The sequence below is a fragment of the Pseudomonas migulae NBRC 103157 genome (assembly GCF_002091715.1).
Classification (GTDB): Bacteria; Pseudomonadota; Gammaproteobacteria; order Pseudomonadales; family Pseudomonadaceae; genus Aquipseudomonas; species Aquipseudomonas migulae_A.
Genome location: NZ_BDAG01000022.1, coordinates 1 through 57,671, shown reverse-complemented (window position 1 = coordinate 57,671; position 57,671 = coordinate 1). Strand labels below are relative to the sequence as shown.

At 58.1% G+C, this 57,671-nt stretch carries 43 protein-coding genes (1 of these 43 running past the window's edge); 21 read left to right on the top strand and 22 right to left on the bottom strand.

Features of this window, described 5'->3' with window-relative positions:
- Nucleotides 1-232, top strand: the 3' portion of a protein-coding gene (locus tag PMI01S_RS17335) for a putative quinol monooxygenase (protein ID WP_025569629.1). It extends 71 nt beyond the left edge of the window; 232 of the gene's 303 nt are visible here — the last part of the coding sequence; its start codon lies beyond the left edge, outside the window; the stop codon is at nt 230-232.
- Between the two features lie 212 nt (nt 233-444).
- Nucleotides 445-612 carry a hypothetical protein gene (locus PMI01S_RS17330; RefSeq protein WP_503826414.1) on the top strand — a complete coding sequence of 56 codons (168 nt, stop codon included), beginning with the start codon at nt 445-447 and terminating at the stop codon, nt 610-612.
- Here PMI01S_RS17330 and PMI01S_RS17325 read toward each other — a convergent pair.
- From PMI01S_RS17325 to xylA, 5 genes are all read right to left on the bottom strand, one after another.
- Nucleotides 594-1,625, bottom strand: coding sequence for an LLM class oxidoreductase (locus PMI01S_RS17325; RefSeq protein ID WP_084321199.1), 1,032 nt, complete (start codon nt 1,623-1,625; stop codon nt 594-596). The two genes, PMI01S_RS17330 and PMI01S_RS17325, sit on opposite strands and share 19 nt — an antisense overlap.
- 527 nt (nt 1,626-2,152) lie before the next feature.
- Nucleotides 2,153-3,289, bottom strand: a complete 1,137-nt coding sequence (locus PMI01S_RS17320) for a sugar ABC transporter permease (RefSeq protein ID WP_084321198.1) — start codon at nt 3,287-3,289, stop codon at nt 2,153-2,155.
- Nucleotides 3,290-4,846, bottom strand: coding sequence for a D-xylose ABC transporter ATP-binding protein (gene xylG / locus PMI01S_RS17315; protein WP_084321197.1), 1,557 nt, complete (start codon nt 4,844-4,846; stop codon nt 3,290-3,292).
- A gap of 85 nt (nt 4,847-4,931) precedes the next feature.
- Complete coding sequence (xylF, locus tag PMI01S_RS17310; protein ID WP_084321196.1) at nt 4,932-5,933, bottom strand: D-xylose ABC transporter substrate-binding protein; 1,002 nt, start codon at nt 5,931-5,933, stop codon at nt 4,932-4,934.
- 148 nt (nt 5,934-6,081) lie between these two features.
- Nucleotides 6,082-7,398: a xylose isomerase gene (gene xylA / locus PMI01S_RS17305; RefSeq protein WP_084321195.1), complete on the bottom strand. Its 1,317-nt coding sequence runs from the start codon at nt 7,396-7,398 to the stop codon at nt 6,082-6,084.
- 176 nt (nt 7,399-7,574) lie between these two features.
- Here xylA and PMI01S_RS17300 point away from each other — a divergent pair, with 176 nt between their 5' ends.
- A complete protein-coding gene (locus tag PMI01S_RS17300; RefSeq protein ID WP_084321194.1) occupies nt 7,575-8,771 on the top strand; it encodes a XylR family transcriptional regulator in 1,197 nt (398 codons plus the stop codon).
- 148 nt (nt 8,772-8,919) lie between these two features.
- Here the strand turns inward: PMI01S_RS17300 and PMI01S_RS17295 are convergent, their stop codons facing one another.
- From PMI01S_RS17295 to PMI01S_RS17285, 3 genes are read right to left on the bottom strand one after another with little or no spacing between them, the layout of a single operon-like run.
- Entirely contained in the window at nt 8,920-10,503 is a 1,584-nt protein-coding gene (locus PMI01S_RS17295; RefSeq protein ID WP_084321193.1) for an aldehyde dehydrogenase (NADP(+)), read from the bottom strand.
- Nucleotides 10,504-10,520: 17 nt separating this feature from the next.
- Nucleotides 10,521-11,738, bottom strand: coding sequence for a fumarylacetoacetate hydrolase family protein (locus PMI01S_RS17290; RefSeq protein WP_090473929.1), 1,218 nt, complete (start codon nt 11,736-11,738; stop codon nt 10,521-10,523).
- 27 nt (nt 11,739-11,765) lie between these two features.
- Nucleotides 11,766-13,550 carry an IlvD/Edd family dehydratase gene (locus tag PMI01S_RS17285; RefSeq protein ID WP_084321192.1) on the bottom strand — a complete coding sequence of 595 codons (1,785 nt, stop codon included), beginning with the start codon at nt 13,548-13,550 and terminating at the stop codon, nt 11,766-11,768.
- A gap of 278 nt (nt 13,551-13,828) precedes the next feature.
- Between PMI01S_RS17285 and PMI01S_RS17280 the strand changes: the two genes are divergently transcribed.
- Nucleotides 13,829-14,866: a LacI family DNA-binding transcriptional regulator gene (locus PMI01S_RS17280; protein WP_084321191.1), complete on the top strand. Its 1,038-nt coding sequence runs from the start codon at nt 13,829-13,831 to the stop codon at nt 14,864-14,866.
- 185 nt (nt 14,867-15,051) lie between these two features.
- On the top strand, nt 15,052-16,404 hold the full coding sequence (locus PMI01S_RS17275; protein WP_084321190.1) for an MFS transporter: 1,353 nt from the start codon (nt 15,052-15,054) through the stop codon (nt 16,402-16,404).
- Nucleotides 16,405-16,805: 401 nt separating this feature from the next.
- Here the strand turns inward: PMI01S_RS17275 and PMI01S_RS17270 are convergent, their stop codons facing one another.
- Nucleotides 16,806-17,189: a hypothetical protein gene (locus PMI01S_RS17270; protein ID WP_084321189.1), complete on the bottom strand. Its 384-nt coding sequence runs from the start codon at nt 17,187-17,189 to the stop codon at nt 16,806-16,808.
- Nucleotides 17,190-17,505: 316 nt separating this feature from the next.
- Here PMI01S_RS17270 and PMI01S_RS17265 point away from each other — a divergent pair, with 316 nt between their 5' ends.
- A complete protein-coding gene (locus PMI01S_RS17265; protein WP_084321188.1) occupies nt 17,506-20,133 on the top strand; it encodes an AAA family ATPase in 2,628 nt (875 codons plus the stop codon).
- Nucleotides 20,134-20,475: 342 nt separating this feature from the next.
- Entirely contained in the window at nt 20,476-21,312 is an 837-nt protein-coding gene (locus PMI01S_RS17260) for a hypothetical protein (RefSeq protein WP_084321187.1), read from the top strand.
- Between the two features lie 247 nt (nt 21,313-21,559).
- Here the strand turns inward: PMI01S_RS17260 and PMI01S_RS17255 are convergent, their stop codons facing one another.
- The 4 genes from PMI01S_RS17255 to PMI01S_RS17240 all read right to left on the bottom strand — a co-directional run bounded on the left by PMI01S_RS17255 (nt 21,560) and on the right by PMI01S_RS17240 (nt 24,247).
- Nucleotides 21,560-22,558, bottom strand: a complete 999-nt coding sequence (locus PMI01S_RS17255; protein WP_084321186.1) for a hypothetical protein — start codon at nt 22,556-22,558, stop codon at nt 21,560-21,562.
- 284 nt (nt 22,559-22,842) lie between these two features.
- A complete protein-coding gene (locus PMI01S_RS17250; RefSeq protein WP_084321185.1) occupies nt 22,843-23,178 on the bottom strand; it encodes a GrlR family regulatory protein in 336 nt (111 codons plus the stop codon).
- Nucleotides 23,179-23,499: 321 nt separating this feature from the next.
- Nucleotides 23,500-23,919, bottom strand: a complete 420-nt coding sequence (locus PMI01S_RS17245) for a hypothetical protein (protein ID WP_084321184.1) — start codon at nt 23,917-23,919, stop codon at nt 23,500-23,502.
- 166 nt (nt 23,920-24,085) lie between these two features.
- Nucleotides 24,086-24,247, bottom strand: a complete 162-nt coding sequence (locus tag PMI01S_RS17240) for a DUF2986 domain-containing protein (RefSeq protein ID WP_084321183.1) — start codon at nt 24,245-24,247, stop codon at nt 24,086-24,088.
- A 224-nt stretch (nt 24,248-24,471) separates the two neighbouring features.
- Here PMI01S_RS17240 and PMI01S_RS17235 point away from each other — a divergent pair, with 224 nt between their 5' ends.
- The 4 genes from PMI01S_RS17235 (at nt 24,472) to PMI01S_RS17220 (ending at nt 29,326) form a co-directional block, all read left to right on the top strand.
- A complete protein-coding gene (locus tag PMI01S_RS17235) occupies nt 24,472-26,163 on the top strand; it encodes an Hsp70 family protein (RefSeq protein ID WP_084321182.1) in 1,692 nt (563 codons plus the stop codon).
- Between the two features lie 6 nt (nt 26,164-26,169).
- Nucleotides 26,170-27,555: a J domain-containing protein gene (locus tag PMI01S_RS17230; protein WP_084321181.1), complete on the top strand. Its 1,386-nt coding sequence runs from the start codon at nt 26,170-26,172 to the stop codon at nt 27,553-27,555.
- 154 nt (nt 27,556-27,709) lie between these two features.
- Nucleotides 27,710-28,330: an eCIS core domain-containing protein gene (locus tag PMI01S_RS17225; protein ID WP_084321180.1), complete on the top strand. Its 621-nt coding sequence runs from the start codon at nt 27,710-27,712 to the stop codon at nt 28,328-28,330.
- A 69-nt stretch (nt 28,331-28,399) separates the two neighbouring features.
- Nucleotides 28,400-29,326, top strand: coding sequence for a Gfo/Idh/MocA family protein (locus PMI01S_RS17220; RefSeq protein ID WP_084321179.1), 927 nt, complete (start codon nt 28,400-28,402; stop codon nt 29,324-29,326).
- A 92-nt stretch (nt 29,327-29,418) separates the two neighbouring features.
- Here PMI01S_RS17220 and PMI01S_RS17215 read toward each other — a convergent pair whose 3' ends face one another.
- On the bottom strand, nt 29,419-30,795 hold the full coding sequence (locus PMI01S_RS17215; RefSeq protein ID WP_235864435.1) for a hypothetical protein: 1,377 nt from the start codon (nt 30,793-30,795) through the stop codon (nt 29,419-29,421).
- A gap of 159 nt (nt 30,796-30,954) precedes the next feature.
- Here PMI01S_RS17215 and PMI01S_RS17210 point away from each other — a divergent pair, with 159 nt between their 5' ends.
- Nucleotides 30,955-31,653 carry a hypothetical protein gene (locus PMI01S_RS17210; RefSeq protein ID WP_084321178.1) on the top strand — a complete coding sequence of 233 codons (699 nt, stop codon included), beginning with the start codon at nt 30,955-30,957 and terminating at the stop codon, nt 31,651-31,653.
- Between the two features lie 70 nt (nt 31,654-31,723).
- Here PMI01S_RS17210 and PMI01S_RS17205 read toward each other — a convergent pair whose 3' ends face one another.
- From PMI01S_RS17205 to PMI01S_RS17195, 3 genes are read right to left on the bottom strand one after another with little or no spacing between them, the layout of a single operon-like run.
- Nucleotides 31,724-33,052: a TolC family outer membrane protein gene (locus PMI01S_RS17205; RefSeq protein ID WP_084321177.1), complete on the bottom strand. Its 1,329-nt coding sequence runs from the start codon at nt 33,050-33,052 to the stop codon at nt 31,724-31,726.
- Between the two features lies 1 nt (nt 33,053).
- The gene (locus tag PMI01S_RS17200) at nt 33,054-34,394 is read right to left on the bottom strand and encodes an HlyD family type I secretion periplasmic adaptor subunit (RefSeq protein WP_084321176.1); all 1,341 of its coding nucleotides are present in this window, start codon (nt 34,392-34,394) and stop codon (nt 33,054-33,056) included.
- 6 nt (nt 34,395-34,400) lie between these two features.
- On the bottom strand, nt 34,401-36,137 hold the full coding sequence (locus tag PMI01S_RS17195) for a type I secretion system permease/ATPase (RefSeq protein WP_084321175.1): 1,737 nt from the start codon (nt 36,135-36,137) through the stop codon (nt 34,401-34,403).
- 669 nt (nt 36,138-36,806) lie between these two features.
- Between PMI01S_RS17195 and PMI01S_RS17185 the strand changes: the two genes are divergently transcribed.
- Both PMI01S_RS17185 and PMI01S_RS31705 read left to right on the top strand, forming a co-directional pair.
- A complete protein-coding gene (locus PMI01S_RS17185; RefSeq protein ID WP_084321173.1) occupies nt 36,807-47,630 on the top strand; it encodes a peroxidase family protein in 10,824 nt (3,607 codons plus the stop codon).
- Nucleotides 47,631-47,849: 219 nt separating this feature from the next.
- A complete protein-coding gene (locus PMI01S_RS31705; protein ID WP_159439537.1) occupies nt 47,850-48,149 on the top strand; it encodes a hypothetical protein in 300 nt (99 codons plus the stop codon).
- Between the two features lie 219 nt (nt 48,150-48,368).
- Here the strand turns inward: PMI01S_RS31705 and PMI01S_RS17180 are convergent, their stop codons facing one another.
- On the bottom strand, nt 48,369-48,824 hold the full coding sequence (locus tag PMI01S_RS17180; protein ID WP_084321172.1) for a VOC family protein: 456 nt from the start codon (nt 48,822-48,824) through the stop codon (nt 48,369-48,371).
- Between the two features lie 220 nt (nt 48,825-49,044).
- Between PMI01S_RS17180 and PMI01S_RS17175 the strand changes: the two genes are divergently transcribed.
- Both PMI01S_RS17175 and PMI01S_RS17170 read left to right on the top strand, forming a co-directional pair.
- A complete protein-coding gene (locus PMI01S_RS17175) occupies nt 49,045-49,410 on the top strand; it encodes an avidin-fold protein (protein WP_084321247.1) in 366 nt (121 codons plus the stop codon).
- 245 nt (nt 49,411-49,655) lie between these two features.
- Complete coding sequence (locus tag PMI01S_RS17170; protein WP_084321171.1) at nt 49,656-50,117, top strand: anti-virulence regulator CigR family protein; 462 nt, start codon at nt 49,656-49,658, stop codon at nt 50,115-50,117.
- A gap of 113 nt (nt 50,118-50,230) precedes the next feature.
- On the opposite strand, the gene PMI01S_RS17165 is transcribed toward PMI01S_RS17170, so the two are convergent.
- A complete protein-coding gene (locus PMI01S_RS17165) occupies nt 50,231-51,628 on the bottom strand; it encodes a hypothetical protein (RefSeq protein WP_084321170.1) in 1,398 nt (465 codons plus the stop codon).
- A 240-nt stretch (nt 51,629-51,868) separates the two neighbouring features.
- Between PMI01S_RS17165 and PMI01S_RS17160 the strand changes: the two genes are divergently transcribed.
- The gene (locus PMI01S_RS17160) at nt 51,869-52,357 is read left to right on the top strand and encodes a hypothetical protein (RefSeq protein ID WP_084321169.1); all 489 of its coding nucleotides are present in this window, start codon (nt 51,869-51,871) and stop codon (nt 52,355-52,357) included.
- Nucleotides 52,358-52,438: 81 nt separating this feature from the next.
- Here the strand turns inward: PMI01S_RS17160 and PMI01S_RS17155 are convergent, their stop codons facing one another.
- Complete coding sequence (locus PMI01S_RS17155; RefSeq protein ID WP_084321168.1) at nt 52,439-52,873, bottom strand: GFA family protein; 435 nt, start codon at nt 52,871-52,873, stop codon at nt 52,439-52,441.
- Between the two features lie 29 nt (nt 52,874-52,902).
- On the bottom strand, nt 52,903-53,844 hold the full coding sequence (locus PMI01S_RS17150) for a carbon-nitrogen hydrolase family protein (RefSeq protein WP_084321167.1): 942 nt from the start codon (nt 53,842-53,844) through the stop codon (nt 52,903-52,905).
- A 103-nt stretch (nt 53,845-53,947) separates the two neighbouring features.
- Here PMI01S_RS17150 and PMI01S_RS17145 point away from each other — a divergent pair, with 103 nt between their 5' ends.
- The 3 genes from PMI01S_RS17145 (at nt 53,948) to PMI01S_RS17135 (ending at nt 56,370) form a co-directional block, all read left to right on the top strand.
- Nucleotides 53,948-54,637 (top strand): winged helix-turn-helix transcriptional regulator, encoded by a 690-nt coding sequence (locus tag PMI01S_RS17145; protein WP_084321166.1) that lies wholly within the window; start codon nt 53,948-53,950, stop codon nt 54,635-54,637.
- Between the two features lie 44 nt (nt 54,638-54,681).
- Complete coding sequence (locus PMI01S_RS17140; RefSeq protein ID WP_084321165.1) at nt 54,682-55,008, top strand: low molecular weight protein tyrosine phosphatase family protein; 327 nt, start codon at nt 54,682-54,684, stop codon at nt 55,006-55,008.
- A gap of 297 nt (nt 55,009-55,305) precedes the next feature.
- On the top strand, nt 55,306-56,370 hold the full coding sequence (locus tag PMI01S_RS17135; RefSeq protein ID WP_084321164.1) for an alpha/beta hydrolase family protein: 1,065 nt from the start codon (nt 55,306-55,308) through the stop codon (nt 56,368-56,370).
- Nucleotides 56,371-56,426: 56 nt separating this feature from the next.
- Here the strand turns inward: PMI01S_RS17135 and PMI01S_RS17130 are convergent, their stop codons facing one another.
- The gene (locus tag PMI01S_RS17130) at nt 56,427-56,813 is read right to left on the bottom strand and encodes an isochorismate lyase (RefSeq protein WP_084321163.1); all 387 of its coding nucleotides are present in this window, start codon (nt 56,811-56,813) and stop codon (nt 56,427-56,429) included.
- Between the two features lie 363 nt (nt 56,814-57,176).
- Here PMI01S_RS17130 and PMI01S_RS17125 point away from each other — a divergent pair, with 363 nt between their 5' ends.
- Nucleotides 57,177-57,545, top strand: coding sequence for a cupin domain-containing protein (locus PMI01S_RS17125; protein WP_084321162.1), 369 nt, complete (start codon nt 57,177-57,179; stop codon nt 57,543-57,545).
- Nucleotides 57,546-57,671: the final 126 nt, after the last annotated feature.

The window sequence follows — 57,671 nt, the reverse complement described above, 5'->3', positions numbered from 1 at the left end:
CTTAAGCGGCCTTCCTTTAGTGGAGGAGGAGCCAGCCACTACAGCCTGGTTTGGAATCCGCTTGGGGCCGTCCACCTTTGGCATCTTTGACGCATTCCCGGATGAAGCGGGCCGGCAGGCTCATCTTTCGGGCAAGGTCGCGGCGGCGCTTATGGCAAACGCTGCCGAGCTGTTTGCTGAACCGCCATCAATCGAGAAGGTTGACGTCCTTGCGGCCAAGCTGCCCGGTTAAGCAAATCCAACAGGAAGTTCCATTCAGTTCGGGGAGGCTCACGATGTCTTGTATGAAAATCAGGATCACTTGGGCCTGCTGCTGTCCCGGGCGGTGATCAATTAAAACACTTTTATTTAAGATAAATGTCATGGCTAAAGTGCCGTGTCCAGGATTCATGCCATGCTTGCGCGCTCGGTATAAGTGAAAGGATACGCGCGCAAATCGTGTCCATGGACGGCGTGGAAGCCGCACAGAATCTGCAAGGCAATGTGCTCATCATTGGTTTAGGCTGGGTAGGGGTAGACCGGGCACCGGTCGCTCATGGCGCGAAGATCTCCATCATTGATATAGATCCGGAGGTCATCCGCGCCGTGACACCTTATGGTTTCGTCAAGTGAGCATTCGTCGGCGTAGCAGTGACCGATGTTCGATGCGCTGCCGGACGCGGCTGCACTCCGAACTGCGCAACGATGTGCGTACCCAATTCCTCAATAACCTCCGCCGCAGGGCGCTTGCCATATTTGAGATTGAGAATGACGTGGTCCACGCCGATTTCCTCAAGCGACTCCAGCAAAAACCGTAGATGGTAACGTCCAAGTCTGAACCCCAAATGGATACGTGTGGGTGGCGTGGACGGATTCTCATCGAGATCGATGTACAGCGACTGAGTAAAGGGCTTGTACACAGAGCCACATTGCCTGGTGACCTCCAGCCGCCAATCTTCCACGACCAGCCGCTGCATATTCGGTATGCGTGGATAGTTGATCCATCCGTTGCTCTCACGCGCGATCCAATCCAGTGACTGGCGACTATTCCCGGTCACGAACATTGGAATGAACTGGGTGGTGGGTTTCGGAATCAGGTCTGCGCCCCGCATTTCACCAGTGCTCCAGTGGATGGGCTCAAAACTGGTGCTGTGGGCGCAGCGAATCACCTCGTAGTGTTCTCGAAAGATCTCTCCACGCTTTTCGGGATCGACGCCAAACGCCGAAAACTCCACTGGCCGATCGCCCGAAGCAACCCCCAGAATCAAGCGACCAGTGCTCAACTGATCGACGCTGGCTGACGCCTTGGCCGTGTGCAGGGGATGGTGCAGCGGGATGGCGATGGAGGCGGTGCCAAGTGCAATCTCCGAGGTATGGGCGGCCATATAACCCAGGTAAACCCAGGGGTCGAAGACTTGGCCGACATCGCCGAAGCCAGGGTCGCGAAGCGGCACGTCGCGAAACCAGAGCGCGCAGAAGCCCAGCGCCTCGGCTTGTTTAGCCAGTGTGACCTGGTTGAGCATGCTCGGAGTGTCCCCGTCGAACGCCTCCATGGGAAAGAATAATCCAAGGCTCAAATGCCCCTGAGTAAAAGTTCGGCTGAACCCTCGATGCTGCTGGTAAGGAATCGTGCTCGGCCGATACATACGGATTGACCTCATGGCAGAACGTGAACAGCGCCCCCGTTTCCAGAGGTGCTGCGGCATCGGTCGCTTTTGAACGACAGGTGGGGGGACTGGGTCTGGCTTTTACCCGTTGCGCCGTACTGCTGGTCGTGTGGACCGGATTCAGGGGCCAGTTGCTGGCGATAGGCGCGGGTTGGTCCGGGTGGGTGTTAAGCGGACGGTCAAAGGAAGTCAGATCTCTCGGCTCTATACCACCAGATGGGCAAGGCGTTCGAGAAATCATTCTATAAGCGTAGGCGGTTTTGCAGCTCTCCGCCATATTCTTACAATCGAGCCGCTTCCGGGCGAAAGTTGCGTATCGAAGACAGTTATCGGTCGTTTCCTGCCATTCCAGAACGGCCGCTATTGGCCGATAGCCGCCTGTTGGAAGAGGTAACTTTCTACCCAAATCCAAGGGCGGCTGACCATCGGTGGCCGCATTACAACCGTCACGAAAAATCGCATCTCCCTAGAAGCAGACTGCTGCGGATCACTTCATACACAGCAGATCAACGTCGCCCAGTCCGAGTGCTCACATCCACCCACACGGCCAACACCAGAATGCTGCCCTTGACGATCATCTGCCAGTAACTGTCGACGTCGAGCATGGACATGCCGTTGTCCAGGCTGGTAATGACCAGTGCGCCGAGGAGGGCGCCGTAAACGGTGCCGGACCCCCCGCGCATGGAAGTGCCGCCGATGAAGCAGGCGGCGATGGCGTCGAGTTCACCCATGCTTCCGGCCGAGGGTGAACCGGCGGCCAGGCGTGCGGTGTTGACCACGCCGGCGAGGGCGCACATGACTCCCATGATTCCGAAAATCCACAGCTTCACGGCCTGCACATTGATACCGGACAGACGTGTCGCTTCCATGTTGCTGCCCACGGAATACACGCGCCGGCCGAACACGGTCTGGCTGGTCACGTAGCTGAAACCGCCCAGCAGAACCAGCAGAAGCAGGACCGGCACGGGAATGCCGTCATAGCTGTTGAGGGTCTGGACGAATCCGGCTAGCACCGCGCCGATCAACAGCACACGCACGACGTCACGCACCAGTGAATGTGCCGCAAGGCCATGAAGGGCGCGATTGCGTCGTTGTTTCCAAGTCAGGAACAACGTCAGTGCGAACAGCAGAACGCCCAGGCCCGTTCCGATTGTGTGGGGCAAATAACCCTGACCGATGTAGACGAGTTCCGGTGATACCGGGGCGATGGTCGTGCCGCCGGTAATCCCCAGCAAAATGCCGCGGAAAGCCAGCATGCCTCCCAGCCCGACGATGAATGACGGAATGCGCAGGTAGGCGGCCATGTAGCCGTTGGCGAGGCCGATCAGCAGCCCGCACACGGCCACAAGGCTCAGGTTCGCCAGCAACGGTACGTGGTAGACCACGTCGAGAATAGCCGCGACACCACCGAGCAGGCCCAGCAATGAGCCGACCGACAAATCGATCTCACCGCTGATGATGACCAGCACCATGCCGCAAGCGAGAATTCCGGTAATGGACATCTGGCGCAGCAGGTTGGAGAGGTTGCGCGGTGTCAGGAATCCACCCTCGGTCTGCCAACTGAAAAACAGCCAGATAAACGCCACGGCAAACACCAGCGCGAGCATTTTGTAGCGGGTGAAAAGTTGTTTGACCTGATTCATTTACGCGGATTTCCGATCATTGTTGTTATGGCCAGCAGGCTGGCTGAGTGCGGCGGCGAGCACCTGCTCCTGAGTGAGTTGCTGGTTGATGAAGTCGCCACGCAACTGGCCTTCGCCGATCACTAGCACGCGGTCGGAAACGCCGAGCACTTCGGCCAGCTCCGAAGACACCATGATGATCGACACGCCTTCGGCCGCCAGCGCCCCCATCAATTTGTAGATCTCGTACTTGGCGCCGACATCCACACCTCGGGTGGGCTCATCGAGAATTAACACCCGGGGTTTGGTCAGCAGCATCTTCGCCAATACGGCTTTTTGTTGATTGCCACCGGACAGACTGGTGATCGGCAGGAACGGGCTCGCGGTCTTGAGGTGCAGGCGCGAAATTTCTCGATCAATGCTGCCCAGTTCGGCTTCGGCATCGATGCGGGTCAGTTTCGAGTAACTGTCCAGCACGGCCAGGGTGATGTTCTGGCCGACGCCCAGGTCTGGAATGATCCCTTGACGCTTACGGTCCTCCGGCACCAGGCACACGCCGGCGCGGATTGACTTGAGCGGTGTGCGGGTATCGATGAGTTGGCCGTCCAGCCAGACTTCGCCTTCGTGGCGACCGGGATAGGCGCCGAACAGCGCGGTCACCAGTTCGGTGCGGCCTGCACCGACCAACCCGGCGATGCCGAGGATTTCCCCGCGTTTGAGACTGAACGAAATGTCGTCGACCCGTTTGCGCCCGGGGCTGTCGACGTCGTAGCAGGTGATGTGGCGAGCCTCGAAAATCACCTCGCCAATGTCGTGTGGCTCGGTGGGGTAGAGGTTGCTCATTTCCCGTCCGACCATCTGGGTGATGATCTGCGGAATATCCATGTCCGCCATGGCGGTCGTGGCGATGTGTTTGCCGTCCCGGATCACCGAAATCGTGTCGCACACCGCGGCCACTTCATCGAGCTTGTGGGAGATGTAGACACAGGCAACACCCTTGGTCTTGAGGTCGCGGATGATGTCCAGCAGCACCTCGATTTCCGAACGGGTCAGGGCCGATGAAGGCTCGTCGAGGATCAGCAGGCGTGCCTGCTTGTTCAGTGCCTTGGCGATTTCCACCAGTTGCTGATAGCCGCCGCCGTACTGCGAAACCGGCAACGATACGTTCATGTCCGGCACTTTCAGTTCACGCATCAGGGCTTCGGCGCGGTGGATCATCGCCGGGTAATTCATCCGCCCACCGGGCAGCGTCAGTTCATGGCCCATGAAAATGTTCTCGGCCACCGACAGGTCGGGAACCAGGGTCAGTTCCTGGTGAATGATGACGATACCGGCGGCTTCCGTTTCGCTGATCGATTGCGCCTTGAGCGGTTGACCGTCCCAGAGGATCTCACCGTCCCAGGTGCCATGGGGGTACACCGCGGAAAGGATCTTCATCAGCGTGGACTTGCCGGCGCCATTCTCGCCGCAAAGCCCTACGCATTCCCCTGGCTTGACCTTGATGTCGATGCCATTGAGCGCTGTGACACCGCCGAAGGTTTTGACGATACCGTTCATTTGCAGCAGATAGTCGGACATGGCAGAGACTCATAAGCGGCAGTGACGAGGCGGGTCCCCGCAGGAGCGGGCTGGCTCCTGCAGGGGGGGCATTACCGGGCGATGATCACTGCCCGGCAATCTGCGCCTTGGTGTAAAACCCGTCCTGTTCCAGCAAGTCGATGTTGTCCTTGGTCAACGGAGTCGGGGTGAGCAGGATGGTGTCGACTTTTTTGCTGCCGTTGTCGTATTGCGAGCTGTAGGCGGGTTTCTCGTTACGCGCCAGTTGCACCGAGAGCTTGGCAGCTTCGGAGGCGATGAGTTTGAGCGGTTTGTACACGGTCATGGTTTGCGTGCCGGCGATCACTCGCTTGACCGCTGCGAGGTCTGCGTCCTGCCCCGAAATCGGCACCTTGCCGGCCAGTTGCTGAGAGGCCAATGCCTGGATGGCGCCACCTGCCGTGGCGTCGTTGGAAGCGACGATGCCGTCGATTTTGTTGTTGTTGCGGGTCAAGGCGTTTTCAACAATGCTCAGCGCTTCGGTCGGGTTCCATTCCTTCACCCATTGTTGGCCTACGATCTTGATATCCCCCTTGTCGATGGCCGGTTGCAGCACTTTCATCTGACCTTCGCGCAGGACTTTTGCGTTGTTGTCGGTAGGCGCACCTCCGAGCAGGAAGTAATTGCCCTTGGGCGCTGCGTGCAGCACGCCGCTGGCCTGCATCTCGCCGACCTTTTCGTTATCGAAGGAAATGTAGGCGTCGATATCCGCGTTGAGTATCAGGCGGTCATAGGACACGACCTTGATCCCGGCTTTCTTCGCTTCGGCCACTACGTTGGTCAGGACCGTGGCGTTGAACGGCACGATGACGATCACATCGACGCCACGGGAAATGAGATTTTCGATTTGCGAAATCTGCTTTTGCTCGTTGGCATCGGCCGACTGTACAAAGACCTTGGCGTCCATTTTCTCCGCCGCCGCGACGAAGTAATCGCGGTCACGCGACCAACGTTCCAGCCGCAGATCATCAATGGAGAAACCGATTTTCGGGTGGGCAGCATCGGCCATCACCGGTAGCGACAGCAGCGCCAGGGCGCTGGCCAATAGCGCGCGTTTCACATTTTTCATGGTGGTGCGTCCTTTTGTTTTTGTTTGAAAGACACTGCCTGACGATGAGTCTCGGGCTGGTAGAACTGTAGAGAATTGGCAGACGCAGAAGACACAGATTTGTCGTGCGAATGTCACAGCGTTGTTGCGCCCGCAGACGCCGTGGCGATCAGCGATAGATGAACCGGTTGACGACGTTTTCGAGCATTTCCTGCCTGCCGCTGACGGCCTGCGGATTCAGTTCGTTGGCGAAGGCATGTTCGGCCAATGACTGGAGGTTGAACTCACCCGCCAGCACCGACTGCCCGAACGGCTGCTGCCAGCCGGCGTAGCGTTGATCCTTGAGCCGCTGAAGCTGGTCGTTCTGCACCATGGCGGCTGCCCGTTCCAGGGACAGGGCGAGGACGTCCATTGCGCCGACGTGACCATGGAATAGATCGATCTCACCAAGGCTCTGGCGGCGAACCTTGGAGTCGAAGTTGAACCCGCCATTCTTGAACCCGCCGGCCTTGAGGATTTCATAGGTGACCAGGGTCATTTCTTCGACGCTGTTGGGGAACTGATCGGTGTCCCAACCGTTCTGCGGGTCACCGCGGTTGGCGTCGATGCTGCCGAAAATCCCCAGCGAGATGGCTGTCGCAATCTCGTGATGAAAGCTATGACCGGCCAGGGTCGCGTGGTTGGCTTCGATGTTGACCTTGATTTCCTTTTCCAGGCCGAACTGCTGGAGAAAGCCAAACACGGTGGCGCTGTCGTAATCGTATTGGTGCTTTGTCGGCTCCTGCGGCTTGGGTTCGATCAGCAGGTCACCTTTGAAACCGATCTTGTACTTGTGCTCGACTACCATGCGCATGAAGCGGCCCAGTTGTTCGCGTTCACTTTTCAAGTCGGTATTGAGCAGGGTTTCGTAGCCTTCGCGACCGCCCCACAACACGTAGTTGGACCCTTTCAGGCGTTGGGTCGCGTTCATGGCGCTGAAGACTTGGGCAGCGGCGAAGGCAAACACTTCGGGATCCGGGTTGCTGGCGGCGCCGGCGGCAAAGCGCGGATTGCTGAAGCAGTTGGCGGTGCCCCACAACAGCTTGATCCCGCTTTCCTCCTGATGTCGCTCCAGATGATCAATCATTTGCGCGAAGTGGTTGCGGTAGTCCTTCAACGAATTGCCTTCCGGGGCGACATCCGTGTCGTGGAAGCAGTAATAGTCGATACCCAGTTTGGAGAAGAACTCGAACGCGGCTTCCGCCTTGCCAATCGCCAGCTCCATCGGGTCGCCGGGGTGTTGCCACGGGCGCTTGAAAGTACCTGCGCCGAACACATCGGAGCCCGGCCAGACGAAGGTGTGCCAATAACAGGCGGCCATGCGCAGGTGTTCGCGCATGGGTTTGCCGAGGATGATTTTGTCGGCGTCGTAGTGACGGAAGGCGAGCGCAGAATCGCTGGAAGGGCCTTCGTAGCGAATCTTGTCGACATCGGGGAAGTACGGCATTGGCAATGTCCTTGTTGTTCTTGGCGGTGTCTCGATACTAGCAACGGCCCCATGCCTGCTGATTATGAAAATCACCAACACTGGGTGCGATTTTGCGTATTGAGATTCGTGGTCTGCGCGCCTAGTCTGTGCAAACCGCCTCCGTGAGAAGGGGCCCCGGAACAAGCCTGAAAATAATGAAAACAGTACCGCCTGTTCACCGCATCGCACTGTTGTTCAACGGGAGCAAGATCTATGACCGGGGTATCATCAGCGGCATCGGCAACTACCTGAGCAGCACTCGCGCCTCCTGGGATCTGTTCCTGGAAGAGGATTTTCTCTGCCGGTTGAAAGGGATCGAGCGCTGGCAGGGTGACGGGATCATTGCCGACTTCGACGATCCGCTGATTGGCGAGGCGCTGGCCGACATCAAGTTGCCGGTGGTGGCGGTGGGTGGTTCTTATCAGGATGAGCGCGCCTACCCGAAAGGAATCCCTTATGTCGCCACCGACAATAACGCATTGATCACCCTGGCTTACGCGCACTTGATCGAGGCGGGGCTGCAGCGTTTTGCCTGCTTCAGCCTGCCTGAAGCGCAGGCCAATCGTTGGGCGCAGGAGCGGGAAAAAGCCTTTCGACGGCTGATGCAACGTGACGGCCTGCATGCCGAGGTCTACCGCGGCATGGGCACAAGCGCACCTCTCTGGGACAGCGCCGTCGAACAACTGATCGCCTGGCTGCAAAGCCTGCCTAAACCCATAGGTATCATCGCCGTCAGTGACGCCCGTGCAAGGCAGTTGCTGCAGGCCTGCCTGACCGCCGGAATCGCCGTACCGGAGCAGGTGGCGTTGATCGGCATCGACAACGATCCGCTGACACGCAGCCTGACCCGGGTCCCCCTGAGTTCAGTCATTCAGGGCACCGAAACGATGGGCCGCACCGCCGCGCAACTGCTCCACCAGATGCTGCACGGCATGCCGTCCACCGGCACCCACATCCTGATCCCGCCGGATGCGATCAACGTGCAGGTGTCGAGTTTGCACCAACCGTTGGGCAACCCCTACGTCATGCAAGCGCTGCTGTTTATCCGCCAATATGCCTGCCAGGGCATCAAGACCGCGCAAGTGGCGGCTTATGTCGGCGTCTCGCGCTCATCGCTGGAGTCGCACTTTCGCACTGTGAGGGGCTGCAGCGTGCATGATGAGATTCTGCATTTCAAACTGGCGGCGGCGACGAGCGGGTTGGAAAATACCGAGACAGCGATTGCGGAAGTTGCCCGCGCGTGCGGATTCAAATCCGCACAGTATCTGCACACGGTGTTTCGTCGCGAGTTTGGCTGTACGCCCCGTGAATACCAGCAGGGCGCTATAGTGATGCCGGGCGCAATTGGTTGATTGTTGTGGGGTGAGAAGGGTTGGTTTGGCCAGAAGTAGTCATTCGACACCTCCCTTTGCCAAGGGGCCGAAGCAGGGATGCGGCTTGTCCAAAAGCGCAAGAGACGGTCGATTTAACATCGCCGTAGTACGAGATCTAATTGGCGCATTAACGCAAACGCTCATTTGTGCTGGCGCCGTCTACCAGGCGTTGAATGCCGAGCGGATTGGCGTTTTTCAACGCGTCGGGAAGCAAACTGTCCGGGTAGTTCTGGAAGCAGATCGGCCGCAGGAAGCGGTTGATCGACAGCGTTCCCACGGACGAGCCTCGGGCATCCGAGGTGGCGGGGTAGGGGCCGCCATGAACCATCGCATCGCAGACTTCGACACCGGTCGGGTAACCATTGAGCAAAAGGCGACCCGCCTTCAGTTCCAATACTGGAATCAACTCGGCAAATATCTCCAGATCCGCGGGTTCGGCAATCAAGGTCGCGGTCAGTTGTCCCTGCAAACCGTGCAGCGCGTGCTGCAGCTGTTGCCGGTCATTGACCGCAACGACGACTACAACCGGGCCAAACACCTCGTGCTGCAGCAGTTCGTCATGGTTGATCAGCAGTTCTGCGTCCGCTTCGAACAGCTGTGGGTTAGCCTGGATACCTGCTTGAGGGTTCCCCGCTCGATGGTGGATCTGCGGATGATCATGCAGGCGGGTCAGGCCATCGGAGTAATTGCACAGCCCGCCGGCGTTGAGCAGGGTATGTGCAGGCTGAGCGTTGATCTGCCAGGTCAGCTCATCGAGAAACGCATCGAACTCGGGAGAGCGTATTCCGATCACCATTCCAGGTTTTGTGCAGAACTGTCCTGCCCCTTGAACCACAGAGGCGCAGACCTCGGCCGCAATGTTTGCACCACGGGTCTTGAGGGCCTCTGGCAGCACCAGTACCGGATTGACACTCGACATCTCGGCGAACACCGGGATGGGTTCTGGTCTTGCCGCTGCCATGTCACACAGCGCCCGGCCGCCCTTGAGCGAACCGGTGAAGCCAACAGCCTTGATTGCCGGGTGTTGCACCAGCCAGGCACCGACCATCCCGCCGTAAATCATGTTGAAGACACCGGGCGGCATTCCGGTCTGTTCGGCGGCGCGAATGATTGCCAGAGCGACCCATTCCGCCGTAGCCATGTGCCCGGGGTGTGCCTTGAATACCACCGGGCAACCGGCCGCGAGCGCAGCGGCGGTATCACCGCCCGCCGTAGAGAAGGCCAGGGGGAAATTGCTGGCGCCGAATACGGCGACCGGGCCGATACCGATGTGGTATTGGCGCAGATCGGGACGGGGCAGGGGTTGACGGTCAGGCAGGGCACGATCGATACGTGCCCCAAAGAAATCCCCACGTCGCAGCACCTTGGCAAACAGTCTCATCTGCCCACTGGTACGGGCACGTTCACCCTGAATACGTGCGGCCGGCAGCGCCGTTTCGCGGCAGACCGTCGCGACGAATTCGTCACCCAGGGCGTCGAGCTCATCCGCGATGGCGTCGAGAAACGCCGCGCGTCGAAGGGGCGGCAGGGTGCGGTACAGCGGGTAGGCCGCTGCCGCCGCATAGGCGGCAGCATCCACTTCCTCTCGCGTGGCTTCAGTAAAGTAGCCCGGAAGTTCCTGCCCAGTGGTGGCGTCGAAACTTTGCAGGCGCGAGTGACCTTCGGCGCTGCGTGCGCCATTGATAAAGTTGTGTCCGGTGCTGGCGTTCATAGGCATTCTCGTTTTGGCTAGCGTGGCTTGATCGCGGCAGAAACCAACCCGCGACCGTGCAAGTTATCGAGCAGGGCGCGATAACCCATCTGCCAGGCCGGCGCGCGATCGCTTGTCGTCACGCGGTTGACCAGCGTGCCGAACCTGGCGCTGCTGATGGCGACCAAATCACCCTCTTTATGGGTGAAGCCTCCGCCGGGTAGATCGCGGTCTTGCTTGGGGGCAAACAGCGTGCCGAGGAACAGTACAAAGCCGTCCGGGTACTGATGGTTCTCGTTGAGTGTCTGGGCGACCAGATCCAGTGGGTCACGACTGATCTGGTTCATGGAGCTGCTGCCATCCATGATGAAACCATCGTCGCCTACGACACGCAGTGCGACTTCTGCCGAGCGCACGTCCTCGATGCTGAAGGTTTCGTCGAACAGTCGGATAAATGGCCCAAGCGCGGTCGACGCATTGTTGTCTTTGGCTTTGGAAAGCAACAACGCACTGCGCCCTTCGAAGTCGCGCAGGTTGACGTCATTGCCCAGCGTAGCGCCCTGTACCTTGCCACGACTGGAAACGGCCAATACCACTTCGGGCTCTGGATTGTTCCAGCTGGACTTCGGATGGATTCCAATGTCCGATCCGTAACCCACCGCTGACAACGGCTGAGCTTTGGTGAATATCTCGGCGTCCGGGCCGATGCCTACTTCGAGGTACTGCGACCACATGCCCTGGCTGATCAGCACTTCCTTGAGCGCGGCGGCCTGGGAAGAGCCCGGCACGATGTCCCCGAGGTCAGTACCGATGCTCGCTACCAGCGTTGCGCGAATGCTATCGGCCTTGGCCGGGTCGCCCTTGGCCTGCTCTTCGACCACCCGCTCAAGCATGCTGGTTGTGAAGGTCACCCCGGCGGCTTTTACCGCTTGCAGGTCAATCGGCGCCAGCAGCCATGGCTGTGTTTCGTCGCGCATCGAGACATCGCTGTTGCACAGTAACGCGTCAACACTGATTAGCGCCTGCTCCAATGGCAGGCTGCGCAGGTAAGCAACGGGGTCATCGAGTTCAAGCAGGGCCGAAACGGTCGCCACCCGAACGCTGATGTCATAGACCTCGCGGTCTTTAAGCAGGACGATGGCAGGCCCTGCCGTGGCGCCAGGAATCCACACGCGACCGATCCAGGTGCCTTGCGAGAGGTCCTGGGCTGGAGTGTTCAACTCCGACAATGTGATGGTAATTTTTTTTGGGGGCATGAAAAAAACCTCGGCGAAAGTGGCGAATCAGTGGGAATGACGTGGGTCGCCGCTGCGTGCGATGACCCGCAGGTGCAAGGTCGCGGGCTCCAGGCAACCACCGGTCGAGAGTTGGCCAACCTGCTGTCGGTAGAGTTCCTGCCATGGCGTTTGCGAGGCTGGAAAGGACGGTTTGAACGCCGCCTGGCGGCGTGCCATTTCGCTCTCATCCACGAGGAGATCGACGCGGCGAGCGTTGAGGTCGACGCGAAGACGATCATTGGTTTCCAGCAAACCGATGCCGCCCCCCACCGCGGCTTCAGGGGACATGTTGAGTATCGACGGGCTGGCCGAGGTCCCGCTCTGGCGTCCATCACCCAGGCAGGGCAGGGAGTCAATGCCTCGTTTGATCAGTGCTGCGGGTGGGGCCATGTTGACCACTTCGGCGCTGCCCGGATAACCCACGGTGCCGCAGCCCCGAATCACCAGAATGCAACGCTCGTCGATGTCCAGAGCCGGGTCGTTGATGCGCGCCTGATAGTCCTCGGGGCCATCGAAAACAATGGCTCTGGCTTCGAAACTGTTTTCCGCGCCCGGCTCGGACAGGTAGGTTTTGCGGAATGCTTCGCCCACCACCGACATCTTCATGATGGCGCTGTCGAAGAAATTACCGCTCAGCACGATGAACCCGGCCCGTTGAATCAAGGGATTTTCGTACGCGTGGATCACATCGGTATCGCTGGCGGCCGTATGGCTGACGATCTCGCCAACGGTCTTGCCTGAGACCGTGTCGCAGCCTTCATGCAGTCGCCCGGCTTTCTGCAGTTCGTGCATGACTGCCGGGACGCCGCCCGCGCGGTGGAAACCCTCGCCAAGGTATTTCCCGGCGGGCATGCAATTGACCAGCAGGGGCACGTCTTCGCCAATCCGTTGCCAGTCTTCCAGGCTGAGATCGATGCCGGTGTGCCGCGCGATAGCGATGAGGTGCGGCGGGCAATTGGTCGACGCCCCCAAGGCCGACGCCACGGCAATGGCATTTTCAAAGGCTTCGCGGGTCATGATTTGGGTAGGACGAATATCCTGACGGACCATGTCGACGATGCGCTTGCCAGTCGCATACGCCATCTGGCCGCGTTCACGATAGGCGGCTGGAATGCTCGCACAGCCGGGCAGCGACATACCCAGCGCTTCGGCCAGCGCGTTCATCGACAACGCGGTGCCCATCGTGTTGCAGTGACCGATCGAAGGAGAGGCCGCCGTGGTCATCTCCATGAAGCCTTCATAATCGATCTCTCCACTGGAGAGCAGGTTGCGCGCATGCCAGAGCACCGTGCCGGAGCCGATCAATTTGCCTTTGTGGTGCCCATCAAGCATTGGACCGCCCGACAAGACGATCGCCGGAATATCAACCGTCGCGGCCGCCATGAGACAGGCAGGGGTGGTCTTGTCGCAGCCAGTGGTCAGCACCACGCCATCCAGCGGGTACCCATGAAGAATCTCGACCAGGCCCAGGTACGCCAGGTTGCGATCCAGTGCGGCAGTCGGACGCCGGGTTTGTTCGGCCATCGGGTGCACCGGGAACTCCATCGGAATGCCGCCGGCATCGCGAATACCTGCTTTGGTGCGTTGCGCGAGTTCGAGGTGATGACGGTTGCACGGCGCGAGATCGCTACCGGTTTGAGCGATGCCGATGATGGGACGGCCCGATTGCAACTCCTCGCGCGTCATACCGTAATTCATGAACCGTTCGACGTAGAGCGCGGTCATGTCAGCATGACTGGGATCGTCAAACCATTGTTGACTTCGCAGAGGCAGAGGAGTGTTTTCGGGCATGGTTTTTATCTCTTGTTAGAGGCATATCAGCGGAAAGTGAACCACCGCAGGAGGCGACAAACAGGCGAATCATCACCGCCGTCGGCGTTCGAATGGCTTTATGTTACCGGTAACATTTCATTTGTAAAGACCCAATCTCGACGTTCGAATGGGCGCTGGACACCTTTGCAAGGAGCAGAGGTCGGCCTGCCAACGGCCATGTATAATCAGCGACCATCTGTGTTGGCGGCATTGATTTCCAGGGTCCGCCCGGTCATTTTCAGGAAAACAGGACGTTCATGAGTTACGAGGATTCAGGCAAAACCACCACGCCGCCGCGAATGGCCGACGTCGCCAAACTGGCCGGTGTTTCGAAGATGACGGTTTCCCGGGTCCTGGCCGGTCGCGACGTCTCAGAGCGCACGCAGAAGCTAGTACACGAGGCGATTGAAACGCTCGGCTATCTGCCTGATGCCTCTGCAGGAACCCTGGCCACCGGACGTTCGGAGTTTATCGTTGCGCTGGTGCCGTCTTTGGCGAGTTCGAACTTTGCCGACACCGTCCGCGGCCTGAATGATGCCGTTAGCGAACATGGGCTCTGTCTGCTGTTGGGTGACACGGATTACCACTTGGAGCAGGAGGCATTGCTGGTACGTACATTGCTACGTCACCGGCCGGTAGGGGTGATGTTGACGGGCAGCGCGCATTTGGACGAAACCCGTAAACTTCTACGCCAAGCACAGGTTCCCGTTGTAGAGACTTGGGATATTCCAACCGATCCTATCGAGCAATCAGTTGGATTTTGTAACGCGTCCGCCGCCGCGGCGTTGTACGAATATCTGTATCAGCAAGGCTATCGGCGAATTGGTTACATCGGTGGCGCGTCGGTTCTCGACCATCGAGGGCAGCAACGTCAGCAAGGCTACCTTCAGGCTGTCGCGGCGTTGGGGGCAGGTGAGCCCCGGGTGATGGAGTATGGCGAGTCGCCTATCACCATGAGCCATGGCGGAGAGTCCGTGAAGCGACTGCTGGAGAAGTGGCCGGACACAGACGCGGTCATGTGCGTCAGTGATCTGTCAGCGTTCGGCGCAATCATGGAATGCCATCGGCAAGGTCGACGGGTGCCCGGGGACATTGCGATCGCCGGTTTTGGCGATTTCGAAGTCTCACGGTACTGCACGCCGACGATCACCACGGTTTCGGTCGACCCCTACGGAATTGGCCGCCGCGCAGGTGAGTTGCTGGTTGCCAGTGCCGCTGCCCAGCGTCTTGGACTGCCTCGTCCGAAGGCGTCCGATGTCGTCGAATTCAAAATCCTGGCGCGCGAAAGCACCTGATTTTTTTTAACCGGGCGCGCTTGCTTTGCGTCGAATTTAATTGCTAGATTAAAAATGTTACCGGTAACAGACTAACTTGCAGCGTCTTTTTTCCCTGTGGATTGGCCTAGGTCAGCCCAAGGAACTCAAGGTCGCAAGCCAAAAACAAAAACAATCGGCATGACGACATGCCTTGAGGTCAACACATGGAATCAGTATCTCAGCGTCCTCTCGAAGGAGAGGGCTCGGCGGAGCTTACCTCCGAGGATCGTACCTACCGCAAAGTCATCCTGCGCATCCTGCCGATCCTGCTGTTCTGCTACATGGCGGCGTACCTGGATCGGGTGAATATCGGTTTTGCCAAGCTGGACATGCTCAACGATCTGCAATTCAGCAACACGGTCTACGCCCTGGGTGCGAGCATTTTCTTCTGGGGCTATTTCCTCTTCGAAGTCCCTAGCAATCTGTTCCTCCATCGCTTCGGCGCACGCCTCTGGATCGCCCGCATCATGATCAGCTGGAGCATTGTCTCCATGGCGGTAGCCTTTACCGTGCCGCTGGCTAAGTTCTTTCACATTGAATCGGAAACCATGTTCTACGTGCTGCGCTTCCTGCTGGGAATCTGCGAAGCCGGTTTCTTCCCAGGGGTGATTCTTTACCTCAACTACTGGTTTCCGACGCATCGCCAAAGCCGTGTAATGGCGGGCTTTTTGATGGCCATGCCGATCAGCCTGACATTGGGCGGGATTCTTTCCGGGTGGTTGATGGGCGCGATGCAGGGTGTCCATGGTATGGCCGGCTGGCAGTGGATGCTGATCATCGAAGGCATCCCGTCGTTGATCATGGCCGTTGTCGTGGTGACGTTGCTGGTCGATAAAATCGACAATGCCAAGTGGCTGAGCACGGCAGAAAAGAACATGCTCAAAAACAACCTCGACCGAGACAACACGGCGAAGGCTTCCAGCCTTCGGGATGTGATCTTCAACGGTCGCGTGTGGTTACTGGTGTTGATTCTGCTGACGTTCAATACGGGTTTTTACGGACTGGCGTTCTGGATGCCGACGATCATCAAGTCCACCGGTATTTCCAACACCCTGCACATCGGTTTGCTGACCGCGATTCCCTACGCTACCGCCATCGTCGCCATGACCCTCAACGCCTGGCACTCCAATAAAACCGGTGAGCGCCGATTGCACGCGGCCATCCCGGCATTCATTGGCGGGATGGGCCTGATTGGCAGCGCCTTCTTCGCCCATAACCTGCCGGTGTCGATTTTCTTCCTCAGCATCTCCGCCTCAGGGTTGCTGAGCCTGATGCCAATTTTCTGGACATTGCCCGGCACGGTTTTATCGGGTGTGGCTGCAGCAGCGGGTATCGGCATGATCAACGCAATCGGCAACCTCTCCGGGTTCACCGGTTCCATGATTACAGCCATGGCCGAGACACTGACCGGCGACATGAACAACGGCACCTATGTCCTGGGTGCTTGCCTGCTCGTCAGCTGTGTGTTGATCCTGCTGATTCCAAAATCGATGCTATCCAGAGACATCAAGGCCTGATTGGCCGTCGATTCGCCCGACCCTGTTCCGTGAGCAGGGTCGACGGCGGAGCAGTGCAGAGAGAGGCGTTTTGATTCAGTCCGCTCGTGAGAAGTAGTTTTGGTTCTGAATCCGTTCGGGAATGTTGCCCGGTGAGGTTCAGGCGGAGAGTCTCATTTATCCCGAAAAAATATTTCAACGCGCAGACAATCGAGACGAGGTTGTGGGGTAATGCACCTGGGATTTTAGTCAAGCATATGTTGTCAGGGGGGCGAAGTGGAAGGTCCACGGAGACCTCCAAACCCGACAATCTCAGGGTAGAGCCGACCTCTTTTTCAAGCCGGAGGACAATGTCCACTTTTGGCCGATTGTTGCCTGTCGTGACCGACTGAAACCGACCCAAAGCGGCCCTATACTTACTCCTAACCGAAATGCGAATCCAAGCGTCCATGGCTGTGGTAGTTCATAAAATCCCGCATAGCCGCTGAAAGCTTTTCTTCAGATGCTATCTGCCAAAACCTCTTTTCCCCAAGAGTCGGCTCCATCCGCTGGATGAGATTCTCAGCTGCATTGTGTTGGCCTAAACGAAGCCAGTGTCTGAGTAGGTGTTCGTTTTCTTGCCAGGACAACTGCGCCGCTTGGACCAGTACAAGGGTGTACTTGTAGTTCATGGGCCATAAACGTTTTAAAAAATCGACCCTCTCAGCCCGTGGGAGGCTGACCAGCCAGTTTCTCACCTGCTTATCCATAGGATGGGTGCCGGTGCGCGATGCTAGCTGCTCGAGTGTGAATGGATAGTTGTCCATACGGCGCCGGGGTCCAGATTTAAGATAGACAGATTGTGTTCAAGCTTTACGAGTACGTACAGGTCTTTCATGTTCAGGCTGCTTCTGGCCGATTGCGGCCCTTCACGACAGGCTGCAATCGGCCAGAAGCAGTCATTCGAGCGTGTCTATAAAATGCGTGACGACTCAGTCTGAACTGATAAACCCTATTGGGAACTGGTGGAAGGCGAACGCGCTCGGCTAGCTATTTCTCTTCAAGGGCTGCATCCTCGGAACGGTTGGTAATGTCGATTGGCCAGCCGTTGGCCTAGTGCATCAAGCTGTTCATGGAGGAATCATGTCGATATTGAATGACGTACTGCTCTGGTCGGAAAAAGACCTATCTCTGTGGCTTCGAGATGCGGCCAGAAGGCTGCTGCTCAATGAGCAATTGGGTCCTCAGGATTTCCGTGATTTTTACGCGCTTCTGAAGCATGAAAACGACATTGAAGTCGTGGACGGCCTTCAGGCAAAACCACTCAGTGCCGATCACATACCCGCCGGTGGTGAGGCGGCATTAAGCGTCACGCTCAAGTCGATGAGTGATCTGGAAAACGTCAATAGAATTATGCCAGGCCAAGTCCTTTCCTTTGAGGAGAAGGGCGTGACCGTGATTTATGGCGGTAATGGCGCCGGGAAGTCTGGTTATGCGAGAGTATTGAAACATGCCTGCCGTGCTCGAGACAGGGGCAGTGAGATACTCGGTGATGTCACCAAAGCGGCGGTGGGCGCCGGTAAACCCAAGGCGACGTTCACCGCGTCGTTGAACGGGGTAGCTCAGACGTTTCATTGGACAAGTGGGTCGGTGCCCCCTCCACAGCTTTCTTATGTGAGTGTATTCGATACCTCTTGCGCGAGCGCCTACCTAATTGAGGGCGATGCAGCGTACCTTCCAAGGGGATTAGACGTGGTTGAGGCTCTGGCAAGTAAGGTTGTGCCAGAGGTCTTAGCCTTAATGAATGACGAGTTGAAGGGAATTGACGTCTCGCTCGACATTCTTGCCGGGTTTAATAAAGAAACTGCCGTCGGCAGGTTGCTCGAAAACTTTGGAGAAAAGACAAGTAGGGAGAATATTGTCCGTCTGGGCACGCTTTCGCAGGAAGAGCGAGACAGGCTCAGTAATCTGGAGTTAGCGATAGCAGAGCCCGATCCAATATTGAAATACCAAAGTTTGAAGACTTCTGCCGCTCACCTCAAAAATCTTGCAGAAACAATTCTGAAGAAAGAGAAGTACACGACGGAGAAGGCCTTAGATAAGCTTAAGCGTTTGGTTAAAGAATCGTGCGATGCTACAGAGGGCGTGGATGCTGCTGCACGAGCGCTTAGGGTCGAAGATGATCTTTTGCCAGGCTCTGGTGAAGCTATTTGGAAAGAATTGTTTCTTGCTGCGCAGAAGTACTCTACAAGTGTTGCGTATCCAGGCCATGACTTCCCTAATTGTGCGGAAGAGGCTGTCTGTGTGCTCTGTCAACAATCGGTAGAACCAGCCGCAGGTAGAATGCGACGGTTCAATGATTTTATAAAAGAAAATGCAACCAAGCTTGCTTCGGAGAAAAAAACAGCGCTTGATGATGTTCTGGATCAGATAGATCGCTCAAGTTTGGATTTCGGATTTAGCCAAGCCCTAGCAGTAGAGCTAGAGCTAGAGGGAGAGGGAGAGGGAGAGGGAGAAGGGTTGGGCGACCGACTTAAGAACTATCAAGATCAAATTAATTGCTACAAAGCATGGATGTTGAAAGCAGCCCGCTCTGTAAATTTGGACGACGTCCCAGACCTAGATGCTAGTCCTGTTAGTGAACTGCGTAAGGTTGCAGCCATTAAACTTTGGAAAGCCAGATTCTATAAAAAGGCGTCGAATCCCGAAAAGCTCAAAAAGCTATCAAATGAGCTAGCCGAGCTGAAGTCTCGTGCAGCTCTTGCTCTGATAGTTGAGGCTGTGCTGGCCCTTCATGGTCGTATTGTCTATCGTACCAAGCTTGATGGGTGTAAGGGGCAATTGAATCCTAGAGCTATTTCAGCGAAATCTAAAGATATAGCTGGGAAAATAATTACCGACTCCTTGAGGAAAGCTCTTGATGAGGAGTTTATCAAGCTGGGTATCGGGCATATAAAAACTAAGCTCAAGGAAAGAGTTGATCGCGGCACCGTAAAATTCACGTTGTTGCTCGATCTGCCTGCTGCAAAAAAAATAGAGCAAGTTCTGAGTGAAGGTGAGCAGCGAGCGGTTTCGCTTGGAGCATTTTTAGCGGAACTTAAACTTTCGGATCATCGAGGTGGGATTATATTTGATGATCCCGTATCGTCTCTTGATCATGTGAGGCGACGTCAAGTTGCTCGACGATTAGTTGAGGAAGCTGCTTTTAGGCAGGTGATTGTTTTGACGCATGATATATCCTTTCTGAGTGAATTAATCGACTCGTTAGGGGAAGCGAAAGAGATTCCTCACCTTGTTCACCATCTAGAATGGGTGGGAGATGCTGCTGGAGTAGTCAAGCAGGGGTTGCCGTGGGATAAAACTGGATATAAAGAACGGATTCGCCAGCTTGAAGCTCGAGTAAAAAAAATGGAGCCATGGCCCGTTTATCCAGGCGAAGAATTAGTGCGAGATGTGCGAATTCTTTATAGCGACATACGTGCAACGGTAGAGAAGGTCGTAGAGGATGTCGTATTAAATGGAGTTGTCACTAGGTTTAGTGACATGGTTGGTGTCGGGAATTTGCATAAGATTACGGGGCTTCGAAAGCAAGACGCTGATGATATTGTAATGTTGTGGAAAAAGGGCCATAGGATGACGGAGGCGCATCTTCAGGCTATGAATAAAGACATGCCAGTAGCGGGGTTGGAAGAAATCAAGACGGATGTTGCATCTATTCAACTACTAGTAGATAACGTCAATAAATATCGTGCTAAACCCGCCGAAGCGTGATTGCTTCATAAGCCCGGCGTAAGCCGGGCATCACCGAAATTCTTTGATTCAGAGCCCCGCATCTATGATCAGCAATCGGACGGATTGCACCCCGTGCCGCTGAAACAATCGGGGACAGACCAAGTATTGATGCTGCCGGCCGACCGCACCCTGCAGCTCTTTGCCGGTCACAGCGGGCAGGAGTCGGCCAAAAGCAGCCATTCGTAGAAGGCACGTAACGTAGTGTAGGCTTCGGCCTCTTGGCTGTACCGGTTGTATAGGGTTCTGGCGAGGTCATTGGATTCCAGTTACGATCCTATGGCACTAACGTAATTAGCTCAAAAATAACTCCGGGGATTACACATGGAAAAGGAAATCGTACAGAGGGCAGTCAGTCGACTTGCTAATACGATGCGTATCTACGGAGAGGAACATCTTCGTTACAAGGGATTGGTAGCAGTTGACAGAGAGGAAGCCATCGAAAATTTGGATAGAGCATGGGAAGCGACGTTAGAAGCTTTCCACACGTTATACGATGTCTCTAGTGATAAGTTCGATTACTTCGCACAACCGGATACATCTCTGCTTATTGCGTTGCGTAATGCCTTGCATCATCGAGATCACTCGTTGTTTTCCAGTTTACTTCCCGAATTGTGGCTCTGCGAAGCCCCTGAGCAGTTAGAAGGTGCGGCATTTTTGCTGGCGGGCCATAAATCTGCGGGAGGCGAAAGATCACGCATGCATCATTTCGTCAAACTGGAGGATATATATTCGCGCCTAGACCCCAGCAAGAATTCGCCAGAGCTTCTGCGACTCGGCAAAACTACTGACATCCAAAAACGGTTCAATCTAATAGCAGAAGGCCTTGGGTTTAAAAAGGTTTTGGCAGAGGCTCAGGCTGAGCGATATCCAGAAAAACAAGTTTATCTAGATATCATGCCTATTTTCATCTCTGGCGTAGTAAAAGTATTCAAGGCGCTCAAGTCCTTGGGAATAGAGTTTAAAGGGTACGACGCAAAAGCCTATGAAAAATGTTTTACGGAAGAGCTAGAAGTTGATCTCGCTTCCTTTGAGTTCAAAATGCTCAGAATGAACATGATCCAGCTTTATCTCGGGCCGGCTCTGACAATTAATGAGGCTGCAATTATATATGATCGCAAGAGAGAGCCTTGCGAAGAAGAGCCTGACCTTGTTTCTTGAATGGGAAACCTACATTGCATAGCATTTTATTTAATCCCGTCACAAGCTAATTGGGTAGCTTTAGGTCTTAAGCATATTTGAAGGAAAACTTCGGGTCAGGAGCAACTGTTCACAGTAGCCCCCTCCATCAAAGTGCGGTTGCTCCTCCTCTATGGGGCTACGAGAGGTTCATAATGCCCCATGCTTTAGCAATGTAATCTCTTGATATTCCTATAATGCGGATTTATAGAGCTCTCGCTTTAAATTTTTACCTAGCCAAAAAGGATATTATTTCGGGCTCGTATTTTGCGAGATCTGCCGCCTGCGTCGAAAGCTTCTCCATTTGCTGGGAAAGCTGGAGTATTGCCTCAAAGGGGTCTGGGGTAGCGTTAATACCTGACTCCTCAGACTGCTTAGGGGCCAATCTAATAGTTAATATTGGGCCAAAATCAGTTGCCGTTTCCTTAGTTTTAAGCATTGCTGATTCGGGGTTGGCAGACATCGGTTGCCGGTGGACCATTTTGTTTCGTAAGTCACCTAGTGTACGTAGAAAACCAGGTGATTCGTTAGAGCCCCAAGCGTTCATCATAAGCTGAGCCAACGGTTCTTTAATTTGGTCTTTGTGGGCTGCTTTTTTCAGCCAGTCCTCTAGACGAGGCATATTATCTACTGAATCTTTCGCCCGGATGTGCATCGCGGCCAACCTAGCAAGATAATCTCGGGCTGAACAGAGCTCAGTTGCAAGCGAGTGGAATGCTAAATAAAGATCTAGCATTTGTATATTTGAAAAACCCATGCCCACCCGAGAGGGCTGTTCAAGAGCCATTATCAGTTGGTCGTGATGAAGTAAAGCTATATCCCGCAGCCTGATTCCAGCTGCTTGCATAGAAACACTAATATAGCGTCCGATGATTTGGTAGCTTTCATCATTTTTGAGATGTGCGCTGTATGATATACCACTCCATCTATCCGCTGCGCTATTGAGGCCATTTTTTGGTGATGTATTATCGGGGCGCCAAAAGGCTATCTCCGTGGATTGCATCTGAATAGTTTCATTGGTGCCAACTCGAAGGGCTCCGGCTAGCTTCGCCACGTTTGTGAGCTCTTCAAGGGTTTTGAATTTATAGAAAGGTAAGGCATTGGCCGTAGGTACTGGTCCCAGTGCGTACTCTCCGTCAGGGAGTTGAAATACTGCTAACCCTCCAGTGAAATAAAGTATCTGTGAAGAACTGGCATTTCCATAAGATACATTTTTAACTTCTATCATTTTTTTGTGATCTTTTTATTTGTAATGCGTTAAGTCCATTCGGACTTTCATGGTGGTTGGTAGATTAGGCATAAAGTCTAACTATAATTCACCTTTGCAGAACAATGTAAAATCAAAGGCTAGCCTAAAGCCACTACTTCGTCTAGTTCTCGCTATAGAGTGAGGATGACAGACTGCTTTTGGCCGGCTTTTGTCGGTCGTCACAGCTCAGCCTCGGCCGATCAGATCGCTCAAGAAACTGCCGCTATAAGTAGCGACAGTCTCAACTGATCTACTCAACTGACTTAGACAGCGCTTTGAATTTTTTTCCCTTTCAGTTGGATGGTCAGGTGAGGGGCACCGGCCACGCTACCTTGCAATTCAAGGGTTCCATTTTCGTAGTTGACGTGTCCCTTTGCGTCAAGGGTGTAATTATCAACCCCAACCACATTTGTATTGCCATCGCGCCACTTTCTCACAATGAATTGAGATTCAAACGAGCCCGATTCGGTAGGTACTTTCCCTTGATATAAGTAGTGAGGATCACCTCCATTTACTGTGCCATCTTTTACAACCACCAACCCATCACCGTAGTCTCCAGTGCTTGCGCGAAAATCAACGTGAAAAATTCCATTTGTCATAACGAAACCTCAGCGGTCTAGGATCACTGAGCGTAGTCGTACCCTGAAAAATAGTGGGAAGGCATTTTGTAACAACGTGAATCGTACTTCATCTGCTCGGCGCATCCGACTGACTGCTATTGGCCGATTGCTGCCTGTCACGATCGGCCGTTTCTCACCGACCTATCCATACATGTCCGATGGGTAATCGCTAGGTTTGTTTCGCATGATTTAAATCAGGTGAGGCATTGGTTTCGGAGGGGCGAGCTGTGTGGCAAACACTTACGTGCAGTGCCAATTATGCATTCACAAGGTTACTCAACGGCCCCTCACACTGACGGCCTACACAGCTACATCAACACCCACACGCGTCAGTAGCCACTCCTGATAAACCGCAGTGCTGGTGATCGACAAGTCGCCATGGGTAGGGTTGATGGCCTGCTCTTCAAGGCGTCCGGTCTCGATCAGAGGCAGGAGGTCTTGCGGCACAGGCGAAGCGTCGCTTTTGCTGAGGGACTGCACATCGGGCCGTTCGACAGGGTTGCTTGTCGTGTCGAGCGTCGCCCGGCCCGGATCAGTTTTATAGCGGGCTATCAGCTGTTCCAGATCGCGTTGTGACTTGCGAAAACCAGCATCGAGCTTTGCCTGGAGCTCCGGTGTCGCATTGGCGACCTCGATCCTGCCGGCGGTCACCTTGCCACTCTCCAAAGACCTTCTGAGCCCCTCTACGTAAGGCAGCGGAGGTAAGTTGCTTCCGATCATTTTGACACTCCCTGGTTGGTCATTGAGTAGCAGAGCAAAAGCCGGGCCATTCGCTGAGTGCCTTGTCCTTCAGGGGCGTTGGCGGGTCGCTGAGGTGAGTCGGTGGCACACGCTAGCCGGGAGCGGCAAAGCATTGCCATAGCGTCGGCGGTTCAAGCTCTGCAGATCAGCTCTCAGGGGAGATCTCTGACTCTTGGCTGGATTCAGCAGCCAGTTTCAACCGGTCAGCCTTACTGATGTATTTAGACTTGTTTTGCGGTGCCAATTTGGCGCTGGCCTTTTTGGCGTGCGCCTTTAGTAACTGCTTTATTTTTTTTTGACGATTCATGTTTTTTACCCGGCTTGTCAGTTCTTCAATGATGACAGAGGTTTGCGCACGAAGCCCAGGGGCGTGAGGCAGGGCTTCACTGCGTCTTCGAGCCTGTTAAAGCTACCGCCAGTGCTGCCGATATCCCCAGCCATAGACTTGCGTACCGCCGGTACGACTGTAATGACTGACCTTGCGACCCATGCGCTCTGCTGCCCGGCCGCGTCATTTAAGGAAAAGTGACTGTGATCATTGGTATCGACCTGGGCACCACCAACAGCCTCGTGGCTGCCTGGGAGGGTGAACATGCCCGGATACTCCCCAATGCCTTGGGCAGCCTTCTCACGCCTAGCGTCGTTGGCCTCGACGACCAGGGTCAACTGGTCGTCGGGGATATCGCCCGCGAGCGGTTGCACACCCACCCGCATCTCACGACGTCGCTGTTCAAACGCTACATGGGCAGCGCCCGTGAAACGCTGCTCGGTGGGCGCGCCTACCGCGCGGAAGAACTCTCGGCGATGCTGCTGCGCAGTCTCAAGGCCGACGCCGAGCGTGCCTTGGGCGAGCCCGTTCACGAAGCGGTAATCAGCGTGCCGGCGTATTTCAGCGATGCCCAGCGCAAGGCTACGCGTATCGCTGGCGAACTGGCTGGGTTGAAGGTTGAAAAGCTGATCAACGAACCCACCGCCGCAGCCTTGGCCTATGGCCTTCAACAGCGAAACGAGGCGACCTTTCTGGTGTTCGACCTCGGCGGTGGCACCTTTGACGTGTCCGTAATGGAGCTGTTCGAAGGCGTCATGGAAGTTCGCGCCAGCGCGGGGGACAACTTCCTTGGCGGCGAAGATTTCGATGACCTGCTCGTGGAGCACTTCATCGCTAAAATTGGCGCCGCTGACCTGCCAGACACGACCCTCCCGGCCATCGCACAGCGGTTGCGGCGTGAAGCGCAGCGGGTTCGCCATGCCCTGGGACAGGCGCAAATCGCACGCTTTACCCTTCGCGAGCAAACGGGTGAGTGGAGCATTGAACTGACCCAGGCCGACCTTGCGGACATCTTCCGTCCCTTGCTGGACCGCTTGCGCGCTCCGATCGAACGCGCGCTCCGTGACGCCCGGATCAAGGTCGCGGACCTGAACGAAATATTGCTGGTGGGCGGCACAACGCGCATGCCGCTGGTGCGCAAGCTGGTCGCAGCCCTGTTCGGGCGAATCCCGGCGATGCAGCTCAACCCGGACGAAGTGGTCGCGCAGGGGGCAGCCATTCAGGCGGCGCTACTGGCGCGCCACGCCTCGCTTGAAGAAGTGGTGCTCACCGATGTGTGTCCTTACACCTTGGGAATCGAGACGTCGGTGCAGGTAGGTGCCGGTTTCCAAAGCGGCCACTACTTGCCGATCATCGAACGCAACACCGTGGTGCCGGTGAGCCGTTGCCGTACGGTGTCGACCCTCAGTGACAACCAGAAGGTGGTTCACCTGGGGATTTATCAGGGTGAAAACCGCTTGGTGAGTCACAATATTTTCCTGGGTGAACTGGAAATCTCCGTGCCGCCACGCAAGGCCGGCGAAGTCACCCTGGATGTGCGCTTTACCTACGACAACAACGGATTGCTCGAAGCCCAGGTGCACCTGCCGATCAATGGCGAAACCCGCCGGCTGGTCATCGAGAACAACCCGGGTGTACTGGCGCCAGAAGAAATCGCCCAGCGGCTGGCCGCCCTCGAAGCACTGAAAGTGCACCCCCGCGATCAGCAGATCAATACCCTGTTGCTGGCTCGACTGGACCGCTTGTATCAGGAAAGCCTCGGCGATGGCCGGCAGTATATTGCCGGGCTGGCGAACCACTTCCAGCAAATGCTCGACACTCAGGACGAACGCCAGATACGCGAAGCCCGCAGCGACATTACGCAGCGCCTTGCTCATTTCGAGCGCGAGGGTTAAGCCACCATGAACCACTGGCAATTGCTCAGCCTTACCCCGGACGCGGATGAACGCAGCATCAAGCGCGCTTATGCGCGGCTGCTCAAAACCCACCGCCCGGACGAAAACCCCGATGAGTTCCAGCGCCTGCGTGAAGCCTATGAAGCCTCGCTGGCCGAAGCTCGCTGGCGCGCGCAGGCGGATGAGGACACCGTTGATGCCCCGATAGCCGTCAGCGCGCCAACCCCGGAATATCCCCAGCCAGCGGAAGTCTCCTCGCTGGTCATGCCCCTGGAACACGTGGATATCCCGACCGCCATCAGCCCTCCGGAACCATCCCTGGAGCAGATGCAGCAGTGGTTGGCCGAGGGTAAGGATCGTCAGGTCGTGGACGCGCTGCGCGTCTGGATGGCCAGCGACTGGCTAATGCCCTTCGAGCGCCGCCAGCAGTTCGAGCAGCGCGTACTGGATTGGCTCGAATCCGCACCGCAATGGACGCCAGCCTTCTTCGAGGGCGTGTGCAAGGCCATGGGGTGGGACGAAACCCAGGACACTCTTCCTTGCGAGCATTGGCGTTGGGACAGGCTGATCCGGCGGTGCGAGGTGCAAGCCATGGAGGAGACCGTACGCGGCGATCTGGCCAGGTTCGACGCCGATAAAATCCATGGGCAGGCAACGGCCTTGCTGCTCAAACCAATGAGTGACCGCCGCCGTCGTGGCATGGCCGACTACTTTACCGGCCTCGACTGGCAACGCTTTACACAGCTCGCTCAATCCATCGAATACCAATACCCCGAGGTGCCCCAACGTCTTGGGCTGCAACCACTCGACAACTGGCGGGACTGGTTGCCGGCCGAAAGTTATCGAGGGGTCTACCTTTTCCTGTGGCTGACGCTGTCTACTTTGGTTGTTTCTTCGTTGCTGGCTGTGCCGATGAAAAGGAATGGGCTGGGCGCCGTGGTGGTATTGCCGCTGATGATGCCCGTATTGATGTGGTTCGGCGCGAAGGTCTACCAGGTTTGGGCCATGGTGGCGGTGGCGGCGGGGCATCTTGATGTGCTGCTTAGCCGATGGTTACTCCCGCGCCGTTGGTACCGGCAAGGCGCCGGGCTCTTGGTGCTGCGCCACATACTCCCCAGTGCAGTGCCCGCAGCCGTAGCGTGCGCATGCTCCGCTAATGTGCCGTGGCTGCGCTGGGTCAGCCCGGTGGTGGTGTTCCTCGGCACGATTTACTTCACGAATTCAGCGCTGAGTGGCGGTAAGGCCTCGATAGGCGCCCGGGCATTGCGAGCAATCAAGCTGAAGGTCGGGCGGTTGCCCTGGCACATGCTCAAGCGCGAAGGCATTCTGGTTTTGATGGCCGTGGCGGCGATGGCAGTGTGGATACATATGCATATCAAAACTGTTGTTTAGGGGCTCGCAAACGGTTTGGTTTTGCGGTTGCCTGCCATTCGTCCGAACCACAGCGGTCGTCGCGAAGCGGCCGACAGGGATACGCTAAAAGCGATGGGTGTCGTCGATCAATTGTGATCCACTGTTCGCGCCGCTTCCGTTCCTGGAGGTTCGAATGCCGCCCATCACCACGCGCCTGGTGGCGCTGTTGGTTCTTTGCCTGACGCTTGAAGTGCCGGCCCAGAACAGCGCCTGCCCGGCTGGCGAGAAACAAGTGTGCCTGGACAGCTGCATCTGCCTGCCAGACCTCGGACAGGTGCTCGGCCCCGTGCCCGATGGCATCTATCAGATCGCGGCACCTGCCCTGGCGCTGTGGCTGACTCAAGCCCGGGCCGAAGCAGCCAGCGCCGGCCTTCAACCCATTCCACCGCACATCCGCGAGCAACTGCTGCGCTGGTACGACCCCGGCGTCCTCGATGCCGCGCACTACAAAGTCAGCGACAACGGCCAGTTCAGCGCCGCCACTGCCATGCTGCAAAACCCCGATGTCGGCGCCGTGACGCTGATCGACATCATCCTTTTTCGGGATGCTCAAACCGCAGAACAGAACGTTGCGCTCTGGGCTCACGAACTCAAGCATGTGCAACAGTTTCAGGAATGGGGGGTAGAAGGATTTGCCCAGCGCTATACACAGGATTTCAATACCGTGGAGGCGCCGGCGTATGCCATACAGGCTGAGGTCAGACGGTTTGTGCGCGAAGGGACTGAACACGAATCCCCGGCACATCCTCAATGACTTCCCCGGCAGACAAACGTAGTCTTGTTGATTCGCTTCTCACGACAAGAACAAAACCAGGAGTCATTGATGCAACCGATCCGTCTCGGTCTGGTGGGCTACGGCAAGATTGCCCAGGATCAACACGTCCCCGCTATCTACGCCAACCCCGCCTTCCAGTTGGTCGCTGTCGCCACGCAAGGGCAGCCCTGTGCAGGGGTAGAGAACTTTCAGTCCCTGGGTGAACTGCTCGAAAACGGCCCGCCTGTGGATGCGATTGCGTTTTGCACGCCGCCGCAAGGACGATTCGCGCTGGTGCAACAAGCGCTGGCCGCAGGTAAACACGTGCTGGTCGAAAAGCCGCCGTGCGCCACGTTGGGCGAAGCGATGGCGTTAGTGAATCAGGTCGGCGAGCAAGGCGTCAGCGGCCTGTTCGCCTGGCATTCACGCTACGCGCCAGGTATCGAAGCCGCCCGTGACTGGCTGGCCTCCCGCACCCTGCAAAGCGTACAGATCGACTGGAAGGAGGACGTGCGCAAGTGGCACCCCGGCCAGGCATGGATCTGGCAACCCGGAGGCCTTGGCGTCTTCGATCCCGGCATCAATGCTTTGTCGATTGCAACTCATCTGCTGGCGCTGCCGCTGTTTGTCGAGTCTGCCGAACTGCGCGTCCCCGGCAACTGCCAGTCACCTATCGCCGCGTCCATCAAAATGTCTGACGCGCGCCACCTCGATGTCCGCGCAGAATTCGATTTCGACCACGGTCATGACGAACTCTGGAGCATCGAGGTTCGCTGCGCCGAAGGCATCCTGCGGCTGGACAACGGCGGCGCACTGCTGAGTATCGACGGCGTGCGCCAGGCCGTATCGGAGGAGGGCGAGTACGCGGCGGTGTATCGACATTTTCAGCAGCTGATCGGCGACAAGGCCAGTGACCTGGATCTCCAGCCGCTGCGATTGGTTGCAGATAGCTTTTTTGTCGGCAGTCGGACGCTGGTTGAGCCGTTCTACGATTAGCGACGGCTCGGGTAAAGGCAGAGACAAGCGTCACGAGCGACGGTGGAAAGTTGACACCGTCGGATCGCGAAAATAACGCGCGCGATTGCGCGTTATTCTGCCGCTGTAAGCGTATTGGACTGGATCAAGAGCGTGGACGTATCGGCGGTTTCCACAAACAGGTCATAGGCCTCCAGATACAAGTACGCATTGCTCATCTTCAGTGCGTTGTTGGTGGCGCAAGTCACAGCGCGTGCGTTCCCTTGCAGTGAAGCAACTGTCTGTGAAGCCGGAAAGGACTCACCTACCGAACACTCGATTTTTTGCACGAAAGGTTTGCCACTGCTTTCGATAAAGCTTTTGCTGTAGGCGATCGAGCTCCCGGGTTTGAGGTTTTGCCAATCGCCCACCAGGTCGATGTTCGTGAGGACGCTTCGCTGATCGTTTTTGCCGGCTGGTCCCGTGTGGCTCGTTGCGCCAAGTTCGATCAGCCCACGCCAGCGCAGGCTCACACGTTCGCTGCCCAAGGCGCCCGTCGCCTGCTCGCGCCACAGACCACGGGCCGGGCCCGGTTGCAGATACACGTCCATTGGGCGGTCGTTGACCACGGCGCGCGGCACCAGTGGGGAGGAGGCGCTGTAGCTGAATTGCAAATGACTGAGCGTGTGAGTCGGTTGTCCCTGAGGTAATGCACTGACGTGTGCCAGCAGTGTTGCCGGTAGTTCGGGTGTCAGCATGTTCGGCGGCAACTTTTTCCGGGTGACTGGCGTGGCGAGTTGCGCCAGGTTGGCGGGTTCGGCGCACGCGATGCCACTCAACCGGGCCCGTTGCTCAGTGTTCAATGCACTGTCGAGCGGCTGAGCGGGCGGCGGTAGCAAAGTCGCGTCGCCTAAACGATAAGCCAAGCGAGTGCTGGTCAGGCGCGTAGCACAGTCGATTTCAACGAGTTCGAACTGACGGCCGTACGGTTTCCCTTCGCTTTCATCCAGGCGGGTGCGGCCAAAGTCGATGCCTGCCCATATCGAGCGCCGGGACTTTTCTATGCGCAGTGTGCCCGGGTCCAGTAACAACAGGTCTTCGCTGTCGCCGGGAAGTTGCTTCCAGCTACTGTCCGGGACCGCCTGGCACATTTGCTCGGCGATCTTTCGCGCCGGGTCTGCTGGCAGGACGTAAGGACTGCTCCTGTCCTTTCCACTTCGATAATCCATGGCCACTGTCGACGCATCGCAGCCAGCGAAAAGTCGGACCTGGTTCGCTGGCTCGATCCCGGCAGCGGGCACGTCAACCATCACCACGGCGGTTCGGCCGAGTTTGAAAGTGCTATCAAGCGGCAGCGACTGTGTTTGTAACCGGGTCGCCATGGCTTGATTTTGTACCTGGCGCTCGGTAGCCAGGCGCTTATAGTAATCGGCCATCCCGTTGCCTTGCAGGGCACAGCCTGCCAGGGTCACAGTGAAAATAGCGCCCGTCAGTCGAAATACAATACTCACAGCAAACAGCTCCTTGGTGCGCCCGGTATCCAGGCCATCTGAATCGGCTCGACGGTCCAAACCTTTAGGGCTGCGAGTGGCCGCGTCTGTTTTCGCTCTTCAGATTCCCCCGGCAGGGACGACAACGTCTGTACATTCCCTTGGTGTCGTGAATCGTTCATGAAAAAGATTGCTGTCCTGTTGTTTGCCGTTCTTTTCCTAGCCGGATGTGCCAACCAGAAGTTCAAGCCCGAGTACCGTGCGCAGATACACACCGTGAAGGTTCTCCCGGTTTCGTGGAAACCCCGGGAAATGAGTTACATGGGCCGTGAACAAGCATGGGGCGCGGCATTGGGCGCCGGTGTTGGCGCCGGTGTCGGTATGGCGGCGGGCGCATCGAGCCTGGGCAAGGCCGCGCTGGGTGGGGCCGGATTTGCCGCAGGCCTGAAGGCCGGCGACCTGGCTTCAATGTCGACGGTCGATGCGATTCTCTACAACATGGAGACGGCTGATATCGATCTGGCCAGGTTGGTCAAAAAGAGCTTCGAGGAACAACTGGCCGCTACTGGCCGTTTCAAGATCGTGAGTGAAAACGAACAGGCCGATGCGGACATTCAGTTGACCGTCCTCAGTTGGGGTTTCGCCCTGACTCAAGGCTTCAGCAGCGTGGTGTACCCGACGATTGCAGTGAGCGGTGTCATGAAGCGCGGCGATGAACTGATCTGGCAACGCAACGAGCCCATCACCGCCTTCAACGGTGCCAACACCTATGGCTACGAGCCGTTGCGCTATCGCACCGAACCGGAGCTGCTACGGACTGCGTTGACGGGTATTGCGCAAATTGCCGACAGCTACCTGGTCAAGGATTTGAACGAGTGAGCATGGGATAAGCGTGCTCAAACACGCCGTAAAAACACCGCAAGCCCCTGCGGGGGCGTGTAGGTGAACCTCAGTTGGTGACCAACAGTTCCGGGCCGAGGTAGTTGTTGATGTGGTCGATGTCGTCATCGCCCAGACTGCCCACCGAAGAGGCGAGGCGCAGGCGAGACATCAAGTACCGCAGCTTCGCCTCGAACAGGTCGTGGCGCGCAACGAAGAGCAGCTCTTCGGCATTGAGCACGTCCGAGTTGGTGCTGGTGCCTCCTTCCTTGAAGCCCTTGCGTGTCGACATCAGTGAGCGTTCGTTGGACTCTACGGCTCGCTCCAGTGCGCGAATGCGTTTGGCGCCGCTCTGTACGCCGGCATACTCGCGGGTGGTTCCGGAGATGACTTCCTGTCGTGTGGCGTCGAGTTCGTCCAGGGCCTTGGAACTATTGGCACTGGCCTGGCGTGTCAGCGCGCTGGTGCCGCCACCGTTGTACAGCGGGAAATTGACCTCCAGCCCGATTGAGGCATAGCGGTTGCGTTGATTCAGCTCGGAGATTGATTGGCTATCGCCTGCGGTGTAGCCGGCAACGAAATCCAGAGTCGGCCAGTGACCCGCTTTGGCGCGCTTCACTTCTTCCTCAGCCAGGTCGCTGCTATGACGGCGCGCATGGATCAGCGGGCTATCGCTCTGAGCCTTGACCAACCAGTCCTGCAGGTTGCTCGGTAGCAGCGGTGGCATATCGAAGCTCGGACGCAAGGTGGTCAGCGATTCGGGGGTTTCTCCGATGTATTCCTCAAGCTTGCGCCGCGCATTGATCAGGTTGTCCTGCGCTTCGATCAGTTCAGCTTCGGCGAGGTCGCGGCGAGCGATTGACTCGTCGATGTCGGTGACGGTGCCGGCCCCCAGCTCCATGCGCCGTTTCGCCGAGGCGAGTTGCTCATCGAAAGCACTCAACTTGGCCTTGGCGAGGACGATGGTTTCACTGGCCAGCAGCACGTCGAAATAGCTTTCGGCGAGGCGCACCGCCGCGTCCTGACTCTTGGCATCGAACACCGCGACGCTGTAGTCGGCACGCTGTTTACCCTGGCGGTACTCGGCCATTTTCTGTTTGTTGAACAGTGGCTGGCGCAAGCGCACGTTGGCGCCCTTGGAGTCGTAGTCGAGATCCCTTTCGATGCCGCTCTGGCGCTGGGTGCCATTGACCTTGTTGTCGTAGGCCGAAGCACTGATCTGCGGTAGCAGACCGGCCTGGCCGATGGCGCGGTTTTCCAGGCCGGCCTCTTTTTCATGCACGGCGGCGCGGTAGACGGGGCCTTGGTATTGCAACAGATCCCACGCTTGTTTGAGGTCCATGGCGCTGGTCGGGAGGGATAACGCCAGCAGGCAGAAACACAGGCAATGACGGTCCATTTCATTGTTCCTTGAAGGAGCTGTCAACACGCTCGAGCATAGGTTTGAGCAGGTAACTCATCAAGTTGCGCTCGCCAGTCTTGATGGTGACGCTGGCGGGCATACCGGGGCGAATGTGATTGCTGCCAAGCAGGCTCATGCCATCGGGCGTGACTTCCACCTGGGCCAGATAGAACGGTTGCTTGCTTTCCTCGTCCATCAGGCGGTCGGCGGAGACGGTCTTCACGCGGCCGGGGATGTTGGGCGTCTGGGCATGGTTGAAGGCCGGGAAGGCAATGTCTACATCGAGTCCGGGGACCATCTTGTCGATGGCCTGCACGGGAATCATCGCGTCGACCTGCAGCGGCTCGTTGTCCGGAACGATTTCCATGATCTTGAAGCCGGGCTGGATGATCCCGCCGACAGTGGCAATGCTCAGGGACTGGACCATGCCATCGATCGGCGAGCGAATGACCGTGTGGGTCACTTCATAGTCCAGCGCACGCAAGCGGTCGGCCAGGGTGGTGTTTTCCTTGGCGGTGTCGGTGAGCTGCGATTCGACTTCCTTCAGGTAATCGTGCTGGCGCTGCAGGATGCGCAGCTTGATTTCGGTGGTCTGGCTACGCACGCGAGCGATGTTGTTGAGGTTCTCGGCCTGGCCGGCGGCGAGGTCGGCGTTGCTGCGTTCCAGCTCAAGCAGGCGGTTGCGCGGCACATAGCCTTCGGCCGCCAGCAAGCGGGTGCCTTTGAGTTCCTGGTTGAGGAAGTTGATCTGGGAGGCGCGGGCCCCATAGACCTGCTGCAGGCCCTTGAGCTGTACCGCCGACGCTGCGAGGTTTTCCTGCAGGATGCTGATCTCGCCAGCGAGGCCGGCGCGCCGAGTGTCCAGCAAGCGTTGTTGCAGATCCATGGCGGCCACCAGGCGCGGATCATTGCCGAAGCGCTTGAGCAATTCGGGGTCGAAGTTCACCACATCACGGTCGTCACGTTCCGCTTCCAGGCGGTTTTCCACTGTCTTGCTGACGATGTACTGGGCGCTGACCGCACCCTGTTCGGCAAGGGCGCGCAGCGAGTCGAGGCGGACCACCTCCTGACCTTTTTTCACTGAGTCGCCTTCGCGAACAAGAATGGCCTCCACGGTGCCGCCGCTCAGATGCTGCACGGCTTTGCGATTGCTGGTGACTTTTACCGTGCCTGTCGCCACCACGCCGGCATCCAGCGGCGCCAGCCATGACCACAGGAGGAAGCCGCCGAAGCCGGCGAGCACCAGCCACATGGCTTTGCGCACGGGTTTGGCGACGTCCAGATCTACCGTGTGCCTGGAGTCGGTGAGAATCATGTCGGTGTGTTGGCTCATTTGCATGATCGGTCACTCCCGTGCTTTGACGGAGGCCAGCGGGGTTGATGCGCCTGCAGGCATCACACTGGCCTTGCGCAGCGCTGCGAATACTTCGTCGCGACTGCCGAGCATCTGCACGCCGCCGTCTCGCAACATCAACACCTTGTCAACGGCGCAGAGCACATTGGGACGGTGGGAAATCAGGATGACCGTGGCGCCGCGGTTTTTGAGTTGGGCTAGCGCATCGACCAAGGCCTTCTCACCGACGTCGTCGAGGTTGGCATTCGGCTCATCCAGCACAATCAGATTGGGGTCTCCATACAATGCGCGGGCCAGGGCGATGCGTTGCTTCTGGCCACCGGAAAGCGGGCTGCCATCGGTGCCCAGACGGGTCTCATAACCCTGCGGGAAACGCAGGATCATCTCGTGCACGCCAGTCGTTCTGGCGGCGCGGATGACTGCGTCGCTGTCCACTTCACCAAAGCGTGCAATGTTGTCGGCGATGGTGCCCTCGAACAGTTCCACGTCCTGTGGCAGGTAACCGAGCCAGGGGCCAAGTTCGCCCTTGTTCCAGGTGAAGATGTCCGCACTGTCCAGGCGCACCTTGCCGGCCTGTGCCGGCCAGACACCGACCATCAGGCGGGCGAGGGTGGATTTGCCCGAGGCGGACGGGCCGATAATGCCAAGGCTTTCGCCGGGGGAAAGGTTGAAGCTCACCCCGCGCAGAATTGTGTTGTTGGTGCCGGGGGCGCCGGCATACACGTTCTCTACCGCCAGCATGCCCAGCGGCCGCTGCAGCGACATGCTCGGTGGCCGGCGCGGATAGTCGTTCAGCATTTCGTTCAGCCGGCCCCAGGCCGAACGGCAGCCAAGCAGTTGCTTCCACGACGCGATGACTTGCTCCACCGGAGCCAGTGCACGGCCGGTGAGGATCGAGCAAGCAATCATCATCCCGGGGGTGATCTTGCCTTCGATCGCCAGCAGCGCGCCGGCGCCCAGGATCAGCGACTGCAACGTGATACGCACGAAGCGCCCGGTGCTGCTGATCAGGGCGGCGCGGTCGGAGGCCAGGGTCTGCATTTCCAGAATGCGCAAATGGCTTTGGTACCAGCGCTTGCCGATTGACGGCAGCATGCCCATGGCCTCGATGACCTCGGCGTTGCGCAGGTTGTTGTTGGCGTAGCTGGCGGAGGAGAGGGCGGCCTGATTGGCTTCGGCCAGCGGCTTTTGCGTTGCCTTCTCGGTGAGATAAGCCAGGCCCACCAGAATCAGTGAGCCGATCAGCGTGACCAGTCCGAGCAGCGGGTGAATCAGATAGGCGACCAGCAGGTAGATCGGCGTCCATGGCGCATCAAAGAAAGCGAACAGGCCATTACCGGTAAGAAATTGACGCACCTGCGCGAGATCCTGCAGGGCCTGGGCCGGATTGCCACCGGCGCGGCTCAGGTTGCGCTCGAATGCCGCGGTGAAAATGCGTCGGTTGAGGTCCATGTCCAGGCAGTTGCCAACCCGGATCAGCACGCGGGTGCGGAACATTTCCAGCGTGGCCATCAGCAAGAACAGGCCTATCACCAGAAAGGTCAACATCGTCAACGTTGTGACGTTTCGGCTGACCAGGGCGCGATCATAAACCTGCAGCATATAAACGGCTGGCGTCAACATCATGACGTTGATGACACCACTGAAAGCTGCCAGTGAATAAAAACTGCGACGAAGGCGAAAGAGTGCGTCTGCCAATTCGGATCGAGTACTCGATTGTTTGTACATTTGGCTGACCCCTCTCGAAAAGCCGTTAGCCCTTGCGGCGCAACAGCTAACACGTGTGATTCGCAAGTAGCCGTCGATATGCAGGGGTTCGCTCTAGGGAGAATCTCCTGCCATTTCTGCGTTGCTCCCATAGCCAGCAGCGTAGGTGGCGATGTAACAACCTGAAATAACATTTCGCTCTAATGGTGCATCGAACTTTCTATAAGTCTATTAAAAACAGCTAGTTGTAAGGTCAAGTGCCGGTCGTCAGGTTTGAGCGTCGTAAAATTGACAATTATTTGCTGTGCGACTTTAGTCTTACTCATTGACGGCACCGTCCGCCTGAAGCCTGTCAACTCTTTGGCAACGCGAGGCGCAGAGTTCGAGGGAGCACACATGTCGATCGTTTCGTTCTTTTGCAGAGGGAAGGGGTTGTTCAGGAAGTTCGCCTTGACTGCATGTTTCCATGGCCCGCCCAGGTCTCTGGGTCGCTCTGCCTGATCGCACAGCGAGCCATTCTTTAGCGAATTCCAGGCGCGCATCCCGGGGGGCCGTTTAACGGCTTTGCCTTCCCGTGTCAGCGCTCGCCAAAAAAAAAGAACCAACACACTGCGCAAGCCAGCACCTGACTGGGCGTGGGCGGACTCCTATCGCCCGTGTCCTTCCCCAAAGAGATCGAGGGCAAGCAAAATGGCCAATTTCAACAAGTCCGACCTGGAGTTCATCCTCAAGCAAATTTTCATCGCAGAAGCACATGCCGACGGCGCCAGCCTCAGTGATTTGCTACCCAACAGTCAGGTGCCATTCGGCTTGCGTACCGTCGATGGCAGCTACAACAACCTGGTCGCCGGGCAAAGTGAATTTGGCGCTGCGGACAATGCGTTCCCGCGCCTGCTGGATACCTCGTTCCTGGCGTCATACACCGGGACAGGGACGGTGGTGGACCCGCAGCCGAGGATTATCAGTAACCTGATCGTTGATCAGACCGCCAACAACCCGGCCGCGGTTGCGGCGAACGGCGGTGCAGACCCGGTCATCAGCCCAGGCCCCGACGGTGTCTTCGGCACGGACGACGACACGCAAGTGTTCTTCATTCCCAACCAGTCGGCGGACGCCGGTCTGACCGCCGGCTTCAACTCGTGGATGACGTTCTTTGGCCAGTTCTTCGATCATGGCCTCGACCTGGTCAGCAAGAGCATTACCGACTTCGTGTTTATTCCGTTGCAGCCGGACGATCCGTTGTTCGTGCCGGGCAGCCCGACCAACTTCATGGTGCTGCCACGGGCAGTACGTACAGCCGGTGCGGACGGAATTCTCGGCACTACGGATGATGGTCAGCCCAACACCACCTCTCCGTTCGTGGACCAGAGCCAGACTTACAGCTCGCACCCCTCGCATCAGGTGTTCCTGCGCGAATACGTCATCAACGCAGCAGGTGACCCTGTTGCCACCGGGCGCTTGATTACCAACCGCGATCTGGGCGCCGACGGCAAGTTCGGCACTGCCGATGATGGTGGCGCGGAAAATGGCGGCATGGCGACCTGGGCAGTGGTCAAGGCCCAGGCCCGCGACATTCTCGGCATCGACCTGACCGACGCCGATGTGCACAACGTGCCGCTGCTGGCGACCGACGCGTATGGCAACTTCATCCGGGGCCCGAGCGGTATGCCGCAGGTGGTGATACGCATCAGTAACGGCGCTGACGGTATCGCCGGTACAGCTGATGACGTCACGCAACTGGTCGAAGGCAACCGGGATGCTCCGATCAGTCTGGCCAACGCTGTGAGCACCGGTCATGGCTTCCTCGACGACATCGCCCACAATGCCGCGCCGGTCGTCGTCGGCGGGGTTCTTCAAGCGGATGCTGACGCCGATATCGGCAATGCTCAGCCAGCGGGACCGGGCGGCAACAACCTGACCTACGACAACGAACTGCTCGACGCTCACTACATTGCCGGCGATGGCCGGGCGAACGAAAACATCGGCCTGACCGCTGTGCACCATGTGTTCCATTCCGAGCACAACCGCCTGGTCCAGCAATCCAAGGAAACCATCCTGGCCTCCGGCGATCTGGCGTTCCTCAATGAGTGGCTGGCCGACGATGTCGCGGCGATACCGACTACTCCCGCCGAAATCGCAGCATTGGTGTGGGACGGCGAACGGCTGTTCCAGGCCGCCAAGTTCGGCACCGAGATGCAGTACCAGCACCTGGTGTTCGAGGAGTTCGCGCGGACCGTTCAACCGCAGGTCGACGAGTTCCTTGCCCCCAACGGCTATGACACTTCGATCAACCCGGCCATCCTCGCCGAGTTCGCCCACGTGGTGTATCGCTTCGGTCACTCGATGTTGACCGAGACTGTCGATCGCTTCGACCCCGAGTTCAATCCGCTGCTCACTGACCCGAACAACCCTGACACGCAGCTCGGTCTGATCGCGGCCTTCCTCAATCCGCTGGCGTTCGCCGGCAGCGGGGCTACCGCGGACGAAGCGGCAGGGGCGATCATTCGCGGGGTGACCCGTCAGCTCGGCAACGAGATCGACGAGTTCGTCACCGAAGCGTTGCGCAACAACCTGCTCGGTCTGCCGCTCGATTTGCCGGCACTGAATCTGGCGCGTGGTCGCGACACAGGCATCCCCACGTTGAATGAGGCGCGGCGTGAGTTCTACCAGACAACCGGTGACAGCCAACTCAAGCCCTACATCAGTTGGGCAGACCTGGCGGACAGCCTCAAACACCCCGAGTCGTTGGTCAACTTCATCGCGGCTTATGGCACGCATGACACGATTACGTCGGCGACCACGCTGGCAGGCAAACGCGATGCTGCTCTTGCGCTGGTATTCGGTGGTGCCGATGCGCCGGCTGACCGCCTGGATTTCCTCAATAGCAGCGGTGACTGGGCCAACGTCACGACGGCCGGCAGGGATGGAGTGCTGGGCACCGCAGACGACCTGACGGGTGTAACCATCAGCGGCGTCGACGACATCGACTTCTGGGTCGGCGGCCTCGCCGAAGAGAAGATGCCGTTCGGCGGTATGCTCGGGTCGACGTTCAACTTCGTGTTTGAAACGCAGATGGAGGCGTTGCAGAACGGCGACCGGTTCTACTACCTGTCGCGTACGGCGGGCCTGAACTTCGGCACGGAGCTTGAGAACAACTCCTTTGCCAAGCTGATCATGCTCAACACCGACGTGACGCACCTGTCGAACACTGTGTTCCTGACGCCGGCGTTCACCCTCGAAGTGAATCAGGCCAATCAGTACACGGGCCTTGGCGTCGGCGGCCGCGCCGATCCGACGGGTGGGCTGATGATCAACGGCGTGGAAATCGTGCCGCTGGTGATTCGCGACAACCCCGACACCGTGGGTGCGGACAACAATTTTCTGCATTACACCGGTGAAGATCATGTCGTCCTCGGCGGCACGGCCGGCAATGACATCATTATCTCCAGTGAAGGCGATGACACCCTTTACGGCGACGGCGGCAACGATGTCCTCGAAGGCGGCTCCGGGAACGATGCGGTGCTGGGCGGCGCGGGCGATGACATCATCACCGACTCGTTCGGCGACAACCGCCTGGAAGGCAATGACGGTAACGATGTGATCGTGGCCGGCAGCATGCTGGTCGCAGGCAACCTGATCCTGGGGGGCGACGGCCAGGACTTCATTATCACCACTGAAGACATCAGCCTCACCTTCGGCGGTCAGGGTGACGACTTCATCCTCGGCGCCAAGACCAACCTGCCACCTACCGGCAACGAAGGTGATGACTGGATCGAGAAGGGTACGCAGGACGGTGCGCCTGGCGATAACTTCTCGCCGTTGCTCAACGACGATACGATCGGCAACGACATCTTTGTCGGTGGTGGTGGCTTCGACGAAATGCTTGGCGAGGGTGGCGATGACATCTTTGTCGGCAGCGATGCCCAGGACAAGATGGACGGCATGTCCGGGTTCGACTGGGTGACCTACAAAAATGACCAGGTCGGCGTGACCGTCGACCTGTCCCTCGCCGCGCTGGCGCAGCCACATGGCAACGCGCCGAACCAGAACACCGGGGTGTTCAACCCGGTCGGCGCTTCGCCGGCCTCGATCCTCGACCGTTTTGCCGAGGTCGAAGGCTTGTCCGGTTCCAAATTCGGCGATGTGCTCAAAGGCGATGATGTGGATGCGGTCACCATCCTCAACCATGGTGGTGCCACGGGCGGTGCGCTGACCAATGTGGCGTTGATCCGCGGACTGGAGCAGTTCCTGGCCGACGCCGGCTTGCCGACCACCGGTTTTGCCACAGGCAACATCATCCTTGGTGGCAATGGCAGTGACTTGATCGAGGGCCGCGGGGGCGATGACCTGATCGATGGCGACAAATGGATCAACGTCAGAATTGCCGTTTATGCCCCGGACGACGTCAATCATACCGGTCCCGAAATCGCCAGCTTCGACAGCATGGTCGACATGATTCCGTTCATGCTGGACCGCACCTATAACCCGGGTCAGCTCAAGGCGGTGCGGGAAATTCTGCCTGGCACCTCGACGGGCGGGGCGGCTTTCGACACCGCAATTTTCTCCGGGCTTCAGTCCGAGTACACGGTGACCCAGGACACCCGTGGCACGGCCAACCTGGCGGACGATGTCTGGACCGTGACCGACACCGTAGCGGGACGCGACGGCACCGATACCCTGTTGCATATCGAACGCCTGCAATTCGCCGACACTCAGCGGGTGCTGGTGCCGGGGCAGAATGCGCAACCAACGGGCAGGCCGACTGTCACGGATGGCAACGGCGGTGACATTACAGTGGGCGACACGCTGACCGTGAGCATGGCCGGTGTGCGCGATGCCGACAACGTCGCGGCGGGTAACCTGCAAGGGCTCGTCAACACCTCGGTGTCCTACTACTGGCAGTTCGAAGCGAACCCCGGCAGTGGCGTGTTCGAAGACATCATCCTGTTGCCTGCGGGGGATCTGGCGTTCCAGAGTGCCGACGGCACTTCGTTCAAAGTGTCCCCGGATCTTGCCGGCTTGTCGCTGCGGGTCAAGGCCATCTACCAGGATGGTCATGGCACGACGGAAGTGGTGTTCTCGCAACCGACCAGCGTGGTGGTTCCCGGCGAGCCGGTCGTGCCGACCGCGCAGGCACCGGTAGTCGATGCCACCGCGGGTGGCGCGGGCCTGCACATGGTTCGCTCCGACCTCAACTTCATTCTTGATCAGATCAAGATTGCCGAGGCTGACGCAGCCGGTCAGGACATTCTCTCGCTGATCCCGAATATCCGCGCGCCGTTGGGCCTGCGCGCGGTCGACGGCTCAAACAACAACCTGATGAACCTCAACGGCATCAATAACACCGAGTTTGGTGCCGCCGATAACGTCTTCCCGCGTGTGTCCGATCCGGTCTTCAACCCGGCGGAAGGTGCGCCTGCGGGGTTCTTTGGCCCCGGTTCGCCGGCCATTCCGGGTTCGTCGTATCAGCAGACCAGCGGCAATGTGTTTGACTCGCAGCCGCGCACCATCAGTAATCTGATTGTCGACCAGACGTCGAACAATCCGGCGGCTTATGCCACGGCTTACGACGTGGGCGCGGACGGCGTGCTCAACTTCGGCACGCCGGGTAACGACGACGTGCTCAAGGATGGCGTACGCATCGTCGCCAGCCCGGGCCTGGATGGTCAGTTCGGTACTGGCGACGATCACGACGTGTACATGTTCGAGAACACCGCGCCGGATGCCGGGTTGTCTGCGCCGTTCAACGCCTGGATGACCTTCTTCGGGCAGTTCTTCGATCACGGTCTGGACCTGGTGACCAAAGGCGGTTCGGGCACCATCTTCATCCCGCTGCAACCGGATGATCCGCTGTATGTGCCAGGCGGCAACACCAACTTCATGGTGCTCACCCGCGCCACCAACCTGCCAGGGGCGGATGGCGTTCTCGGCACGGCCGACGATATCCATGAACACACCAACACCACCTCGCCGTTCGTGGACCAGAACCAGACCTACAGCTCGCACCCATCGCATCAGGTGTTCCTGCGCAGTTATCTGCTGACCGACGACGGCCCCATCGCGACGGGCAGGCTGATCACCAACCGTGACCTGGGGGCGGACGGCAAGTTTGGTACCGCAGACGATAGCGAAATCGGCGGTATGGCGACCTGGAAAGTGGTCAAGGCGCAAGCCAACGACATTCTGGGTATCCACCTGACCGATGCCGACGTCGATAACGCGCCGCTGTTGGCGACTGACGCCTATGGCAATTTCATCAAGGGGCCAAACGGCTTCCCGATGGTTGTGATGAAGGGGGCTGACGGGCTTGGCGGCACGGCGGATGACGTTCTTGTCGAGGGCAATCCGCTTGCTCCCGTTGACCTCACCAATGCTGTGCGCACCGGTCACCAGTTCCTCGCCGACATTGCCCACAATGCAGCGCCGGTGTTCAGTGGTGGCGTGCTCGCGCCTGACGCGGATTCCGACATTGGCAACGACGTGCCGTTCAATCCGCAGACCGGGGCCAACCTGGCCTACGACAACGAGCTGCTGGATGCGCACTACATCGCTGGCGATGGCCGGGTCAACGAGAACATTGGCCTGACCGCGGTGCATGCGATCTTCCACTCCGAGCACAATCGGCTGGTCGCACAAACCAAGGACACCGTGCTCGATTCGGGTGACGTGGCGTTCCTCAACGAATGGCTGCTCAACCCAGTGAGCGCGTTGCCAGCCAACCAGGCGGAAATCGATGCCCTGGTGTGGAATGGTGAGCGCCTGTTCCAGGCGGCCAAGTTCGGCACCGAGATGCAGTATCAGCACTTGGTGTTCGAGGAGTTTGCCCGGACCATCCAGCCTAACATCGACCTGTTCTTCGCACCGACCCAGGTCTATGACGTGGACCTCGATGCCTCGATCGTCGCCGAGTTCGCCCACACCGTGTACCGGTTTGGCCACTCGATGCTGACCGAGACTGTCGATCGTTTCGACGTCGATTTCAACGTGGTCGGCGATCCGAACAGTGCTGATCCTGATCAGCAGCTCGGCCTGATCGCGGCGTTCCTCAACCCGCTGGCGTACGCCGCCAGTGGCGTGACGCCAGAAGACGCAACCAGTGCGATCGTGCGGGGGATCACTCGGCAAGCCGGTAACGAAATCGACGAGTTCGTCACCGAGGCGCTGCGCAACAACCTGCTCGGCCTGCCGCTCGACCTGCCGGCGATCAACATCGCCCGTGGCCGCGACGTGGGGATTCCCTCACTCAACGCGATCCGCCGCGACATCTACAGCCAAACCGGTGATACCCAACTCAAGCCATACACCAGCTGGGTCGACCTGGTGCAGCACCTCAAACATCCGGAGTCGTTGATCAACTTCATCGCGGCCTATGGCACCCATGAGTCGATCACGGCGGCGACCACGCTGGAAGACAAGCGCGCTGCGGCCATGGCGCTGGTCTTCGGTGGAACGGGTGCGCCGGCTGACCGCCTGGAGTTCCTCAACGGCACCGGTACCTGGGCCAACGTAACGCGGGCCGGCAAGGATGGCGTGCTGGGAACTGCCGACGACCTGAAGGGTGTGACGATCACGGGGGTCGATGCCATCGATCTCTGGATTGGTGGCCTGGCCGAAGCGAAAACGCCGTTCGGCGGCATGCTCGGCTCGACCTTCAACTTCGTGTTCGAGAACCAGCTGGAAAAACTGCAGGACGGCGACCGCTTCTACTACCTGGAACGTACCGCTGGCCTGTCGATGAATGCCGAGCTTGAAAGCAACTCGTTCGCCAAGCTGATCATGGCCAACACCTCGGCCACGCACTTGCCGGGCCTGGTGTTCTCGGACCCTGGGTTCTATCTGGAAAGGGACCAGAGCAAGCAGTACAACGATGGCCTGGGCAACGCCGATCCGCTTGGCGAGAACGGCGAGCAGGTGGTGTTCCGCGACAACCCGCTGACCGCAGGGCCGGACACGAACTACATCCGGTATTCGGGTGCAGAGCACATCGTGTTGGGCGGTACCAATGCCGCAGACATCCTCATTTCGAGTGAGGGTGATGACACGGTCTGGGGCGACGGAGGCAACGATCGCATCGAAGGCGGTGACGGCAACGACCAACTGCGCGGTGGCGCCGGCGATGACATCATCACCGACAAGGGCGGCGACGATAACATCCAGGGTGGCGACGGCAACGACGTGCTGCACGGTGGTAACGGCGTCAACCTGATCATCGGTGGGTTCGGCAGTGACTTCATCGTGACCGGTGAGGATGCGTCCGAAGCCATTGGCGGCCAGGGCAACGACTTTATCCTGGGCAGCAAAGCCAACGAACAGGACATGGGTAACGAAGGCGACGACTGGATCGAGAAGGGCACGTCGGACGGTGCACCTGGCGACAACTTCGACCCGGCGGGCAACGACCCAGTGATCGGCCACGATGTGTTCATCGGCGGTAACGAGAACGACAAGTTCAATGGCGAGGGCGGCGACGACATCATGGTCGGCAGTCTCGGTTTGGGTGACCGCTATATCGGTGGCTCAGGCTTTGACTGGGCAACGTTCAAGGGGCTTGCCCAGGGCGTGACCATCGATTACACGGACCGCTTTTTCGATGTTCCTACGATGCCGGGTTCGGGAGCTTCGGCGCTGGTGCGCTTCGACATCATGGAAGGTCTGTCGGGTTCGTCCCACGGTGACTTCCTGCGCGGTGATAACGAAGACGCCACGTCGCTGCCTACTGCGGGTGCAACCGGCAGTGTGCTGACCAACATCGATCTGATCAACGGCCTGGCGGATCTGCTGCCTGACGGTGCGACGTTCTTCGATGGCGGCAACATCATCCTCGGCGGTAGCGGCAGCGACCTGATCGAAGGTCGCGGCGGTGACGACATCATCGACGGCGACAAGTGGCTGAACGTACGCATCAGCGTACGGGCGAACGCTGATGGCACTGGCGCGGAAATCGCCACGTTCGACAGCATGGAGCCGCTGGTGCCGTTCATGTTGAACGGTACTTACAACCCGGGCCAGTTGGTCATTGTGCGGGAGATTCTGACCGGCAATGACAGCTTCGACACGGCGCTGTACTCCGGAAACCTTGGGGAATACGGCATCGAGATCGATGGTGACACGGTCATTGTGACCGACTCGGTGGCAGGGCGTGATGGCGTCGATCGCCTGACGGGCATCGAGCGTCTGCAGTTCGCTGACGTGGCGGTATCGTCCGGAGTGGGCACTGCGCAAAACAACGACCCATCGGGTCATCTGGCCATCCTCGATGCGGCTACCGGCGTGCGTGAAGATACGCCTGTCGCCGGCCAGTTGCTGCGCGTCAGCGGTTCGGCGGTACGCGACGTGGATAGCCAGAGCGCGACCAATCCGACCGGTGCAGTGACCGGTGGGGTGGCTTACTACTGGCAGGTCGAAACCATTCCTGGAACGGGGGTCTATGAAGACATCACCTTTATCGCCGCTGGCGAGGCAATGCGGGCGACTGGCAGCACCTTCCTGGTGGGGCCGGATGAGGCAGGTCTGAACATCCGTGTCCGTGCGGTGTACCAGGATGGCCAGGGCACGCTGGAGATCGTCGACTCGTCCGGCAACAGTGAACCGACCGAAGGGGCGACCGTTACCGGGCTTGCCGTGCAGAACCAGCTGTTGACCGCCGACACGTCGACCATCGTCGACGCCGATGGTCTGAGCAATCCGCAGTTCACCTACCAGTGGCAGGCGAACGACGGGCTTGGCTTCGTCAACATCGACGGCGCTACCGCAAGCACGTTCGCGCTTGGTCAGGCTCAGGTCGGCCAGGAAGTGCGCGTGATGATCGGTTACGTGGATAACTTCGGTGTGGCCGAAAGCGTCTCGTCCAACATCCTGGGGCCGGTGGACAACGTCAACGATGCACCGACAGGCGCGTTGCTGATCAGCGATACCACACCGGATCAAGGGCAGGTGCTGACGGCGCTGACGGCGGGGATTGCCGATGCGGACGGGCTGGGTACCTTCAGCTACCAATGGCAGCAAGGTGTTGGCACATCCTTTACCGACATCAATGGCGCGACGGCCTCGACCTTCACCCCGGGTGTGGCGCAGGGCAACCTGCAAATACGGGTGATCGTGCGCTACACCGACGGCTTCGGTGCGCTGGAGTCGTTGACTTCCGCAGCAACCGCGGCGGTTGCGGTACTGAGTGGCGTGGTGCTGCAGGGCAATGCACAGGCGAACACCCTCACCGGTGGCGCCGGTAACGATGTGCTGCTTGGCCTGGGCGGGAGCGATACGCTGAATGGCCTGGCCGGTGCCGACCAGTTGTTTGGCGGCACAGGCAACGACATCCTCAACGGCGGAGACGACGACGACGTCCTCAATGGCGAGGACGGCAACGACACCCTCAATGGTGGGCTCGGCGCCGATGTCATGAACGGCGGTGCCGGCAACGACACGTTCGTGGTCGACAACGTCGGCGACCTCGTCAACGAGGCGCTGGGGGGGGGTACCGATCTGGTGCAGACCGGCTTCACGAACTACCAGCTCGGTGCCAACGTCGAGAACCTGACCTATACCGGCGCCAGCAACTTCACCGGTACCGGCAACGCACTGGCCAACACCATCACCGGCGGGGTGGGTAACGACCTCCTCGATGGCGGTGCGGGTGCTGACCGGATGGTGGGGGGCGCGGGCAACGATACCTACATCGTCGATGCAGCCACAGACGTGGTGGTCGAGGTGGGGGGTGGCGGTACGGACACCGTGCAGACTTCGTTGGCCAGTTACACGCTGGGCGGTAATGTCGAGAACCTGACCTACACCGGCGTCGGCAACTTCGCTGGCAGCGGCAACGGGTTGAACAACGTCATCACCGCCGGGGTGGGGAATGACACCCTCAATGGTGGTGGCGGCAACGACACCCTCAACGGCAACAGCGGCAACGACACACTGAATGGCGACGCCGGCAACGACCAACTGTTCGGTGGCCTTGGTACAGATACCCTGAACGGCGGTAATGGCGATGACAGCCTCGACGGAGGTGACGGGGCGGATACATTGAATGGCGGGGCAGGCAACGACACGCTGCTCGGTGGGCTGGGTGACGACAGCCTGGATGGTGGTACCGGCAGCGATCTGCTCCAGGGCGGCGACGGCAACGATACGCTGCTCGGTGGTGACGCTAACGACACCCTGCTGGGTGGCATCGGCGATGACTTTATCGATGGCGGTAACGGCAACGATACGGTCACGGGCGGTGCCGGCAACGACATGATGGTTGCCAGCAATGGCAACGATATCTTCATGTTCTCAGCGGGCTTCGGGGTCGATCAGATCATCGGCTTCGATGCCATCGCGGGAGGAGGCCAGGACCGGCTCGATATCTCCGCGTTCAACATCACGGCTGCGACCTTTGCCGGCAACGTCACCATCGCCGATGTCGGTGCGGATACCCTGGTCAGCTTCGCTGGAGCCGACTCCATCCGCCTGGTCGGTGTGGCCGATGCAACAACCGTCACTGCTACAGACTTCATTCTCGCCACTTGAGGTCCTGATCAGTACTGTCGCAAAAAGCGTGGAAAACGCAGGGGAGGGCAGCAATGCCCTCCCTTTCTTTTTATTCAAAAAGAGGCTGTCAGTTCGGCTGACAATGCGTGAACCAACCGGGCACGCCAGTAGGTCGGAGCGTGGGAAACGCTCGATCAACATTTAACTTGGGAGGGGAAAGAGGGGAACTCAGCCTTGAACACGTCGGCTGCCTGAGTCATGAGCAGCCTTTTGGTTTCTCTCGCGCTTCTGTTACCTGAGATATTCCGGCCTTCGATCTGGACTTCATCTTGTCTGCAACAGAAACAACGCTTAACTGCTGAAAAAGATGAACAGACTCCAGGCTACCCCTATCCAGAAGATGAAAAGCATGAGTATCAACGTGAGGATCAGCGGCTGACTTCGCATGAGGGTAACTCCTCAAAAGGGCTGGCAATGCGCGGCGGATCTGCGGCTCAGATGTTTTTGCAGGCTGTTTTGCCCGTGCTGACAACTTCAAACGTTCAATTGATGCACTAGTGAACGCACAGCATTCTCTATGCCAGAAAATTAAACAGCGCATAACTCCCCGCTGGCGGCGCAATCTGCTTTCCTGGCCAATAAAAGTTGACACAGGATGCGGGTAATACAGCCCGTTTATGGGGGATTTCTCTGATCGTGGGGAATATCGCAGATAGCTTTAAGTAGCATCGCATGGTGAGTTGGCCGGCGTAGGCACAACAGTGAGTTTGAACGTGCTCAGGCAAATGCCGCTTCGACAAATGCCTCCAGCGCCTTGGTTTCCAGGATCTCGATAGAGAAGTGCCCGAAGCGCTTGGGCAACCAGATGATGCGTGTCCCGGACGGAGATTGCAGGTGCGCACGGGCCAAAGGCTTGCCGTTTTCGTCTTCCGGTTGAACACCGGCAGCCATCAATTCGTCATAGGCCTTCTCGATGTCCGGTGTCGAGTAGCAATGGCGATAAATCATTCCCTCGCCCGAGGCGTCCAACAGCTCCCTCAGATTCCCCGCCAACGGTTGTACCAACATGAAACGCTCCTGACCGATCAGCGCAATCGCATAGCGCACATGCAGGCCACCTCGTTCCCAGACGAGCGTCTTGGAGATCCTGGCTTTCAGTATCCGTGCGTAGTAATCACAGGCTTCTTCGAGATTCTCGACCAGTACATCGACGTGACTGAACTTCAGATCCATTGCATGCCTCCTTCCGAGTTGACGTCCATGGTAACGACCGCGCCTTCGGAATTCGATGGCGTCATGAAAAGTCATCCGAGTGATGCCTGTTCACCCATGGATGAGAAATGGGCGACCCGTGACGAAGAGTGTCTGCTTTTTTGCGGTTGTTGCCTGTCGAAATGGCTTAGGATCATCGAAGGCTGGAATGGAACATCTCGACTAAATGGACGCAATATTTATGGAAATCCCTTTTTCTCAAGTCAGCGAGCGTTTGAACAATCGCCGGTTTACGGTAGCGGACAACGCCCAAGGGCTATCCGGTGCGGGCACCGTATTTCATTACCATGTCGAGGAAGAGGCCATTTCAGGCACTTACCAAGGCGGCCGGATTCGCATGGGTCATCAAGTCGGACGCGTCACGGGCCCCGATACCATTGAGCTTCTTTTTCAGTGCCTGACTACGGAAGGGGAAATGCTTGCCGGCTGGTCGCGTGGCACGGTAGGCGTTGATCACGCGGGACGCACCACTCTGAGTTTCGTTTGGGGTTGGTTGTCGGGCGCGACGGGCGGTGGGGAGTCGAGTTATGTTGAGCTTGTCGCTTAGCAGTTAAGGATTTTCCCGGAGAGAAGGGACGGATTTATTGTGTCTATTCCTGAAATAGGTTTACACCTGTTTCACCTCAACGCTCGACGCATCGTATCGGGCGTTTTGTATTTCAAAGACAAGTGCGGCACCCCGCATCACCCTCCATACGCAGTCAATCGGCCATGGCTCGCAGGATCGGAACCCGCACCGTCAATAGCGTCTAAGATTCAGAGAGATGTCCCGCCACACTGAAGGAACGACTCATGCTCAAATCACGCTCATTGGTTGTCGCGATTACATGCCTTGCGCTGGTCGGCGGCTCAGCGACTGCACTGGCCGATCCCGGTAATGGAAAGGGCCAGGGAAACGGCAAGGGAAACCCGCAAAACAGCCAGGTCCATGGCAATCAGGGCAGCAAAGGCAAAAACGCCGGAGGCGGTGATTGGGGTCATGGCCCGAGCATCAATCGAGGCAGCATCCTTGGAATCATTGGCGGTTACAGGGATTACTGGAGTCCCGGCCCTGCTTTGCCACCCGGCATTCAAAAAAACCTCGCTCGGGGCAAGCCTCTTCCACCCGGCATTGCGAAAAAACTGGACGGTCGGTTGCTTGGCAGGCTGCCGCACTACGACGGATACGAATGGCAGCAAGCGGGCACCGATTTGATACTGGTCGCGCTGGCAACCGGGCTCATCTACGAAGTGCTCAACGGGGCGTTTGATTAACGCTGAATGGGGCGGGGGGCTCGATTCCATCCGTCATACCAACGCTCTGACGATAGATCGAGGCCCAAGGTTGGGCACTTGAAGCGCCCAACCTTGGCAATGACGACTACCTGTTACTCCACCCTGTCGATGCGATAGTCACTGTAGAAAAAGCTGTTTTTATCGGTGCTGGCCTGGAAGAAGTATCCGTAGTCAGCCAGGTAGTAGACGTGGTCCACCCGTTTGTACTCATCAGGCTCTTCGGTGCAGGCCAATGCCTTGGCGTTGCCCGACAGTGCGGGGTTGAGTTCGCTTGCCTTGAGCTCGCGCTCGACCTTGCAACGATTGGTTTTAGCGGCGCCACCGTACGCGCCGACAATGCTGTTGAGCGTTGCATTGTTGTAGGTGTAGCTGACCGTTTCGCCAATCGGCAGGGTGTTCCAGTCACCGCTGAAACTCAGCTGGCTGGTTACACTGCTTGTGGCCATGCCACCGCTTCCACCGTAGCTTGATTTGGACACCAGAGGAATCAAGCCGCGCCAGCTCACCACTTGGCTTTCATAACCATCCCCGCGGGCTGTAATGCTTAACTGGCCACTCGGAACATCGTTACTGATGAATCGCTCTTCGCCTGCCGGGCTGGTTTTGCCTTTGTACGTTGCGGTGCCCCCCGTGCGCACAAACTTCAAGAAATGGTCTGGCTTTCCAAGGTCGAGTTGCCCAATCACTGTCAGCACTTCGGGCGGTACCGATTGCAGTGCAATCTTCGCCGGGGCTTTCAGACGCGGCTTGAACGATTCCAACCGGGCAGTCTCTTGTCCGTTGCCGCACACCAGCGCGAACAGCGCCTGATAATCGGCATTACTGCCAGCGATGGGTTGGGGCGTCGGTGATACGTCGACTCGCCCGTCGCTGACCCGATTGCGCGCATCCAGGTCATAACCTGCCCACTGCTTGAAGGTGCCGGTGTTGCAGGACACCGCGAAGCGCTCGCGTTTCTGCGCATACGGTGCGTTGTAGGGTGGGTCGTTGAGCACTACCGGATTATCGAAGGCTGCCCAGAAGCGGGTTTCGCCATTGTCGGTATTCACGCTGTTGCGATCGAGCAACACCCAATTGTCTCTGTCATCGGTTTTCACCAGGCGCCAATCGGCTTTTGGCGTCTGCGCACATGCCTGGACAAACGAGGGGTTGGCAGCCAGCGTGGCCCACAATTCTGCGGACAATGGGCGAGCCGAACTGTACTGGCTGGAGCCCATCGAATACACGCGTTTCGCACCTTCCAGGTACAGCAGGTGCAATTGCGGCGATGAACATCCCGCTTCAATCTGCACACTGGTGCGCATGCTGGTGCCAGACTGTGGCAGCAGCAACTGGAAGCTCAGAACGTCACCTTCGCGCAGGATGCTTTCCTGCACGAGGGGCTGGGCCAGGGTCGCCTTTAAATCATTATCGGGCTTGCGTCCGTTGGTGGCGCAACCTGCCAGGCTGACGACGCCACAGACGAACATAACTGATGTAAAAAAGCGCACGGTTGCCTCTCTGAATCCATTCCTGATGTCGGATTGTCGGCTGGTAGCGCTCAGTCTTTAGGCTGATCTACAAAGTGCCCAACGGTGCTTTTGATCAACGGATGAGGGAAGACTTCGGTGTTTGTTCTGGCGGCATGCTGGTTGGGTCAGTGCGCACGGTATCCCGTCTGTCGCATGACTTGAACTGCGGAGGGGAAAACGCGTCTCAAGGTACGCGATATCAACCCTATGGAAGCAATCATGCTTTTAAAAAACAAGAGTTTCGTTGCTGTCATGTCATGCGCCATGATGCTTGCAGCCGCACCATTACTCCCTGCTCACCTTTCCACCATGAGCGCCGCCTACGCGAAGGACGGTGGTAATGGAGGCGGCAATGGCGGCGGTAATGGCGGTGGTAACGGTGGCGGCAATGGCGGCGGCCACGGCGGCGGTACCGGTGGTGGTCACAGCGGTTCAGATCACGGCAACGCTAACAGCAACGGCCGCGGCAATGGATTGAGCAGCGATCATGCCGGCAAGTCTGTTCGTGACCACGGCGAAAGTGGCAACCACTACGGCAATGATCGCAATGGCGAGCGCGGTCATGGCACAACGACTTCAGGCATCGCCCATTCCAAAGATACGCGTGGCGTGACCAAAGCCACGGCAATCTCAGCCTCGACACCAGGTGACCACAACGCGAAAGGGTTGAGTAAAGCCGGGACGTCGGTATCAAAGAAATCGCACTGATCAGCGTTACCCGCAGCACGCAACCCTGAACAAAACGGGCGCCCGACAAGGCGCCCGTTTTCATTGGCTCCGGTTTAAGTGCTATTCGTCGACGCTGATGCCTGATCCTCCCAGTTCCTTGGGGACGTCTTTCAGCTTCGGCAATCCATCCTTGATACGCAACACGGTCTCCTGATAGTGCACGTGAATGCCTGGCGAGTACGCGAGATCCGGGATGACTGCGGCATACACATCGATCAGCCCCATCTCCGGGTGTTCAGTGAACAGATGCCCGCCGCACGTCTTGCACCACTTGCGGTAACTGCGCGATGTCTTGTTGTAGGTGCCGATGTTGTCAGCCCCTCGAGTTACTTGCACCGCGTCGGGTTTCCACAGCGTGAAGGCATTGACCGGCCCTGCTGACCAATGCCGACACGACTCGCAATGGCAATAGCCCATCCCGACCGGCTCGCCACTGACGGTGAGCTCGACTGCGCCGCAAAAACAACTGCCCTTGTAAGACCGTTCAGTGTTCATGGCATGACTCCTCGATCAATGGTTTGCCTTCACTCGTCAATGTAGCGCACCGCTGTCGCCGGCGTGCGCCGCACCTGCAACTCGAAAATGTCAGGGCGCGCGTAATGCCCGGTAACGTCGAGCGCTCGCCGCGCTGGCGCCACGAGTGCGACGTCGATGTCCGCATACAAAATGCCGGCCTCGCGGTGCAATGGACCGGCGACGATCCGGCCCTGCGGATTGACCACCACCGAGTCGCCGTCGTTGATCCATTCATCCGGATCGGCAAACAGTTGCGCGCGCGCCGGGAAGTCGTCGGGGATATCGCTGCCGCGCAGTGCGGTGCCACTGCCGAGCACCCAACAGCGGCCTTCGAGCGCAATGTGACGCATCGTGCTGATCCAGCCATCGCCCGTGTCGTACGTGGGCGCGACGTAAATTTCCACGCCTTGGGCATACAGTGAATAGCGCGCCAGCGGCATGTAGTTTTCCCAACAGATCAGCGCACCCACGCGGCCGACCGGTGTATCGACCGTGCGCAACCCGGAGGCATCACCGAAGCCATGCACCATGCGCTCGGGATTCGTTGGCATCAGCTTGCGGTGGCGGTTGAGCACTGCGCCGTCCGTGCCGATAACGACTACGCTGTTATAGAGCGTGCCGCCACCCGTTTGCCGTTCGCATTCATTGATGCCGCACACGATCGTCACGGTGTGAACCCTGGCGGCCTCGCACAATTCGTTCAGGTCACCTTTCGCGATATCGACGGCGTTGGCCAGCAGTCGCGTGTGCAACTGACCCACTACGGCCCCGTCCTTTCCCGCCGCCAGCCGCCAGATCCATGATGGGTAACCGGGAATGAACGATTCGGGCAAAACGATCAGCGAGGCTCCAGCCGCTGCTGCCTCGGCGACCGATTGCACGGCCCGGGCGATCGTCGCGCCGCGGTCGAGCAACACGGGCGGGCGCTGAATAATGGCTACCTTGGTCATGGCGTTCTCCGTTTGCACTTGGCTTCGAAGGCTTGAGCGTGCGCGTGGCGGAGTGGCGGGGCTAGTTCACAATCTGAAGCGTTTCAGTCGCGGAGGCCAGGCAATGGACGAAAGCTACGGTCAGTTCTGCACGGTCGCACGCGGTGCCGAAGCACTGTGCGAGCGCTGGACACCTTTGGTCGTGCGCGAACTGTTGTGCGGCAGCAAGCGTTTCAACGAACTGCACCGCGGCGTCCCCCGAATGTCCACCAGCCTGCTGGCGCAGCGGCTGCGCCACCTGGAAGAAATCGGCGTCGTACACCGCTCGGCCACCGGCAAAGTCTGGGAGTACAGCCTGACCGAAGCGGGCGAGGAACTGCGCCCCATCATCATGGCGCTGGGTCATTGGGGCGCACGCTGGATCGGCAGTCGCCTGCGCGATGACCAACTCGACGCGGGCCTGCTGATGTGGGACGTGCGCCGGTTCGTGCGAATCGAAACATTCCCGCCCCGACCGGTGGTCATCCACTTCAAATTCCGCGACGCCCGGCCCGGCGAGCAAGCGTGGTGGCTGGTGGTCGAGGAGGGCGTGGCCGACCTGTGCCGCGACGACCCCGGCCGCGAACTGACGCTGGTCGTGGATTCCAGCGTGCGCGCATTGACCGAAGTGTGGTCGGGCGACCGCACACCGCGGGAAGTGCTTCAGTCGCGAGAGTTGCGAGTGGATGGCGCGGTGAAGGATGCCGAATGTCTGTGGCGTTGGCTGGGCACGAGTGCGTTTGCGGGGACGCGAAGCGCGGCAGTCAATCGGTGATCTTGGCTGAGCCCGGGTCACGTTAACTGTTTGGAGTTAATCCGATGTTGAACGTGCTTTTCATCTGCAGCCAAAACCGCCTGCGAAGCCCCACGGCCGAACGACATTTTGCTGACTGGCCGGGCGTGAAAACTGCGTCGGCGGGTATCAGCAACGATGCGTATGTTTCCGTCAGCCTGGAGCTGCTGCAGTGGGCTGATCTGGTATTTGTCATGGAACCGATTCATCGCAACAAACTGGTGGCTCGATTTGGTGCGGAGCTGGCGGACAAGCGTGTCGTTTGTTTGGACATACCGGATGTTTATCAGTACATGCAGCCTGAGCTGGTCAAGGTGTTGGAGGCGAGAGTCAGGCGGTATTTGCCTTCCTGAGGTGATGCCTCCTGCTGGGCCTGTTCACGTTTGAATAGACTCTTCTTTTGCGTCTCGCGAGAAGCACCACCCGTGGTCCCAAGACCGTTATGTCCCTTCTGCAGAAGACGGCAATCGGCTGTGGATTCAACCGGTCGATGCAACAGATGGGTTAAATCGTTCAGCGAGCGGTTCGAATGTGGGCTTTAATGTCGTGCCCAAAGGCAGCCACGTCAGCTTCGACTCCGTACGAAGATGGATACGTCGACCGGCGGGTTCAGGTTGCCATGCACTTGTCTAATCAAGGAAGAATCGACATTGAAAATACCTTTCTGCGCCCTGTTTTTGGCCTGCTTGACGACTATCGCACTCGCTGACGAGAACCCTGTCGGCTTCCAGTCTTCAACACTGTCGGACCCGCAAAATAACCGCTCGCTGGAGATGGTCGTCTGGTACCCCAGTGCAACGACCGGCGTCACGCAATTGATCGGCGATGATGTGGTGTTCGTCGGGGCTGCTGCCGTTCGTGACGCGCCGCCCGCTGCGGGCAAGCATCCATTGCTGGTGCTCTCCCACGGGTACCGAGGTAACTGGAGCAACCAGATCTGGCTGGCCAGTGCCCTGGCTCATAAAGGGTACATCGTCGCCGCAATCAATCACCCTGGCACCACCACTCACGACCGTAGCCCTCAAGCAGCGGCGCAGTTATGGCAGCGGCCCATTGATGTGAGCCGAGCCATTGATAGCGTCACGGCTCAACCTGAAAAATTCGGCCTGGTCGCCAATGACCGAATTGCGGTAGTGGGCCATTCACTCGGCGGCTGGACCGCCCTGGAGATCGCCGGTGCTCGTTCCGATGCAGACCGCTTCGCCCAGGAATGCAAAGCCCACCCGCAGTTAGCCAGTTGCACCGTCTATGGAAAAATAAACCCTGCAAGCACCGCAGAATCACAGGCTGCGTTGGCCGCCGATTTGCGCGATAAACGCGTCACGGCCGTGGTGACATTGGACCTTGGCCTTTCACGAGGCCTGACCGATGAAAGCCTGGCTGCGCTGGCGGTACCCACGCTGGTGATCGCGGCCGGCGTACCGTCGCACGATCTTCCCGCCGAGCTGGAGTCTGCCAACCTGGCCAAACGCCTGCCTGCTGCGTCAAGCCGTTACGTCGAAATCAGCGACGCCAGCCATTTCAGCTTCTTGTCGATGTGCAAACCTGGCGCAGAGGGATTGCTCGAAGAAGACGTACCAGGCGATGGCATCATTTGCCGGGATGGCGACAACGGTCGGCCGCGTGAGGTGATTCAGCAGCAGGTTACATCGCTGATTGCGGAGTTTCTTCAGTCGTCTATCCACAAAGAAGACGGTTATTCCGTCCTGAAATAGGTTTACACCTATCCCCACACCCGATGAATTCATCGGGTGTTTTGTACTTCTTTTCATTAATCATCAAATACTGAACCGCTTCCCTTAGCGTCAGCTCCTCCGTCACCGGCGTGGACCCATGAGGTTCGCTCAGACTGTTGAGCTGTCCAGTGCCTCATTTCTTCGGCGATGAAGTGGGTTACCAGGTCACGGAACATCTTTTCGATTGCATCCGGGCTCAGGCCTGCTTCCGTGGCCCAATCACGACGTGTCACCAGCATGCTGGCGAATCGCTCCGAAGCATGTACCGAGGCCGCGGAGGTCTTGAACTTCGAAGCAGCCAGTACGTATTGGAAACGCCTTCCTAACAACGTGATAACTGCCTGGTCCAGAGCATCAATCTCGCGTCGGATGTCCTCCATACCTGAGCACTTTGCGGGCTGTAGCTGATTTAAACCGTCCATGTAGATAGCTCCTTTTGTTAAGCGCGATGATCCATTCCAGCGATTATCGTATGCCATTTTGTCGCGACTGATGAAGGCCGTGCTTTGGCGATCGCTGGAACTCCCCAAATAAGAAGCCAGATGAGTAATGGCGATCAGTTAAGGAAATTCGTAGGCGCGGGCTTGCTCGCGATGGACCTCGGGATGACGCGTTTATCCAGCCAACACGCGTTATCGTTAACGTCCATCGCGAGCAAGCTTGCTCCTACAAGGGGTTGCGGTCACTTCATGAGTCCGGGGTTGACCCTTTGTCGCCTCCCGACTGATCACACCTTCAAGGGTGTTTACTTCTAGTCAGACCCTGTCTGTACAGAGATGAGCGCGATGAACATTGAGCAGGTGGCCCCCGAAACGAAAGGGGTGACGGTGAAGTTACTGGCAACGGTCGACCTGGGCCCCGAGATCGAGGGCATGGCAGGGCGCCAACTTAGAATGCGTCTGGTGACCATCGATCCTGGCGGCGTCTTCGGGCCGGTTCACAACCATAAAGACAGACCAGGCACCGTCTACATACTGCAAGGAACGATCACTGATCACCGAGACGGAATCGCCACGGACTATGGGCCGGGAGTGGGTTGGCCCGAGGACAGGAACACCACGCACTGGCTTGAGAACAGGGGTACGGTTGCGGCGGTGGAGATCTCGGTTGATATCGTCAGGCACGAGACAATGAACACGAAAAAGCCCGGCTGATCAGGCCGGGCTTTTTGGGTGTTGCGGTGACGCGATTTGTTTATGCGACGCGGTTTTCGATCAAGCGGTCGGAGCCACCTTCAGCGACGCGGTTTTCGATCAGGCGGTCGGAACCACCTTCAGCAA

Coding starts and splice junctions, on each gene's coding strand:
- PMI01S_RS17295 (WP_084321193.1), bottom strand. CDS start 10,503: ATGAACGCCAGCACCGGACACAACTTTATCAATGGCGCACGCAGCGCC.
- PMI01S_RS17170 (WP_084321171.1), top strand. CDS start 49,656: ATGCTCAAATCACGCTCATTGGTTGTCGCGATTACATGCCTTGCGCTG.
- PMI01S_RS17330 (WP_503826414.1), top strand. CDS start 445: ATGGACGGCGTGGAAGCCGCACAGAATCTGCAAGGCAATGTGCTCATC.
- PMI01S_RS17240 (WP_084321183.1), bottom strand. CDS start 24,247: ATGAATCGTCAAAAAAAAATAAAGCAGTTACTAAAGGCGCACGCCAAA.
- PMI01S_RS17185 (WP_084321173.1), top strand. CDS start 36,807: ATGGCCAATTTCAACAAGTCCGACCTGGAGTTCATCCTCAAGCAAATT.
- PMI01S_RS17150 (WP_084321167.1), bottom strand. CDS start 53,844: ATGACCAAGGTAGCCATTATTCAGCGCCCGCCCGTGTTGCTCGACCGC.
- PMI01S_RS17230 (WP_084321181.1), top strand. CDS start 26,170: ATGAACCACTGGCAATTGCTCAGCCTTACCCCGGACGCGGATGAACGC.
- xylG (WP_084321197.1), bottom strand. CDS start 4,846: ATGTCCGACTATCTGCTGCAAATGAACGGTATCGTCAAAACCTTCGGC.
- PMI01S_RS17285 (WP_084321192.1), bottom strand. CDS start 13,550: ATGCCCGAAAACACTCCTCTGCCTCTGCGAAGTCAACAATGGTTTGAC.
- PMI01S_RS17200 (WP_084321176.1), bottom strand. CDS start 34,394: ATGCAAATGAGCCAACACACCGACATGATTCTCACCGACTCCAGGCAC.
- PMI01S_RS17155 (WP_084321168.1), bottom strand. CDS start 52,873: ATGAACACTGAACGGTCTTACAAGGGCAGTTGTTTTTGCGGCGCAGTC.
- PMI01S_RS17320 (WP_084321198.1), bottom strand. CDS start 3,289: ATGAATCAGGTCAAACAACTTTTCACCCGCTACAAAATGCTCGCGCTG.
- PMI01S_RS17205 (WP_084321177.1), bottom strand. CDS start 33,052: ATGGACCGTCATTGCCTGTGTTTCTGCCTGCTGGCGTTATCCCTCCCG.
- PMI01S_RS17265 (WP_084321188.1), top strand. CDS start 17,506: ATGTCGATATTGAATGACGTACTGCTCTGGTCGGAAAAAGACCTATCT.
- PMI01S_RS17255 (WP_084321186.1), bottom strand. CDS start 22,558: ATGATAGAAGTTAAAAATGTATCTTATGGAAATGCCAGTTCTTCACAG.
- PMI01S_RS17250 (WP_084321185.1), bottom strand. CDS start 23,178: ATGACAAATGGAATTTTTCACGTTGATTTTCGCGCAAGCACTGGAGAC.
- PMI01S_RS17175 (WP_084321247.1), top strand. CDS start 49,045: ATGGAAATCCCTTTTTCTCAAGTCAGCGAGCGTTTGAACAATCGCCGG.
- PMI01S_RS17160 (WP_084321169.1), top strand. CDS start 51,869: ATGCTTTTAAAAAACAAGAGTTTCGTTGCTGTCATGTCATGCGCCATG.
- PMI01S_RS17180 (WP_084321172.1), bottom strand. CDS start 48,824: ATGGATCTGAAGTTCAGTCACGTCGATGTACTGGTCGAGAATCTCGAA.
- PMI01S_RS17275 (WP_084321190.1), top strand. CDS start 15,052: ATGGAATCAGTATCTCAGCGTCCTCTCGAAGGAGAGGGCTCGGCGGAG.
- PMI01S_RS17270 (WP_084321189.1), bottom strand. CDS start 17,189: ATGGACAACTATCCATTCACACTCGAGCAGCTAGCATCGCGCACCGGC.
- PMI01S_RS17245 (WP_084321184.1), bottom strand. CDS start 23,919: ATGATCGGAAGCAACTTACCTCCGCTGCCTTACGTAGAGGGGCTCAGA.
- PMI01S_RS17260 (WP_084321187.1), top strand. CDS start 20,476: ATGGAAAAGGAAATCGTACAGAGGGCAGTCAGTCGACTTGCTAATACG.
- PMI01S_RS17290 (WP_090473929.1), bottom strand. CDS start 11,738: ATGCCCCCAAAAAAAATTACCATCACATTGTCGGAGTTGAACACTCCA.
- PMI01S_RS17220 (WP_084321179.1), top strand. CDS start 28,400: ATGCAACCGATCCGTCTCGGTCTGGTGGGCTACGGCAAGATTGCCCAG.
- PMI01S_RS17195 (WP_084321175.1), bottom strand. CDS start 36,137: ATGTACAAACAATCGAGTACTCGATCCGAATTGGCAGACGCACTCTTT.
- xylA (WP_084321195.1), bottom strand. CDS start 7,398: ATGCCGTACTTCCCCGATGTCGACAAGATTCGCTACGAAGGCCCTTCC.
- PMI01S_RS17325 (WP_084321199.1), bottom strand. CDS start 1,625: ATGTATCGGCCGAGCACGATTCCTTACCAGCAGCATCGAGGGTTCAGC.
- PMI01S_RS17140 (WP_084321165.1), top strand. CDS start 54,682: ATGTTGAACGTGCTTTTCATCTGCAGCCAAAACCGCCTGCGAAGCCCC.
- PMI01S_RS17130 (WP_084321163.1), bottom strand. CDS start 56,813: ATGGACGGTTTAAATCAGCTACAGCCCGCAAAGTGCTCAGGTATGGAG.
- PMI01S_RS17280 (WP_084321191.1), top strand. CDS start 13,829: ATGAGTTACGAGGATTCAGGCAAAACCACCACGCCGCCGCGAATGGCC.
- PMI01S_RS17125 (WP_084321162.1), top strand. CDS start 57,177: ATGAACATTGAGCAGGTGGCCCCCGAAACGAAAGGGGTGACGGTGAAG.
- PMI01S_RS17210 (WP_084321178.1), top strand. CDS start 30,955: ATGAAAAAGATTGCTGTCCTGTTGTTTGCCGTTCTTTTCCTAGCCGGA.
- PMI01S_RS17300 (WP_084321194.1), top strand. CDS start 7,575: ATGAAAACAGTACCGCCTGTTCACCGCATCGCACTGTTGTTCAACGGG.
- PMI01S_RS31705 (WP_159439537.1), top strand. CDS start 47,850: ATGAGCAGCCTTTTGGTTTCTCTCGCGCTTCTGTTACCTGAGATATTC.
- xylF (WP_084321196.1), bottom strand. CDS start 5,933: ATGAAAAATGTGAAACGCGCGCTATTGGCCAGCGCCCTGGCGCTGCTG.
- PMI01S_RS17225 (WP_084321180.1), top strand. CDS start 27,710: ATGCCGCCCATCACCACGCGCCTGGTGGCGCTGTTGGTTCTTTGCCTG.
- PMI01S_RS17145 (WP_084321166.1), top strand. CDS start 53,948: ATGGACGAAAGCTACGGTCAGTTCTGCACGGTCGCACGCGGTGCCGAA.